We start from the raw sequence: 55,583 nt of genomic DNA, 5'->3' as shown, positions 1-55,583 counted from the left end.
CGTTCATCCACCTTTAATACTCGTTCATCCACCTTTAATACTCGTTCATCCACCTTTAATACTCGTTCATCCACCTTTAATACTCGTTCATCCACCTTTAATACTCGTTCATCCACTGAATACTTCTCAGATAAGAGTTGAGTCGTCCTAAATTCAGATCCCCCCGCCTACGGCGACCCCCTTTTTAAGGGGGTAAAAGAGGGTTAGAAGCCCCCCAATTTATCGGGGGGTTGGGGGGATCTGCAACGAATAGTTGCGCTAACCGAGAAGTATTGTTAATCCACCTTTGATACTCGTTCATCCACCTCAAAGACTCATGCTCAAAAATTAATGTATGCCCACTACTACTGATTCTCCTTCGCCCCGTATTCCATCTGGAACTCGTGACTCGCGCAAGCACACCCCCAAGACAGATATGCGGGGACTTTACCAAATAGCAATTCGTGAGTCATTTGTCAAGCTCGATCCGCGAATTACTGTCAAAAACCCCGTTATGTTTGTTGTTTGGGTGGGGACAATTGTCACCTTTCTTGTTACCCTTAACCCAAATCTGTTTGGTACAATTCAGGCGGATTTCAATCAACAACGCTTGTTAAATGGGTTAATTACTTTTATTCTCTTTTTTACACTCGTTTTTGCCAACTTTGCCGAAGCTGTAGCTGAAGGACGCGGGAAAGCACAGGCTGATTCACTGCGATCAACGCGATCGGATACGATCGCTAACAAAATCTTCCCCGATGGTTCTATACAACAAGTCAATTCTACGGAACTGCGACGGGGGGATTTGGTAAAAGTGATTGCAAATAATATGATTCCCGCAGATGGGGATGTAATTAAAGGCATTGGCTCAGTAGATGAGTCGGCAATTACTGGAGAATCTGCCCCTGTACTGAAGCAACCAGGTACAGATATTGCTAGTTCGGTGACAGGAGGTACACGCCTACTTTCCGACGAGTTGACAATTCGGATTAGCGCTGATCCTGGCCAAGGCTTTATTGATCGCATGATTTCTCTGGTAGAAGGAGCAGAACGCAGCAAGACTCCCAACGAGATCGCTTTGACGGTATTGTTGGCAGTTTTAACCCAAGTATTCCTGATTGTAGTGGCAACTATGCCTCCCTTCGTGGGCTACATCGCCAGTTTTATCAGTACCGCCTTTGGGGCTGAGGCGGGAAACAGTTTACGGGCGGGTGCTAGCGTTGCTATTCTAATCTCGCTGCTGGTAGCTTTAATTCCTACAACTATCGGTGGTTTGCTCAGTGCGATCGGTATTGCAGGGATGGATAGGGTTGCTCAGTTTAACGTCATTGCTACCTCTGGTCGAGCAGTAGAAGCCTGCGGCGACATCAACACCTTGGTGCTGGATAAGACAGGTACTATTACCTTGGGTAACCGGATGGCTGACGAGTTTATTCCTCTAAATAATCACTCAATCAAAGATGTGGCGCAAGTCTCCCTCGCTGCTAGCTTGTTTGATGATACGCCAGAGGGCAAGTCAATTGTACTTTTAGCAGAAAAGTCCCAGGCTGGGGTAGACTTTAATATTGATAAAGCCGAAGGTGTAGAATTTTCCGCGAAAACCCGGATGAGTGGGACAAATCTACCTGATGGCAAACAAATTCGCAAAGGAGCGGTAGAGGCGATTAAGGGATTTGTCCGTTCCCGTGGTGGCTATGTTCCTGATGATGTAGACGCAGCTTATGAGCGAGTTTCCCGATTAGGCGGTACGCCCTTAGCTGTTTGCCAAAATGACAAAATTTATGGTGTCATCTACCTCAAAGATATTGTCAAACCTGGTTTGCGGGAACGATTTGACCAACTCCGCCGCATGGGTGTTAAGACTATTATGCTCACAGGTGACAACCGAATTACCGCTTCAGTGATTGCCGAGGAAGCTGGGGTGGATGATTTCATTGCCGAAGCGACTCCAGAAGACAAAATTGAGGTGATTCGCTCGGAACAGTCTCAGGGTAAACTGGTGGCAATGACCGGGGATGGTACGAACGATGCACCTGCCTTGGCTCAAGCAAACGTGGGTGTGGCGATGAATTCTGGGACGCAAGCTGCCAAAGAAGCTGCTAACATGGTTGACTTGGACTCAGACCCCACGAAGTTGATCGACTTAGTAACCATAGGTAAACAGTTGCTAATTACTCGTGGAGCATTGACAACATTCTCCATCGCTAACGATATTGCCAAGTATTTTGCAATCATTCCCACAATCTTTGCCGCAGCTGGAATTGGCGCACTTAATATTATGGGATTAAAGAGTGCCCAATCTGCGATCGTCTCGGCGCTAATTTACAATGCTTTGATTATTCCGGCATTAATTCCGCTAGCACTCAAAGGGGTGAAGTTTTTACCTTTAACAGCAGATCAACTGCTACGTCGTAACATCTTCATCTATGGTCTTGGCGGTATCGTTGCTCCCTTCATTGCCATCAAACTGATAGATATTATCTTACCTTTGTCTTAATTTACTATGAAACCTGTTCAGATCCGACGCACTATTCCCGCATCCCAAGTATTAGAAGAAATAACTGAAATCTGGTGTCAATGGCGTAGACAAAAGCTGCCACTGTATTTATTCTTGGCGATGTGTTTCAACCTAGTGGTTGCACCTGTAGTCTATGCAGCTACTGGTGAACAACTTTCCCGCAGCCAATCTTGGGGATTGGGATTGTTAGGAATGGTAACGCTAGGGCTTTCTATCTATTTATTTTTTGTCATGTTTGTACCGGAGAAATTCTAATGAGTTTTGCACGCGAAGCCGGTAGAGCTGTTCGTTCTACCCTGGTACTCTGGGTTATTGCAGCGATTATTTATCCTTTTGCGATGATTGCCATTGGGCAGATTGTGTTTCCGTTTCAAGCAAACGGTAGTCTACTGAAAAATAGCACAGGTGAAGTTGTCGGTTCTGCTTTGATTGGTCAACCTTTTAGTAGCGATCGCTATTTTAACAGCCGTCCCAGTACCACCAGCTACAGCACAGCCGATCCCAAAAAAGATGATGCGGGAGTTTTGAAAACCGGAGTTTCTGGTGCTAGTAACTTGGCTCCCAGTAATCCTGCATTAATGGAACGCATCAAAGGGAAAGATGATCCAGACCCCAGCAAAAAGGTTGAAGGTGACTTCACTCGTCTGAAAAAAGCAGGTGTGCAGCTGACTGGCGATTTAGTTTACACCTCTGGTTCTAGCCTTGACCCTCACATTACTCCCGAAGCTGCGATCGCGCAAATTGCGCGAATAGCTAAGACGCGAGGAATTCAACCGAATCAACTGGAAACTTTGATTGCTCAAAATACCGATGGTCGCTTTCTTGGCATCTTTGGTGAACCTGGAGTTAATGTGTTGAAGCTGAATTTAGCTCTGGATCAGATCAAGGCATAAAGGCATAGAAAGTAGCGAAAAAGGGATGTTGCTGATTATTGCTACGCCTCCTGTTCAGAATCAATTGTTAATGATTACTGAAAATTGAAAGCTTTAGATTCCCGGTTTATAAAATAAGTCGGGATTTTTATTATTTATGAATGATTAATTAGGGCTATATAGCAATCCTATCTGATTTTTGAAAAATATTTTTTTATAACTAACCGCAGAAGCAGAGAGATTTTAATGAATGATTAAATAGGGGTATATCAAATCTATATATCTAAATATATGCTTATTTAACTAATGAATAAATACATATCTTATCTTCTTAGTAAATTATATAAACATGCAAAACATATCTAAAAAAGTTTATTTTTTCTGCGAAATATTGCACAATGTTATTATAATTAAAAAATGTTGTGTATTAAAAAGTAAAAAAATTTTAGAATCAAGCCTGCTTGATGTTTTAATCCAAGCCAATAGCGTTTATTAGGGTATTCATTTAACTAAAATTAAATTACCCGACCAATGGGTTTTTCTATGAGTTTTGAGAGAAACTCAAGTCATTTCAGCAACAGATAATCCTAGTGTTTTTGCTGAAGACTATATTTTAGCAATAGCAACCCATCTCATGATGGTTCCGGCTCTCAAAGTCACTCTCAATAAAATTTATTCTGTTTACTATTCCCTCAACAGTTGCTTACTATAAGCTCGACCAATAGCCAGCCAATCTGTTAATTTAGATGACTCAGATGCACCAACAACTTTTAATTGCACATATTATTAGACATGACACAAAACCACATGAAGGTGATATTCCTTTTGTAGCAGTGTTTTTGGCTCACATTTCCTTCATGATTGTTTGGGGAATTGTCGTTTTTCTCGTTTCATCTGTCTGCAAAGCAATAGAAAACCCCCCAGAAAATGCGTCACAAGATAAAGAAGAAATAGTAAGTATCAAACATTTACAACAATATCCCTGTGAAAACTGCCAATTTTTTAACAATAACTATTTTCTAAAATGTGCAGTACATCCTACCACTGCTCTAACTATACAAGCACTCAATTGCTCTGACTACATCCCTAAATAGGTGAGTTTATCTATCATAAAGCGATCGCTTTATCCCATGCTTTCGTACCCACCTCAATCACAACTCTAAATACAGATACCCAACTATTTACCAGCGTGTTCCCAGCGTGACGCAGCCACTATTTTAATTCTGGGAGCATTGACATTTTTTCCTGATTTGGTTCTAGCTCCTGTTGCCAAAACCTTCCAAATCGCCATAAGAAAATAACAAACTTACATCACTTTGATAAGCTTTTATTCCTCACTTATAGACTTATGAATCTCTTTTTACAACCTCTGATTTCGAGTTTTGAAAACCGGAGTTTCTTTGGTTTGGCTGCTCATACTTATCCGCCATTATCACCGGGTAAGAGCCTACAGATCAACCTGCTTGCAGTGAGCGATATTTTTGCTGCAATTCTAAGCTAAGAATACAAGCAATCAACCACACTAAACCTGCGGCATAGCCAGCTGTTACATCAGTTAGCCAATGTACACCAAGATAAAGCCGACTCAAACCGATCGCAGCAATTAAGACAATAGTCAAGTCATAAATCCAAAAGCGCCATTCAGGAAACTGCTTTGCTAGAATATAGCCGATAAAACCGTAAATCACTATTGAAACCATTGCATGGCCACTGGGAAAACTGTGTTGACCCACTTTAATAATATGTTTCCACAGTGCTGGACGCGCTCTACCAAATAATAGTTTCATCAAACAATTTAGCAAGGTTGCACCAACTCCAGCGATGCCCAAAATAGTTGCTTCTCGGCGACGATTATAAAATAACGGACTAATCGCCAACCCCAAAGAAGATAACAGCATTACTAATGGATCGCCCATAAAAGTGATACCAAGCATGATGCGATCGCGCAAGGGTGTATGCAACCTCTGGATCAAGAGCAAAATGGCTTCGTCAAGATTATATGCATACAACAGTCCAGTGCCGCACACAAGAACGCCAACAGCCCCCAATACCGGAATAAGTTGACTACCTGTTTGGTTTAATTGTCGCTGCATAGATATTTGAGGCAGTACGGCTGAATCATATCCATATCGATTATTACCCACGACGGCAGCAGTATTTTCTTTAGTGCCAAAGGAATCCAAGTTACTTTCTGTAATGACTGCGCCAGAAGCAGGTGATTTACTGCTTTTTTGCCGATAATCTAAGAGGATGTCTTGAATGAGGAGAGCGATCGTATTTAAACTCTTATCTGGATGAAAAATAACAAGAATATTCCCTGTGTAACTATTAGCACTAGCTTGTAAGATTATTTCCTCCTCTAATAATCTCGATTCTAGATATTTTTTAAGAGCTTCTGAATGATAGAGTCCATTTACCTTATATCTAACTCTTCCTTTAACAGCAGTATGTATTGCTTGAACCCAATGATTTTGATTAGGAAGTTTATGAAAGTGAGAATTACCCATTTGTTATTGATAATAAAATGTTTTGACTGAAGGCTAGTAGTCTATCGCATTAATTTTAATGAGTTCGTAGTAAGGACTTTAGTCCTTATCCCTGTTCTGTCACTCTGGAAAAATAAAAATAAAAGCCAAATTTTGAACTGGAGATAGAACGGGTATTTGAGCGTTTATTTTCTAGCAGAATGGCTGAAATCAATATTTTTGGTAAAAGTCTTATGTTGTAATTATTCCAGATTATTTCCTCTCAGAAGTGATAAAAAAGGGATTACTACGAACTTTTTCGCCCTTCATAACTAATGCGATAAACTACTAAGGAAGAAAGATTTTCATGACTTATCGAAAATCTCAGTTATTTCTAGGCTACTTACTATTAACCAGGAATCATTTTAATAGCTACTGTATTAGTAACTACACAAGTTCAGGTTCGCTGGCAGATTTCAGTTTCAAAGGCTGGGAATTCATTCCGTTATTGCCGCGCAATCGCAATCGCCATCGCTTGTTAGGTAAGATAAACATGATGGCAGATTTTAGCCTCTTAATTATGCTTATTGAGGTAGAAAGTATCTGTTCCCAAATGTCTGTTTTAAACCTTCTATATACAATAATATTACGTGCTTGGTTAATCTTGCGTGTACTATCAATTAGGTTGATTAGAGGATCAAAGATAGTCTGCACAATTGATTTTGCCATTACCTCTTTTGGCACAACCACATCTTGGGCAGTTTGAATCAGGTAGACTAAACGCTCGCGCATTTGATTATCTGAAATCACACCTACTTTATAATTTATGACGATGGATGCAGCTTTTGGGTTAACACGGACATTTGTAACTCTAGGATCAGATTCTATCGCTAATTTGAGTTGATTAGCATACTCAGTATCTCTGGCTAGCAGAGGAATACGAAAACGAACCCGCCCAGGAATTGTATGAACAATGGTATAGAATATATTTTGGGATGGTGCTGTTTTCTTAGCTACGCTTTTAGCTGTCTTTTTTGATGATAAACTCAGATTAAGGCTAGGAGTTTTGTCAGAATTAGACCGTTTTATAGAAGTCATAGTAGTATTTTTTAATTTCACAAAACAAAAAACGCAACCAGGCTTATAAATTTATTAATTGATATTTTAAGAGAACTTTTATTCGCCTGCATTGACTTTACTTTATTCATACCTATTTTTCTGAGTTAAAAAATCTATCTCAATAGTGAATATAGCTGTCGCTGCTATCAGGTTGATTAAGTTTTTTTAACACTGTACTTCGTTAATAATCGAACAATGAAGAACAGAAACGTTGAAAAAGGCAGAAAGTAAAGGGCACTTAGCAATATATTCGTGGATTCAGCATCGTACTTAATTAAGCTGTTAAATCCAAGATTTGACTTTGGCGGTATTTCACTACACAGGCTTATTGACATATAAGTACTTTAATGCATTACCGTTGATTTATTATATTCTCAAGTAGTAAGCTCAAGAGTATGTATGAATTTACTGGATGGAAGTATTACCCTGATTTCATACAAGCCTTTTATTTATTTTATTTAGTTTCTAGGTATGTGTTTATGCAGCAAGGGTTAAGCTTACTAATTCAACTGGTACTAGAGTTTGCACCTGTTGTTGCAGAGCTAGTACAAAAAAGAAATCAAGATTTAGCTATGAGTAAATATGAATCGATTGAAGTAATTCCCGAAATACTCAAAGTTATAAATCCTTCAAATAAAAAAAGCACTTATGTTGAAGACTTAGAACATGAAAGAATTTTCCAACAGCAATTAGTAGCCGATAATCTCCAAACGCAATTAAAAATAGCCGCTCAAGAGCGAGAAACGGCGCTCAAGTTGCCAGAAGTTAATAAAATTATTGATAGCTGGCCTTTAAGATTATACCCTTCACAAATTTTAGACTACACCAATTATGGACGCACTCCACTAAAAATTTTTATTGCTCCTCCTCAAGTACATTTTGATCAATTTGACGATAAAATAGATGCAGATTTTTCCCAAATTGAGTTAATGTTGGCTGAAGGATTACGAGATTTTCTCAACAAGCATTACTCTTTACACAGTCAAGTTAGACCAACAGAATTATTGGCAGGAGCTTGGGATAGTAAGCGTTTTCACAGTGAATCAAGTATTAAGGCTTTGTTTGGAATATTGAAAACAGAGCCTATTTTGATTTTAGAGTCAGAAAATGATGGAGATTATTTAAATTTTCGGATTGCCTACTGGGGTTTGGGACAAGGTAATTATTATTATAAAACAATTGCTCGTTTACCTTATCGAGAAATTCTGGAAGAGTCTGCTAAAAGACGGGCGTCAGAATGGAAAAAAATTAGAGATGAACTGCTGGCATTGGGAGAAGAGTTAGAAGGAATTAATCAGATTGGAAAAGAAAATGTGGTTAATTTGGCAATTTTAGAAAAGGTAGAAAAATGGAATGAAAAAGGAATTGATATTAGTAAGTTATCTTTACAATATCAAATCAACCGTCAAGACTTTGAAAAACTCTGTCAGGTTTTGATTACCTATCACTGTTTGGTTGCAGGTTGGGTGGCGGATATTTACCACCTGGTTAATCATGGTATACCTCCGCTACTACCAGAGTTGCTGCCGAGTTTGCTGTCAGATACTTTTGATTTACAATCAATGCAGGTTATCGCTTCAGGTTACAAGCAAGTTTACCAAGCTCTGGAAAATGAGCGTTGTTACTGGATTCCAGAATTGGCTTTGCAATTAGCCCAGAGTTTATTTCATTTAAGCGATGCCTACGGTGGTAAACTACGCTCTTGGGCAAATGAACAGCTTGATTATTCTGTGAATACATGGTTACAACTACGCCAAATATCACTACAGGATTGTACTAATCCGCTTCAGGCAATGCAATCAGCCATCAGCGTTAAAGATGAGGAATATGTCAAAAAGTTAAAAGAATATTTTCTCACGGTGGGTGATACTCAGAGTCTTGCTGATGTTGAAGAAATTTTAAATTGCCTCGCCAACCTCAAACATCAAGTTACGCTACAACATATCGTTCTCAGCCACACCCTAACTGGACATTCACAAAAAGTGACATCTGTCGTCATTAGTCCTGATTCTGAGAGTTTAGTTACCGGATGTGCAGATAAAACCATCAAAGTATGGAATCTTAAAAGCGGCAAACTTATTCGCACCCTCACAGAAGATTTAGGCGAAATTTCTTCTGTTGCGATTAGTCCTGATGAACATTATCTCGCTGTTGGTAGTTGCCAACACCCCAAAAGTAATGTGAGAGTGTATAATCTCAATTCGGGCAAATTAATCCACACTCTGTTAGGACATCAAAAACCGGTTAACTGCGTCGCAATCAGTCCTGATGGACAAATTCTTGCTAGTGGCAGTAATAAAATCAAAATTTGGAATTTGCATAAAGGCGATGCCTACGGCGGGCTATGCCAACGCATTTGTACCCTTTGGCATTCATCGCCAGTTCATGCTGCTGCTCTCAGTCCTGATGGTACAATCCTCGCTAGTGGTAGTTCTGACAACAAAATTAGGCTGTGGAATCCACGCACGGGCGATCCATTACGCACCCTCAACGGACATTCAGGTGGAGTAAAATCAGTAATCATTAGTCCTGATGGAGAAATTCTCTTTAGCGGTAGCACAGACAAAACTATCAAAATTTGGCATTTAGCTACAGGTAAAGTTCTACACACCTTGACTGGACATTTAGAAGAGGTAAAATCCTTAGCTGTTAGTCCTGATGGAGAAATTCTCTTTAGCGGTAGCACAGACAAAACCATCAAAATTTGGCATTTGCGGACAGGAGAGTTACTGCAAACTATTACAGAACATTCAGAGGCAGTAAACTCTATTGCGATTAGCCCCGATGGTCAATTTCTTGCTAGTGCTAGTTCTGATAAAACTATCAAAATTTGGCAGATTAATTAAGATTTTTACTGCTTTACTCGTTTGCTGATTGTTTTTGGCTACTTCCGTGCAACTTAATAAAGCTATCAAAAGCATACCATGCTAAAACATACCAAGGAATAATTTCTAACTGCAACCCTTTATTAAGTAATTGCCGCAGCGAAAGACTAGCTAATCCCAAAGGGAAAATAATCCGCAGATCAAAAGCACCATGCGTTGACTGTTTGACGCGCTGGTTTAAGTCAACAAGCGCAGATGATATTCCTGCTGCTGCCTCGGTGTTACCCTCGGTAACATCGGCAAAAACTATTCCTAAATCTTTAAGTGTTGCTAGCACATCTTCTAGACTGCCATCTTTGCCATCATGATTGATGAGAATACTCCCATGATCGACATTAGTCTTAACTTGATTAACGTGAGAATTTGCTGACAAAGCATTGGCGATACGTTGCATCTTTTCTGGTTGACGATGGGAATGAGCCACTCTCAACCGTAATCTTTTTGGAGTCGAACTTACAACTTTTGTAGATATCGGTTTTGGTGGTGTTTTGAAAGTAGGTTTGTCTATAATTTCCGGCATTTTATTGTAAGTGCTATAACCATTTGTCAACATACAACTGCCTTATAAACTTATGTGTGGATTCTTTGTTGTGGGCTTTTTATCTAATATCTTGCACTAGGGACTTTCAAAAAATAAATTATTCTATTTTTGTAAGGTGCGTTAGGTAGAACATCGTAACGCACTTTACTAATTATGATATTTTTGGAATTATTAAGTCCCCTATGAAGCAATACAGTTGAATTAAGTATTTCTTCCTTTTCTTTCTTCTCTCCTTTGCATACTTGGCGTCCTTGGCGGTTCGTTAAAATTTCACTTGCTAATATAGCAATCCTATTTGAGTTGTAAAAATTATCGTAGACGCGTAACGGCTTGCCACAGGCTACCGCCTTCGCGTAGCGTCTGGCAGAGAAGACGCCAAGAGCGCTAAGAGAAGAAGGAGAGAAGTTTACAAATCATTTAGGACTGCTATATGCAGATGAAATTATGCACCATTATCGGCGACATTATCCGCATGGGTGGCAGTAGCTTCAAACATGGGGGTTTCTTTTTCCTCAGCAAGTTCCGCTCTAGCTTCGGCTACCATGTCTTCCCAGGTTTCGCCCATTTCTGCAATGGTTCCTTTGCTTCTTTCATAAAGACCAATTCCGCCTTTGATGACTGACTTGACTAAGGGTTTACCAACTCCAGCGACAATCGGCAATAAAACAGGTGCTAAGAGGACTGCACCAATTCCGACTATAATACCGGGAGCGCCTGCATCTTCAACAAAATCACTAATTTTAGGTGCCATGCTCAATTTTCTCCTATTAATTAAGAAACCTCGGAAAGCTTTTTAAGATACTCTCACCGGCATAGTTGTATCATCTTGCCGATGGTAGAGGTTTATGTTGACGATTTTTAAGAATTGGACGCAAACCGTTAACTCCGGCAACTACGGTTGAGCCATTGTTGACTACCGTTGCAGCTAAGGGGTTAAGACCAAAGAGAACGGCTATCACCATTGCCGCTAAGTTAGGAACAGCAACAAGTCCTGTGTTTTGCCGAATCAATTGTTTAGCTTGACGAGCGATCGCGATCGCTTCCAATAAACCATGCAAGTCATTCTGCATCAACACTAAGTCTGCTGTCTCACGAGCTATCTCGGAACCGTTGGCAAAGGAAACGGAAACATCAGCGTAGGCTAAAGCTGGCGAATCGTTGATCCCATCACCTACAAATGCAACTGTCTTACCTTGTTCGTGCAGTTGACGGACAACTGTTGCCTTTTGTTCTGGAAAAGCTTCTGCGTGAGTATACGTTGGTAAAATACCAAGTTCAGCAGCAACAGCAGTGGCAGTTCGCTGATTATCGCCGGTTAGCATGTGAATTTCTACACCTTCGACTGTCGAAAGTGCTGTAATGACTTCCCGACTTTCGGGACGGAGAAGGTCACTATATTTAATAATACCTTGAAGTTGACCGTTGCTAGCTACATAAATCGCTGAATCTACTGATTTTTGCTGACCATTTAGTGCTGTCATGTCAACGCCAGTGGAGCGCAAAAAGCGATCGCTCCCAACATAAACTGTCTCTTCATCAATCAGAGCTTGCACGCCTAAACCTAGTTGATAGTCCCACTTACTACGCGGCAAAATTGCCACTTGCTCTGCTTGGGCATAGCGAACAATTGCCTCTGCGACTGGATGAGTTAAACGTTGTTCGGCGGCGGCTGCCAATTCCAACACCCGCAATCTTGAGGTTGCTGGATTGAGACTTTCCACACTGACAACATCGACTTCTCCCTTAGTCAGTGTCCCCGTTTTATCAAAAACTATGGTATCAACTTCTGCTAGTTGTTCTAACGCCCGTCCGCTACGGATGAGAATCCCCCGCCGTGCAGCATAAGTTAATGCTGCTAAAACTGTTGTGGGGACTGATACTCGAATACCGGTTGCAAAGTCTAGAGTTAAAACACTGGCTGCCCGTGCGGGGTTGCGGGTTGCGGCAAATACTGCCCCGCCAAGTAGCAAAGTTGGCACAACAGCTTTTTGAGCAAATTTCGTAGCATAATTCTCCATCCGGGTATCGTGGACAGGCGCTTCTTGCATTAACTTAATGCTCTGTCCAGCGCGGGTATCATTGCCTACCCGTTCTGTAAGAATATAAATTCGTCCTTCCCGTACCAGCGTTGAGGCAAAAACTGGTTGTCCCTTTTTCTTCAAGACTGGCATCGACTCGCCAGTTAGTTTCTGCTCATCTAGTAGGGCTTTACCTCGCAAAATGCTACCATCAACCGGCACTTGTTCGCCAGGGTAAATAATCACTGTATCGCCACGCTGCACATCTTGAATGGGAATTTGTTGCTTTTCGCCATTGCGTTCCACCCAGACGAATTGTCCTAGAGAACTAAGTAAATCTAGAGTTTGTTGAGCAGAAGAACGAGCCGTGCGATCGCGGATATTTTCGCCCACTTCAATTAAACCCAGCATTAGCGATGGTGTGAGAAATTGACCTTGGAATGTAGTAATAACGATCGCCATCAAATCCAAAAAGTCAATATTCAATTTTCGCTCTACCCTAATATCGACCCATGCTCGTTGGACAACGGGTAAGGTAGCAAGAGCTATCGGAAGCGCCACTATCAACGGCGGGATCGGTAATCCCAAAGGCCCCGCTAGCACTGCTAAAGTAGTCGCAACGGCGGAGAGTTGTAAACCTGGCCAAGATGCCTCTTTTTCGGTTTCCGATGATGTAGAGTTTTTGAGAACGACTACTTGACTAGCAGCCTGAATCAAATCGTGAAGGTGCGATCGCATCTTCCCATCAGAAACTTTATCAGATTTATAAGTAACTGCAACTGACATTGCCGCAGGCTTGACACTGACATTCTTCACCAGCGCATCTGCTGTTAACAACATTTCCAGACGCCTGGCATAATCGGCATCACAGCGTAAGCGAGGTAAGCGAAACCGTACTCTTCCCAAAGTTGTATGGACAACGCTGTAGGTAACGTTGGGTAACTCTCCTTGAGAGTGTCCATTAGTGTCAATTAAAGAAATTTTTTCATTCCCTTTTAACACAGTGAATTGAGATTTTGGAGGTGATGGTAGTTGCAGTGATACTTTTGCCATTACTTTTCTTTAATCCAAAATTGTTACATTTAGGTGAAAATCAGGCTCTTTGCTGGGGTAAAGAGAGCAAATGAGCCATCAATCGTGCGAGATTGATAGAACTATCAGAAGTTTGGTTATTTGTGATCTTCTGGACTCGTTGGCTAACTTATCGTTGTAGGTAAGCTAAGTTTGTGAGCCAGCGACTTTCAGAGTCAGGGCAATAAGGCGCAATATTACGTTTATAAAGGGAAATTCGCCATAAACCCTAAAGAGATAGACATCGCAGGCGATTTTAGCTTAGTCCATAGACTAGATAACTCTGGAGTAGTATGATTTACCCTTGTTGCGTCTGTAATTTCAGCAGTCTGAGCAACGGGAGTAGTATGATTTACCGTTGTTGCGTCTGTAACTTCAGCCGTATGAGCAACGGGAGTAGTATGATTTGCCGTTGTTGCGTCTGTAATTTCAGTCGTCTGACTAATTTCTTGTAGGGGTTGGTTAGCCGTTGTGATCCCTAGTGTTGGTGGGTTTATCTTCAACGCTAATTCCATCAAACTTACCCAATAAGATAATGGAATATTACCAGACTGATAAGCGATCGCGATCGATGCCGCATCAAAATTTACACGCACATTTGTAACTTGAGCATCGGTTTTCACTATTCTCTCAAGCCGCCGCCCATAGGCTCGATCTTGGGCAATTTTTGGCAGATTCAACCGAATACGTCCGGGAATTTGATGAACTACGCTGTAGTCAATCTTTGCAGGTTCTACCACCTCGCTATTTTCTTGTTGGATAGTAGATTCGGATATGTCGCTTTTTATCGCAGAACTGGTGTAATTACCTTCGTTTTTTTCTGATGTCTGAACTTGAGAGCCAAGATAACCAATTACACCACGGGTTGCATCCGCCGCAATCATATAAACTGGAATCGATACCCAGCCATGAATTCCCAATCCTCCTGTTACCGCCAAACCTGTCATCATCGGAATTAAGGAAATACCTTGCTCTTTCCAAAATGAAGGAGATTTCCAAGCTGCAAAGGGATCTGTCTTGCTAGGTGAATCAGAGGAAGCCTGCGGCTGTTGGATCTCAATATCGGATTTTAGCGCCAAAATTTGCGGTAATGAGAGCTTATCTTCATCAAAATTAACCACCAAACTACCCGTTTGTTCATTCACGGCAACTTCCCTCACTCCTTCTATGGAGCGTAAATCTTGGGCTATGTTGTTTAGGATCGAGTTAAGACTACTGTCAGTGGTACGGAGTCGCACGCGCCCGGTAGTTACATGAACTATTTGCAAGGCACCTGAAGGCTGTGCGATCGCTTTAGTTGTACTGTGATTAACTTCGTTGCTTTGTGATGTAGAGATTAAATTAGGAGATATTTTAGCAAAAATATTTAATTTTTCACGATTACTGCTATTTTTAGTCATTTACCAAATTAGCCAATAGCTAGATCAAGTTGAAGGTTAACAATAGATTAAATGTAACTTAGGGCTAGGGGTTAAGTATGTGTCTTCCGAATTATTTTTAATAACGTTTTGTTATAATAATGATTATTATAATCAAGATTAACTAGACAAAGTTTCTTTATTTCCTCCTAAAAAGGGAGAATATAGCAATCCGATTTGATTCGGTGAATTACTCGTAGAGACTCAATACTTGGGACACAACGACTGCGCTCAGTGCATCGCTCAATACTTGGGACACAACGACTAGCGGTAGTTGAATCTCGACTTTGCGGCAGTTGAGCGTAGCCGAAACTCGATTACCGCGTAGCTGAAACTCGATTTTTGCAAAGTCAAAACTCAGTGCATCGCTGGGAAGAAGGAATAAAGGTGTACTGAGTTTTTTTTACGCAATCAAATATAAGTCCTATATAACGGTTCTCAGTTAGATGGAATATATTTTTTTACCAACTTTCGACCTGTTATTACTAATAAAAACTGGAGAATGGATTGTGGAGTCACTGGATATGATAATCAGCTAGGATTACCACCTTTTTTTCCAACTCGTCTCAGATTTGAAGATTATATCTACAGAATTTAGATACAGCAAGAGGGGATTGTGGCTGCACACGTTGATGCTGTCCAGAACCATATTAGAAATAACTACATGCGTAATCTTCTGGCTAGTGAACTCTTTAATCAGGAAATATGTAGCCTCATGAAAAAGAAAATTAAAAGTAGTGTTTATCATCTTGATGACCTGGGAATCAAGTTTGATTACTTTGGGGAAGTCACGTTGCAAGACTCTGAGGAAATCCTGGAAAAAATCTCTGCTATCGACAGGCAGGTAGTCAAAGCCTCAATGTCTACTCAGAATGAAGAACCTAATGTCACTCCAATTATTTGCTGAGAACTTATCAAGAGTATTTTATGGGTTTGAACCCGACTGTTTCTAGCAAAACGTTTCCAGAATTATCGATGATGTGATTAGCTAATTTCACGGTTCTCTAGAAATATGGCCAACTCTATAGCAATCCGATTTGATTCTTGAATTACTCGTAGAGACTCAATACTTGGGACATTTCGACAAGCGGTAATTAAATCTCGACTTTGCGGCAGTTGAATCTCGACTTGGCTCGATTACCGCGTAGCCGAAACTCGATTACCGCATAGCCGAAACTCGATTTTTGCAAAGTCGAAACTCAGTGCATCGCTGGAAAGAAGGAATAAAGGTGTACTGAGTTTTTTCACGCAATCAAATATGAGTTCTATAGTTGAAATCTGTTACTTTTACAAAGATAAAAATGATTTACCACAAATCACAGTCAGAAACAAGAAGCTAAAATCGATAAATGGCACTAATTTGAGCAAAATTTAAGCATAAACTATTAATTTGGCAAATAAGGCATCTGCAAGACTTGACGATTCTTTATTGGTAACAAATTTGTGAGGCATATCATAAAGTTACTGAAATCTGATAAGATTTCCAATAAGTAGAATAACTGCTTGTTATCTTTTTCTTTAAGCCAGTCATTTCGGGCCTTTTTTGGGAAAGGAAAATAAAAAATGTCTCATATATTGTGGAAAACTCTGGTAATAAGCCCAGTAGTTTTGGGAGTGATGGTGTTGGTTTCTGCTAGGGCAATGGCTACTAAAGTACCAGCCTCTTCTGAAGATATAAAAGCAAAAGTTGTTCAGATAGAAGCACCAATAGCTTCTAGTGCTTCAATATTTATCCAAACAGGGCAACCACAAAATCAGCAATTGGTTGCCCAGGTAAAGACTGATGATAATAAGGTTTTAGAAGAAGTTAACCACTACAGCAGTGAAGGCAAGAACCAGAATTCACTGTCTCAAGTCACATCAGTTTCTCAGTTTTCTGATGTACAGCCGACTGACTGGGCATTTCAAGCTTTGCAATCTCTGGTTGAGCGCTACGGTTGTATTGCTGGATATCCCAATAGCACTTACCGTGGCAACCGAGCACTAACCCGTTATGAATTTGCCGCAGGTTTGAATGCTTGTTTAGATCGAGTTAATGAACTGATTGCGACAGCAACTGCTGACTTGGTGACAAAACAGGATTTAGTAACCCTCCAACGTTTACAAGAGGAATTTTCGGCAGAACTAGCAACTCTGCGTGGCCGAGTAGATGCTGTAGAAGCACGGACTGCTGAACTGGAAGCACATCAATTTTCTACTACTACAAAATTGGTGGGTGAAGCTATTTTTGTCGCTACTGATATATTTGGCGATAATACTGGCAATGCTAATAATACTGTCTTCCAAGATAGGGTACGTTTAGACTTACAAACCAGCTTCACGGGTAAAGACCTTTTACACACCCGTCTTGCAGCTGGGAATGCACTAGCTTTTAATCAAGTAGATAATGCTGGTCTTCCTATTGATACTGCTGAAGGCACACAAAGTTTTCAAATCGGCAGCACTACTAACAACAGTGTCATTATAGACTGGCTAGCGTATTACGTACCTATAGGCCCAGCCCAAGTTTACTTGGCAGGCACCGGAGGTATTCATAGCGATTACGTTGCCACTAACAACCCTTACTTTGAGGACTATGATGGCGGTAATGGTGCTTTGTCTACCTTTGCTTCTGAAAGTCCCATCTATCGCATTGGTGGTGGTGCTGGTGCAGCATTAACTTTACCCTTTGGTAAGGGTGGCAGTTTTTTCAAACCAAGTTCACTGACTGTAGGCTACTTGGCGTCAAATGCTAATAATCCTGGCGTAAATCAAGGTTTATTAGAGGGTAACTATGCAGCTCTTGGACAGTTGAACTTTAGTATTGGCGATAGCTTGTCTATAGGAGCTACCTACGTTCATGGATATCATGGTGCTGGAGGTGGTAATTTATTTGATTTCGGTGGTGGTTTGGGTAGCACTAACCGCGTTGTAGGTACTGGTCAAGCTAACACCCTAAGTGCCCTAAACGCATCTTCCAGTAATTCATACGGTGTGTCAGCAGCCTTTAGACCTAGTGACAAACTGTCAATTAGTGGCTTCGTTTCTTACCACGATGTCACAGGCTTCGGTGCAAATGATGATTATGAAGCTTGGAGCTACGGTCTTGGGGTAGCCTTACCTGACTTCGGTAAAAAGGGTAACGTATTGGGTCTTTTTGCTGGTGCAGAACCCTATTCTTTTAACCGACCAGGTTTTACTGGTAATGATATACCTTATCACTTTGAAGGCTTTTATAAATATCGCGTGTCAGATAACATCTCAATTACCCCTGGTGTGATCTGGTTGACCTCGCCTGGTCAAAACAGCAATAACGATGATGCTATTATTGGTACGCTGAGAACAACTTTCACCTTCTAAACGTAAAAGTCATGTCCCGCCAGGAACTTCAGTTCTTGGCGGGTCTAGGCGGGTGAGTTAGCCAACAGTTATCAGTTATAACTGTTAAGTGTTCAGTTATTTAATTAGCGTGGCTGCCATTTTTTGCTGTTTTCTGCCCACTTCTTCCATCATATAGAAGAACGTGAAAAATCGGATTAGGGACTTCCATTGGGTAATCTTGCTGCTTAATTTCTTCCAATCGATTTAATTGCTGTGTAGCATTAATAAACGCAACTTTTATTCCTGACAAAGATAAACTCGGCTGGTGCGATTTGACAGATGTTGCTAAGGTAAGCATTGCACTTTGAGTTTCCTGTGCTATTTGCCTGAGTTTTCAATGCTGTGATAATTATCAGCTGAGGCGATCGCCCTCTAGGTGGAAGGCCATTAGAGGGTTGTATCATAGGTATCGGGTTTATTTGATTTGACAAGCGATCGCTATGACAACATTACTGATAAGATACCCAAAATGCGAGAACTTTACCCAGCGATCAAGCCTTACTTAGAAGGTAGCTTACAGGTTTCTGACCTTCATACCATTCATTTTGAAGAGTCAGGGAACCCGCAAGGTCAACCCATCGTTTTGCTGCATGGGGGCCCTGGTGGTGGATGTCCAGCTTTCTATCGGCAATATTTCCACCCAGAAAAATGGCGGTTAGTCATGTTTGACCAGCGCGGTTGTGGTCAAAGTACTCCCCATGCCGAATTACGAGAAAACACCACCTGGGATTTAGTCAGTGATATCGAAAAACTGCGTCAACATTTAGGTATAGAAAAGTGGGTGGTCTTCGGTGGGAGTTGGGGTAGCACTTTATCATTAGCCTACAGTCAAACCCATCCCTCTCGCTGCGCGGGATTAATTCTGCGTGGGATCTTCATGCTGAGGCAAAAAGAGTTGCGATGGTTTTATCAAGAGGGTGCTAGCTATATTTTTCCTGATGCTTGGGAAGAATATCTTAAACCTATTCCCACAGATGAACGTGATGATCTGATCGCAGCATATTACAAACGCTTGACCAGTCCAGATTTAGAAATTCAATTAACAGCAGCGCGTGCTTGGTCAATTTGGGAAGGTAGTACCAGTAGACTTTTTTTAGATCCAGAACTTATGCAAAAGTTTGGCGAGAGTGAATTTGCTTCAGCTTTCGCTCGAATTGAATGCCATTACTTTATGAATAAGGGATTTTTTGAAACAGAAGATCAATTACTTATAAATGTAGACCGTATCCGCCATATTCCGGCCGTAATTGTTCAGGGACGCTATGATGTAGTCTGTCCAATGATATCAGCTTGGGAATTGCATCGGGCTTGGCCAGAAGCCGAATTTATAGTGGTTCCTGATGCTGGACATTCGATAAGTGAAGCAGGAATTCGTAGTGCTTTGATTGAGGCAACAGATAATATTGAATTCAGTTGAATATGTAGATTTCTATTTCCATACTTATACCTGATCGAATTAAATCAGTGAACAGTCAACAGTTATCAGCTATCACGGTAACTCTCTCGCAGATTTAAATCAGTTATCAGTAAACAATGAACAGTTATCATGCTATCAGTTGAGTTGCATTTTTTAACTGATAATGCGGATATTTGATAACTGGTTAGAAGTGGGGGACTCTGACTCTCAATTGAGTTACATTTTTTAACTGCTAACTGATAACTGATAATTGTTAAAAATGGCTATAGTCCATAGTCATTAATTTTTTCACCCACTTTCTTTTACCTAATGACTGATGACTAATGATTAATTTTTCCCATTCGGACGCTGAATAATCGTCTCCACTACTCGCCGCTTGGCCTGTGGATCAATACCTACCAAGCGCACGTACTCACCGCTATATTCTGCCAAAGTTGCTTCTAAGTTTGAGATTGCATCAGACTCGGCATCGATATGGCTATGAATACAAGTTTGCCAAGCACCTGTACGGAAGCGGCGTTCATCTACGTGTTCAATAGTAATTTTGTAACCTTGAGCTAATAATTGCCTAATTTGAGCTTGTGTATCCAAGCTCAAATGGGTACTTGATGCTTGCTGTGTCTGGAATCCATTAGTTTTTACTTCTAGAGTTGCACCATTGCTTGACGGCTGATTAATTGGTGTTACAGCAGCAGGTGGTGCAGATTGAGAATTTCTACCTCGATTGAGTCGGTTGTAATCATCAACCAAATGGGAATTTTCCACCCGTTTTTGTTCACCAACGAGAAAGTTACCAGATTCGATTAAGTGAGACAGGCTAAAATCTGGCTTTTTAAATTCTGGTGGCCCTTTAACGCTGTTAACTACATTCAAGGATACCTGCTCAAAACCTACTTGATGGATGTAATTGCGGATTTGTTCGTCATAAATGCGCGATCGCAAAGCGCTAAAAAAGTCAATTGACTGATTGACAAAAGTATCAACTAGCTGTTCAACTTCCCTCTGCGATAGTCCATCTGATTCAAAAATACCCTTGACAATTCCCACCTTATCGTCTCGGTTTGGTTCCCAGTAAAACTTCTCCATCCGTCCATCCCGAATTAACGGTGCATAGAGGGTGGAAAAATCATTACCTGTGACAATAATTGGTACACGATGTAAAGGCGTGGAATCATAGCTTCCAGGCAACTGCACATCTGTGGGATTATCAGCAATATTCATCAGTGTAGCATTCACCAACTGCGTATTTACAGTATATTGAGTGCCTTCATCAAAACGTCCAGCACCCGCATCTAAATCGTTAATCATCAGTACACACATTTTACCGCGTACTTTGATCAGTTCTGCTGTTTCCCGATAGCGCAGCCGAATTAACCGCGCTGGATCTCCCGCATCTGGACTTTCCAACTCGCCGCCAGAGATGTTAGTCACTTCGATACCCATTTTCTCGAAGACTAATTGACATTGAAATGTTTTGCCTTCTCCTTTGCGTCCGTGAATACCTAAAATCACGGGAACTCGCACACCAGGAATTTTTAGAAAGTTTTTGGTGATATGGACAGCCAGTTTGTCCAGAAAGCGGGGAGCGATATAGTAACTCATAAAATTATTTTTCCCTAGCAGTGCTTAAAGTAATGTTAAGTTTTTTTGGTGATGATTGTTTATTTATCTTTTGGTAGAAAAGCAACGCTACCACACACGTTTTATTGGATATGCATCAAAAATTTTCTCAGCACTTAGTAAAAGTATATTTTCTACGAGTGCTTGTGCAATTAAAATTCGGTCAAATGGGTCACAGTGATGTAAAGATAGTGTAGCAACAACAGTAATATGATTTATGGTGATTAGTAGTAATTCAATACCATTTCTAATTATTTGCTGTTCAATAAACTCGTCAAAAGCCAAATCAAAGTTGAGTTTACCAATGCTGTGCTTGATTGCCATTTTCCAAACACTAGCAATGCTCAGTAGATTTTCATTCTTTTCAATTTGCGATCGCAAAGTAACACTGATTCTTGGATCACCCATCACAAACCAAATAAAAGTATGAGTGTCCAGTAGTTGCCTCATTCCATATATTCCTTAAAATCCTCTAGTGGTTCACCAAAGTCATCAGATATTGTCACAAGTCCTTTGGCACTACCATACTTAGGACGGCGTTTAAGTGGCGACACAGGAGTTAACTTCACCAAGGGTTGATTATCTTTGATAATAATAATTTCCTCACCACTGAGTGCTGCTTCAATTAAGTTGGGTAAATTTTGAGATGCTTCAGCTAGAGTAATTTGCTGCATAGTTATCACCTTTGGATATAAAATCAGGTGCTACCACTATCCTAACTTTTAATGTTTGATTAAGTCACAGGAAACCAATTTAACCAAGCGTCCCAATTTTCTACCATTTGAGCAAATTCTGCATAACCGCCTGCTTTAGGATGAACACCATCATTAGCTCTTGCTTCATTAATCCAGATATTTGATTTTTCTAATATTGGAAAAACGTTTAAATAAGGTACATTGAGTTTTTTACAAATCAAAGCATATTGGTCGGATAAATCGATAGTTCTCTGCTTCTTTTGAGGATCTTCTTGTTCTGCGTATGGTGCAGGCCCAACCATCAAAACAGGAAATAAATTTTGAGCTTTACTTAAAATTTCACAGGCATTTTTGATAGAATCTGCCAAATCCACACGAGTTTTACTATTTTCTAATGTTGTGTCATTCAATCCAAAAGAAAACACAATTCTACTATCATATTCTTTGGCTAATCGCAGTGATACTTCCTGTAACCAACGCTTTGCTATATCAGTACTTGTATCACGCCTAATTCCTAAATTATAGTAAGTAATGTCATAACCTTTTTTATTAGCATTTGTACATACTCTCCCTGTCCAACCAAGATATTCTTGATCGCCAGTACCATTAACAAAAGAGTCACCAACAAAGCAAATTCTTACTTCCGGTAGATACTGTAATTCCATTTATTATATTTTAAAATAGCAGAGGTTTACGCAAAGGGCCGCTGAGTTATTCTCTGTGTTGCTTTGTATTTTCCTTTGCGTTTTTCTGCGTTTCAAAAAAGCTAGGAAATAGGAGAGGCAGATAATTCTACCTCTCCTATGGGGATAAACTAATTACTTAGAGCTTTGCCAGTTTAGTATCTGCTAGCTCTGTTGGGTTTGTGAACAAGAAAGCTGAGAACTTGGCACTGCTTGATGTTGTCAAAACCCACAACACGAATATAGCTGTTGTTGAATTGAGAACGGCATCCTTGAACTTCGCTCAGTACCTCTTGAGTTGATCTAGCACCGAACAAAGGCAGCTTCCACATTGTCCAATATAATTCTGTTGGCTCAGAAGTTTCGTTAAACTCGATCGCTGGAATGTAACCTTGATTCAAAATGTACTGGATTTGCTTGGAAATTTGAGCATCAGACAGAGGTGGCAGATAAGAAAGGGTTTCGTAACGACGCTCTTTTGGTAAAGTTTGCATAGCTTTTGATAATGAGTTGTGATTTTTGACTACTAAGTTGATCGAACTAATTAGATAAGTTATCCAAATTCGGATCTGAAGTTGCTTGCTGTTCTGGTTGCAGACTGGGGTTAGATGTATCTATTTGTGTGATGCGTTCTAAATGCTGGCGACGCTGTTCCATGTTGGCTTGCTGAATGCCAGTGCGAACCATTTCCGGTAAAAATTCTGCAATTTCTTCCGCAATATGTTCCCTGACAGTCATGATTCGCAAAGCCAAATCTGGTTTTTCTCGTAACAGTTGCTCAATGTATGATTCACCATTCTGAATTTTGCCAGACGAAAAATTATGTAGCCAAAGTTCTAATGGAGGATTAGTTTCGCCTAGCTGTGCCAATACTGTCCTTAAAGCCTGATAAGTCAGATAACTTTGGAGAGTTTTGGCTGTGTCCTTCGCAATTTGCTTAAGATTCATGCTTGACCCCAGCCCTGAAGAGTTATGAGTTATGAGTTATGAGTTATGAATTAATGCAAATCCTAACTCTTGTACAGACGCGATTAATGAACCAGCACCTTGTGGGGGTTCCCACGCCACTTGCTCCACTTGGGGAAACCCCATCGCCCTTGGCGTCTCCCCTTGGGAGAAGACCGCAGTGGCTCCCCGTAGTAGCGACTGACGTCGCGTCTCTACTGTATAGACGCGATTAATCGCGTCTCTACTTCTAACTCTTAACTCTTAACCGTTAATCCAGATCAGACGGTATCCATTGCTTCAAACTCGAACTTGATTTCTTTCCACAGTTCGCAAGCAGCAGCCAGTTCAGGAGACCACTTGGCAGCTTCACGGATGATATCGTTACCTTCACGAGCCAAGTTACGGCCTTCGTTACGAGCTTGAATAACGGCTTCCAAGGCGACGCGGTTAGCGGTTGCACCAGGAGCGTTACCCCAAGGGTGACCCAGTGTACCACCACCGAACTGTAGTACGGAGTCATCACCAAAGATTTCTACCAGCGCGGGCATGTGCCATACGTGGATACCACCAGAAGCAACTGCCATTACACCAGGTAGAGAAGCCCAGTCTTGAGTAAAGTAAATACCGCGAGACTTGTCTTGCTCAACGTAGTTTTCACGCAACAGGTCAACGAAGCCCATTGTGATGCCGCGCTCACCTTCCAACTTACCAACTACTGTACCTGTGTGGATGTGGTCACCACCAGACAAACGTAGAGCTTTAGCCAATACACGGAAGTGGATACCGTGGTTCTTTTGACGGTCGATTACAGCGTGCATAGCACGGTGAATGTGGAGCAATAGACCGTTGTCACGGCACCAACGAGCTAATGTGGTGTTGGCGGTGAAACCTGCGGTCAGGTAGTCATGCATGATGATGGGCATTTTGAGTTCTTTAGCGTACTCAGCCCGCTTCAGCATTTCTTCACAGGTAGGAGCGGTAACGTTTAGGTAGTGACCTTTAATTTCACCGGTTTCTGCTTGGGCTTTGTTGATAGCTTCAGCTACGAACAAAAAGCGATCGCGCCATCTTTGGAATGGTGCGGAGTTGATGTTTTCGTCGTCTTTGGTGAAGTCCAAACCACCGCGCAAGCACTCGTATACAGCGCGTCCGTAGTTCTTAGCAGAAAGACCCAATTTGGGCTTAATGGTACAACCCAGTAAAGGACGACCGTATTTGTTTAACTTGTCGCGCTCAACTTGGATACCGTGAGGAGGCCCTTGGAAGGTCTTGATATAAGCTACTGGGAAACGGATATCTTCTAGACGCAGTGCGCGTAGAGCTTTGAAACCAAACACGTTACCGACAATTGAGGTCAACACGTTGGTTACAGAGCCTTCTTCAAACAAGTCCAGAGGATAAGCAACGTAACAGATGTATTGGTTGTCTTCGCCCCGAACTGGTTCGATGTCATAGCAACGACCTTTGTAGCGATCAAGGTCGGTGAGCAAATCTGTCCATACAGTTGTCCAAGTACCCGTAGAAGACTCAGCCGCTACAGCCGCACCTGCTTCTTCGGGAGGAACACCAGGCTGAGGTGTCATGCGGAACGCAGCTAGAAGATCGGTATCTTTTGGTGTGTAATCGGGTGTGTAATAAGTTAGTCTGTAATCTTGAACCCCGGCTTGATACCCAGATTTGCTCTGAGTCCTCGTTTGAGCGTAAGACATATTTTATCCTTCCCTGAAATCACTCTTGTTAATTATCAAATCACGTTTTGTGCAACTTTCCCTCACCCCATTTTTTCTCCTTCATCGGGGAAAAGAATGGGAAAAATTTTTGTTAAGGGTTGTTTTTGGCAAAGGGTAACAGTTTTTTTGCGGCGGACACTTTGGTAGCGGTGGTAGCCCTCCTCACCAGTGTTATCCCCTTCTAGGGGTACACGACCTAGCGCTTCTACTGTTTCCTCTTCCTACGAATCAAAATTCTTTTTTACCTCTTCTTCGCACCCTACTAAACCTGCTCAATTTCACCAAAACTTACGCTTTTTGCGGCTTGATTTAAATAATTTCCCTACAAATCGGGGTATTCAGGGGATTGGGCTGGCTGGCACACATTCCCGCCTCTACACTCCTTCTATCTTCTCCGTTGATGGAAAAGATACCAGAAAAGAATTTACTTGACAGAGATTTAGCAGAGTCGTGAGCGTAAAGATAAAAAATTGCACACCACGTAATTTGTAACTTATTCCACAATATATCAAGAATTCGATAAGTTATTCTTTGAAAGTTTTTAACTTATATATTTAATTTTGTTATTATATAAAAATTTAAACATTTTGTTACAAATGCTTTACAAGGTGTCATCAATGGTATCTAAGGACTGGGTATTGAGTATTAGGTAACGAGAAAGTATTCCTAAATATTTATTTATTTCTTATTTCCCAGTTCCCAATCCCCAATCCCCAATGTTTAAAAAATCCCGACTAGGGGAACACTGGAACTAACCCAAAGCCAGTTTAGGTAACGGCTACGGGTATTGTCTCCAAAGGAAATGTCACCGTGGTATTGTTTTGCAAGCGTACTAGTTTATTGACTACTTCAATCTTGCTGGGGTTGATAGCTTTGCCAAGTATTGGATGGGCACAAAAAACCCCTGAGATTGATTCATTTGATGTTACCCCTGCTTACCCTGCTTCTGCACCGCCACCGCGAGTAGAACCTTTGCCCGATGAGCGGGGAGTACAAGAAAATTCGCCACAAACTGATTATCGTGTCGGTAACTTACTAGGAGATGTTAGTGGCAATCTTTGGGTAGGTTCTTGGCGGGGACTATCGCGGATTGATCCTAAAACTGGCAAGATTATTTCTCGTGTTAGTTTACCGAATGTTGCTATTGGTGCTTTAGCCCAAGACAAAGTAGGACGTTTGTGGGTAGGAAGTTATGATGGATTGTTCCGAGTAGAACCCCGTACTAGCGAAATCACCGCGGAGAATTTATTTTTGCCTTCTAAACGAGTGTTGTCATTGTTAGTTGACAAACGGGGTTATTTATGGACTGGAACCGATAGTGGTTTAGCTCTAATTAGTCCCGACGAAGGCTTGATTATGACAACATTAAAAAATCTGCCTGGTGTCAGCGCCAATACCCTGACTTTAGATGTTGAAGGTCAACTGTGGGTTGGCACTCTGGATGGATTGGTGCGGGTAAATACTGCTAGTGCTGCGATTATGAAGCGGATAGCCGATTTACCAGGGGCGACTGTCCAAGCTTTAGCTATTAGTCCAGAAGGACTAATTTGGGCAGGAATGCCGAATAATTTGCTAGTTATTAACCCAAAAACTGGTGCTGTGTTACGGTCTGTAACTCGCCTGCGTGGGCGTGATGTAACGGCGGTACGTTTTGCTAAAGATGGTAGTGTCTGGGTCGGGACTAACAATGGTTTGTTACGATTAAATCCAAATACAGGAGCTGTGTTAGATGCAGAAGTTGCTGGACTTCCTTCTAGTCGGGTTCTTACCCTTGCACCTGACATCGCCAATAAATTATGGATCGGCACTAGTGAAGGTCTAGCTTGGTTGATGACCAAAACCAGTAGCGCAAAACCCCATATTGCTTTCAGTCGTGCCGTTAAATGATTAATCATTTGTCCTTTGTCTTCTGTCCTTAGCAAATGACTAATAACTAATGACAAAGGACAAAAAATCCAAAATCCAAAATCCAAAATCTAAAATTGGCAATGGCAATCACTACCCAGGAATTAATTCAATGGAAACAACAGGGACGTTCAATTGTAGCGTTGACCGCCTGGGATTATGCGATCGCTCAACTCATCGATGCAGCTGGTGTAGACTTAATCCTTGTAGGTGACTCTATGGCAGTAGTTCTAGGGTATGAAACAACACTGCCGATAACTTTGGATGAAATGATATACCATGCCAAATCTGTGCGTAGAGGAGTTAAACGCGCATTGGTGGTTGTAGATTTACCATTTTTGACGTATCAAGAAAGTCTCCAGCAAGCGATGCACTCAGCTGGACGAGTACTGAAGGAAACAGGCGCTCAAGCGGTAAAATTGGAAGGTGGCTATCCAGCGATCACAGAAACTATCGCTCGTTTGGTTCAAGCTGGAATTCCGGTAATGGGTCATGTCGGTTTGACACCACAATCAGTACATCAACTCGGTTTGCGACAACAAGGCAAAACGCAAGAAGCAAGTGAGAGGATTTTACTTGAAGCGATCGCTCTGGAACAAGCTGGTGTATTTTCTCTGGTTTTAGAGCATATACCGGCAGATTTGGCAATGCAGATTACACAAAAACTTAGCATTCCGACAATTGGTATCGGTGCAGGAATTCACTGTGATGGACAAGTTTTAGTTACCTCTGATGTTCTCGGACTTGCCCAAAAGCATCCACCATTTGCCAAAGTTTATACAAACTTGCGAGAAACGATTACCAAAGCCGTGCAAGATTATGCTGGGGAAGTGCGCGAGCGGAAATTTCCAGAATAGTTTGTGGCAAATTGTGTGCAATTGTAAAACAGTAAAGCAAAGGTTGTGATGTTTAATTCCTACATTTGGGAATAATACCAGTGTCATAAACTTTTATAAACCAATGCTCAATTTAATATTTGCTTTTGGATATTCCAGCCTTGGTTATATACTTTATAATTCTGGTGACTATCAAGGAGCCATTGAAAATTATAGTCAGGCAATTTTACTAAATTCAGAAGATTTAACATCATATCAAAGTCGTGGAGTGGCTCGTTCATTGACAAAGGATTACCAAAATGCAATTGAAGACTTTAATGAAACAATCCGATTGAGTCCTCAATATGCTCAGGCTTATGCTGAACGTGGTGTTGCTCGTGCAGCAATAGGCGACAATCAAGCTGCAATTGAAGATTGTCATCGTGCAATTCAATTAGATCCACAATATGTACGAGCCTATTTTGGACGAGGTACAGCACGTTCTTACTCTGGTAACTATCAAGGTGCGCTAGAAGACTTCAGTCTGATAGCTAGCATAGAACGTTCTGCTATTTCTTACTACAATTTGGGCATTCTGCAATATTCTCAGGGTATTAATACTCAAGCCATTGAGCATTTAACTAAGGCTCTTTATGTAGATCCCAATTTAACGGCTGCTTACTATGTGCGGGGTAATGCGTGTTATGACTTAGAAGATGAACAAGGTGCATTTGCAGATTTCAATGAAGCAAAGCACATTGAAGCAGTAGGTGCAGGTGAAATATATTCTGAGGATGAATTTGCTTTCTACGCAAGGGGTTTGGCTCGCCATCGCTTAGGTAATCAGGAGGAAGCGATCGCTGATCTCCAAGACTCAGCCCAAATTGCTTTAAAGCATCAAAACACAATATTTCACCAAAAAGCGATCAACTTCATCAGCGAAATTCAGTCTTAACTAAGTTGGCATGAATAAATCATTATGGTTTGGAGTTGCCCTTTAGCGAAGACAGCATAACTAAAAGCTAGTTCCAAAGATTTTACATGTTACATACCTTTATTTTTTATGACCAACTTACTTATAGCTAAAATCAATATTAACGCGATCACTATCTCAACTATAATTATCAGCTAAAAACCCCATACTTGGAAGTGCAGCAATGGTACAACAAGTTACACCAGAAACCACCATCGAAGTCATCTATCCGGAAAGCGACGGACAGCCAATGGCGGATAATACAGAACAATTCGCATGGATTGTCAAAATTAAAGAAAATTTAGAAATTATATTTGCATCGCAAGCTGATGTATTTATCGCCGGAGATTTGTTTTGGTATCCAGTTAAAGGAAACCCGAATATTAAACAAGCGCCCGATACGATGGTAGTTTTTGGCAGACCAAAAGGAAAACGGGGTTCCTATTTACAATGGGATGAAGATAATATATCCCCACAAGTAGTATTTGAAATTCTCTCACCAGATAATACCCTCAAAGAAATGACCAAAAAATTGCAGTTTTATCAGCGTTACGGCGTGGAAGAATATTATATTTATGATGCGGCTAAGAACGATTTAAATGGCTTGCTCCGTTCTGGGGATAGTTTTGAAGTTATCGAAGAGATGAATGGTTGGATAAGTCCGCGTTTGGGAATCCGTTTTACATTAACACCGGATACTTTGGAAATTATTTCTCCTACCGGACAAAAGTTTTTGTCACCCATAGAAATTGACCAGTTACGGGAACAAGAACGTCAAGCAAAGGAAGCGGCTTTACAAGAATTAGAAAAAGAGCGCGATCGCTATCAAGAATTATTAGCTAAACTCAGAAAAAAGGGAATTGACACAGATAATTTGTAATTGCTGCTGTTGATGGTGCGTTATGCTGTCGCTACTGACTATGTCTAAAATACCCTACTTGTTGATGCGTCCTAGCGCTGATGCTGATGGATACTTATGATATAAGAACTAAAAAATTAACTATGGAACAACAACCGATACAAGTAATTGGAGGTGGACTAGCAGGGACAGAAGCAGCTTGGCAAATAGCCCAAGCTGGAGTACCGGTAATTCTGCATGAAATGCGTCCAAAGCGCTTCAGTCCTGCTCATCATACAGAACATTTGGCAGAATTAGTGTGTAGTAATTCCTTTGGGGCAATGGCAAGCGATCGCGCAGCTGGATTATTGCACGAAGAATTACGCCAACTGGGTTCTATCGTCATTTCTAAAGCTGATGAACACGCCGTACCTGCGGGTGGGGCGCTAGCGGTAGATAGGGGACAATTTGGCCAAGACTTGACTCAAACTTTAGCACATCATCCTTTAATTGAATTTCGCCGGGGTGAAGTGTCTGCAATTCCCGAAGGAATTGTGGTTTTGGCAACTGGGCCTTTAACGAGTCCTGACTTAGCCGAAGATTTACGCCGCTTTACCGGGATGGAATATCTCAGCTTTTTTGATGCGGCTAGTCCGATTATTGTGGGAGAATCGATTAACCGTAATATTGCCTTTATGGCATCACGTTATGACAAAGGTGAAGCCGCTTATCTTAACTGCCCAATGAATAAAGAGCAGTATTTAAGGTTTCAAGAAGAACTTTGTAAAGCAGAACAAACAGAACTCAAAGGTTTTGAACGGGAAACGGCGAAATTTTTTGAAGCTTGTTTACCCATTGAAGAACTAGCACAGCGTGGGGAAGACACCATGCGCTACGGCCCCCTAAAGCCAGTGGGATTGTCTGATACTCGAACCGGGGAACGTCCTTATGCTGTGGTGCAGTTACGACAAGAAGATAAAGCTGGTCAACTGTGGAATATGGTAGGATTCCAAACTAACCTGCGTTGGGGTGAGCAAAAGCGAATATTTCAGTTAATTCCAAGTTTGGAAAAGGCCGAGTTTGTGCGATTGGGAGTGATGCACCGCAACACTTTTATTAATGCTCCCCAGCTAATGCATCCGACTCTGCAATTTAAAGAGCGTCCCACATTGTTAGCTGCTGGACAGTTGATTGGTACTGAAGGCTACACTGCTGCGGCTGCGGGTGGCTGCTTGGCGGGAATTAATGCAGCGCGCCTAGCTTTGGGTAAAGAAGCTTTGGTTTTACCATCAACAACAATGATGGGTGCGTTATTGGAATTTATTAGTTCCGCTTCGCCGAAGCATTTCCAACCAATGCCGCCCAACTTTGGGATTTTTCCCGAACTAGGTGCGAAAATCAAAAGTAAGCAGGAGCGTTATGGACGTTACCGCGATCGCTCTTTAACTGATTTAGCAAACTGGAAAGTTAATCATAATTGATGGGCATCGGGCATGGGGAAGAGGACAAGGGGAAAGACTTGTTACAAGATATTCTCACCTTTTGTCCCTTTGTCTCCCCTGCTTCCTGCTCCCCTGCCTCTTTTTTAACACCTGATTTTAAATTTATTTTGTTTAATAAAACTTCAAATAGCTTTATTATCCTTTAAAATCTTTTGCAGAGATTTAGGTAAAATATATGGCTGATATTGTTGATATTGCAGTTACGGCTGAGTCTTTCAAAACACTAGTGGCAGCTGTACAAGCTGCTGGTTTAGTAGAAACATTAAAAAGCCCTGGGCCATTCACTGTATTTGCACCAAATGACGATGCTTTTGCCAAGTTGCCACCGGGAACTATCCAAACTCTGTTACAAAATATTCCCCAGCTAACGCGGATCTTAAAGTATCATGTCGTTCCTGGAAAGCTGCTAAAGGCTGATTTGGCAGAACTCGGTACGGTTAATTCTGTGGAAGGTTCACCCATTAAAATTGGTTCTTCTGATGGTTTTGAAGTTAAAAATGCCACAGTTTTAGCAGCAGATATCGAAGCTGATAATGGTGTAGTACACGTTATCGATACGGTGATTTTACCGGGTTAATTTAGCTAGGGTGGGTGTTTTCCACCCTACTTATCCAAAATCTTTATAATTAACTAACTATTGAGAGTATCAAAATGCAACTCAATAGTTTAATTTATGTTATATTTGCAATGTGATTGCTCACTCATAGGTTAATATATATTTGGTGATTTTAAATACGATAAATTAAATTCTTAAAAAGCTAACACCTATCCCAAGAAATTAATGCTCGATTTCAACACCTTAACTGAGTTCTCTCGTTGCAACTGCGTTAATATTTGTGCATTTCTCGTGCCAGCGAACTTACTTGTCACAATTTTAACGATGAGCCTGGTAGCGTTACGTCGTCCATCGTATCAAGTGTGGCAATCTGCTGGAATTGCTAGCTTTTTCGCTTCTATAATGATACTGCACGTATATACTTGGTTCATGATTGGTGTGGTGATGGCTCCTACTTATATCTTGATGTGGCTAGCAATCTCCTGTTTAGTGACTAATTTGGCAGCAATTCTTTTTCAAAGACGCTACAGTAATAACCCTAGTCTTTCAAACAACGCCTGAAATTCTATCGCACATTTCTTCAACTCGCTAGTGCATAGACGGTTCTTCGGTTGTGGTTAGACATCACTCTTTACAATTCTTTCATAGCACTCAATAGGGCAATTTTGCCCTATTTTGGTGTGTCTGCCAATAATTACAACCCTGCGATCGCACCTTCTGATCGGGTAAAGCAGTGCGTAGACGCATATAGGCTTGTCATTAGACATCGCCTGCCATATTTTAGATTACTGATATAGCAGAAATATATTTGACAACTTGCTATGAGTTTTGATTACATATACTACAAAACTCATGTATAGTCATAGAGATATTAATAAAGGAACAGAAGTTTATGACATCAACTACAACTTACACTTACGATGCCAATGGCAATGTGATATCTGAGAAGATAGACAAAAACAGTGATGGGACAACAGACTCAGTTATTAAATACAGCTATAACCGGACAGTCGAAAGCTTGGACGAGAACTTTGCCAGCGTTGTGAACATCTATACTTATGATGCCAACGGCAACCAGACATCCAGACGTGGATACGTCGATGGCCAGAACGGCCAGGACATACCTTTTTATTTTGAAACCCGTACTTATGATGCCAATGGCAATAAGACATCCGAAAGCTATGACTACAAAAACGACAGACCTTATACCTACACTTATACTTATGATGCTAACGGCAAGGTGATACTGCAAAGCTTTGACAACAAAAGCGACGGCATTGTTGATGGAGTTGAAACCTATACTTATGATGCCAACGGCAATCTGACATCCCAAAGCTCTGACAACAACAATGACGGCATCAGTGATGAGGTGAGAACCTATACTTATGATGCCAAGGGCAACCAGACATCCGAAAGATATGACAATAACGGCGACGGCATTGTTGATGGAGTTGAAACCTATACTTATGATGCCAACGGCAATCTGACATCCCAAAGCTCTGACAACAATGACGGCATCGTTGGGCAGGTTATTACCTATACTTATGATGCTGATGGCAACCAGACATCCGAAAGCTATGACAATAACGGCGACGGCATTGTTGATTATGTTGAAACCTATACTTATGATGCCAACGGCAATCTGACATCCCAAAGCTCTGACAGCAATGGCGACGGCATAGTTGATGCAGTTGAAACCTATACTTATGATGCTAATGGCAACTTGAGATCCCGAAGCTCTGACTACAACGGCGACGGCATCGTTGATACATCTTCCACCTATACTTATGATGCTAATGGCAAGCAGACATCCCAAAGCTCTGACTACAACGGCGACGGCATCGTTGATTCTTCCACAACCTATACTTATGATGCTAATGGGAACAGGACATCCCAAAGCTCTGACAACAACGGCGACGGCATTGTTGATTTTTCTGCAATCTCTACTTATGGACGCGCTACCGCCAGCTATGACTTCAACAACGATGGTGTAGTTGATGCAGTTGGCACTTATATTTACGATTTTATCGGCAAGCTAAGTTCACAAGAGATTGACAATAATCGTGATGGCATCATTGATGAGGTAACTCTTTACAGTTACGATGCTGGCGGCAAACTCACTGCACAAGTAGCTGACAAAAATAATGATGGCATCGCTGACGAGATTACCAGTTACAACTATGATGCCAATGGCAAACTGATTGACTCAGATATTGACAAAAACGGCGATGGCACTACTGATGCAGTTGCCAGTTATCTGTATGATGCCAACTCTCAACTGATCAGCCAGACTACCACAGAAGGAAATGTTCCTGGTAAAACCTTAAAGGGTGGCAACTGTAAAGATATACTCACAGGTAATGCTGGCAATGACAAAATTTCTGGCAAAAACGGTAACGATCAATTGTTTGGATTAGCTGGAAATGACAAACTAGTTGGTGGTAACGGTAATGACATCCTCAACGGCGGCGCTGGTGGTGATATCCTTACAGGTGGTAATGGCGCTGATAAATTTGTATTTAACAGCTTGAGCGATTCACTGCTGTCTGGCTTTGATAGAATTACTGACCTTAACATCTCTGAAGACAAAATTGATGGTCTGAATGCAGTTTCAGCCGGTAGTGTGGTTCCATTTGGCACTGTTGCAAGTCTAAATCTATTAGATATACAACAGACATTTGCTCCAGATGGTTTTAGTTTTGTTCCGGCTGGTGCGGGAACTTTTACCTTTGGTACAGGCAATCATCAACGGACTTTCTTGGTACTAAATGATAGTACTTATGGATTTTCTGCTCTTACGGATGCTGTGATTGAGATTACTGGCTACAAAGGCAATTTAACTAACTTAGCCATTGTCTAAGTTTAGTTACATGAACTACCCCGCCCATTTATAACGCTTCTCGAATGGAAAATACAGTTTGATCTCACTTCTATTCCTCTCTCCTAAAAGGCTACGGTGTACACACAAGTCAAAAAAAGCTCGATGCAACAAAGGTGCAGGTGAATGCAACAAAGGTGCAGTTTGATGCAATAAAAGTGCAGGTCAATGCAATAAAAGTGCAGGTCAATGCAACAAAGGTGCAGGTCAATGCAATAAAAGTGCAGGTCAATACAACAAAGGTGCAGGTCAATACAACAAGGGTGCAGTTCAATGCAACAAAGGTGCAGGTCAAGAGACTTGTGTGTACACCGTAGCTTCCCTTGCAGCGAAGGGGCTGGGAGTTAGGTCTGTATTGCACTCAACTGAGAAACGCTATATTTTAGTATATATTCATAAATTTTAGAGACTGTACAATAGACATAGGAGTGAAAATTAAATATCCATTATCCAGAACCCTTCTAGAGACGTAGCAGTGCTACGTCTCTACATTTATTTTTGGAGATGTCTAATATTATCTAGAAAATTCTGCACGTAACTGATTGACTACCCGATCTAGTCCCACGGAATGGGCGGCTTTGAACAATAAACGATCGCCTCTTTGCACAAATGTCTTCAACTTAGCCAGCAAATCAGCATGAGTTGCAAAGCACTCCGATGGAATACCTTCGGCACTAAGGGCGATCGCTTCGGCATCTTGTCCATCTACCAAAACCAACAAGCCGTCTAAATTCAACTTTTTCACTGTTTCTCCCACTCGCTGGTGCAACTGCTGCGATCGCTCTCCCAATTCTTTCATTGCACCCAATACGGCAATTTTCCGCTTTCCGGGTGTGTCTGCCAATAATTGCAAGGCTGCAATCATAGCTTCTGGTGCAGCATTGTAAGTTTCATCTAAGATTACCACGTCGTTGGGTAAGGTAAATCGCTGCGATCGCCCTGTGGGCATATCCACTATCACACCTGCTTTGAGGCTTGCCCAATCAATCCCTAACACCTTTGCTACTGCTAAAGCTGCCAAGAAATTAGTCGCATTGTGACGACCAGGTAAAGGTAGAGGTAGTTGGATTCCTGCAACTTCCACTTGGTCGTTATCAATTAATTGTCCTTGGATATCTCCACCAGAAAAGCCGTAAGTTAAAACTTCTCCGTGCCAAAATTTTGCTGCTGTGGCCATTAATAAAGGATTGTCCTGGTTGAGAATTGCCGCACTATCAGCAGACATTTCGGCTAATAATTCACATTTTGCCTGGGCGATCGCTTCTTCCGAACCCAGTAACTCAATATGTGCCGTTCCCACATTGGTAATCACTCCAATTGTCGGACGTGCTATTTGCGTCAGTTCGGCAATTTGTCCCCTACCCCGCATCGCCATTTCAATCACGGCGTAGTCATGTTCTTTGCCAAGTTCTAAGAGAGTTTTCGGGACACCGATTTCGTTGTTGTAATTTCCATAAGTTTTGTGAACTCGTCCCTTTGTTCCTAAAACTGCGGCGATTAATTCTTTGGTTGTAGTTTTACCTACGGAACCTGTTACGCCAATTACTGGAATGTTAAAGCGATCGCGCCACCATCTGCTAATTTTCTGATATGCTTTGAGGGTGTCTTTTACTTGTAAGATAGGAAGTCCCGGATTTTCGTATTCAAAATCCACAATTGCAGCTATTGCACCTTTTGCGATCGCAGTTTGCACAAATTCATGTCCATCAAACTTATCGCCTCGTAAAGCTAGAAATACTTCACCCGGCTTTAGAGTACGGCTATCTGTTTGTATACCGCAACTTACTTGTGTTAAAGCGTTTTCAGATAAGTTTACAGAACTGGCCAAAAGAACTTCAACCAGTTGAGTTAGGGTGGCAGAATAATACATAAGTAATTTACAAATTAAAGTTTAAAATCATAAAATCGAATTATGACATAATACTGCATTGAACCACAAAATTTGCGATTCTTGAAAAAGAGTTATCTTGGCTATTCCTGATGAATTACGAAAGCTACGTCTTTACAAATAAAGGCGTACCTATATAAGTACGCCTCTATAGCCGATTCATTTGTTGCCAAGATGTTTGAAAAATAGTCTACCTCAATGCATTTTAGTTAAAAGAGTTTGAGAGTTGATTAGGGTCTAGATAATCAGGAAATAATAAAATTTCCTTGCCTTCTAATTTTGCCTTCTGGTGGAGCAAAATTGCCTTTTCCAAATAACAATATTTAATTGGAACCCATCTGTCGCTGTAAAAATAGACAGTTACTCGGCTCATTGCATACTCTTTCAACGGCAGTGGAAGAGACCAGGACGAGTCCATAGTTTGAACCTTACCTGTTGAGTCCATGCTTTGAACCTCAGCTACTAAGTATATATACTTTTACTCATCCAAGTGAGTTTTAGTAAGTATCATAAGACATAAACTCATATAGCTTTAAGTTAGATATTTAGGTAAAAGTTCAGGAGTCAACGAGTTTTAGATTGGGATTGAGTCTTAGCAGTTAGTAAGGAATTTTCGGGCAAAGTTTGACACGTTGTCTTTTGACGCAACTATTCTTTTAAAATTATCGTTCTTAAATATCTGGTGGAAAATAGCATAAAAAATTTTTGAATTTTGCTTTAATTGCCTTTCCCCAGTCACCCTAGTCTACTTCGCATACTCTTAGAAACTCTATGTTCCACTTTACCCTACAGAAGAATTTGGGATGGCTATTATTAATTTCGGTTTTGATGGCCACACCAGTTAATGCCCATACCGAAAAGGTATCAAACGATGTCGGTGGGATGCTGCATATTGAACCCCATGACAATGCGGAAGCTGGCAAAACTGCTCATGTCTGGATTGTCCTCACCCGTAAAGGTGGGCAATTAATCCCTCTGGCACAATGTAACTGTCAGTTGGCTGTCTACCCTCAACCTCATCATGAAACTGATACTCCATTGCTAAAGCCCAGTTTACATAATGTATCAACCAAGCAATATAAAAGCATTCCCGGAGCCGACATTATATTTCCCAAAGTAGGAGCTTATGAATTGGAGTTAAGCGGTACTCCCAAATCTGGAGCTAGTTTCAAGCCCTTTGTGTTGTCTTACCCCGTCACTGTCGGCTCATAAAAGCTGAAGTCTGTAAAATGTCATGCTGTAGCCAGATACCGTATAGTTTAGAAATCATAATGCGATCGCTTTCAAACCTGTAACGATCTGATCGCATAACCTAGTTTTATAGACCTATTAATCAAGTTTGTGCCCCTCTGCCTCTTTCCCATACCCAATGCCCATAATTTAAAATCCTGCCAAACGATGATGAAGGATTCAAACTCAGGGATGATGAGTAACTAGCATCTAAATTGACAAAATCACACTATAAAGAGTGATATTAAGCGATAGATAGCGCTTGCAAAGGAATAACGGCCATGATTATTAAATCTTGGATGGTGATTGGGGGTGTGGCTTTCTTAGTTGCGTTGGCGGCTAACTTCATTACGCCTAGCGATCGCCAATGGTTCAAGCATTTACAACGGCCGAGATGGCTAACTTTTGAGGGTGCGATTCCAATTATCTGGACTGTAATATTTATTTGCGGTGCTTGGTCAGCTTATATTGTCTGGGAAAAAGATCCAGGAAGCACTTCAACCTGGTTAATCATGGGTTTATACTTGCTTTTAGAAATTGTAACCATTGCCTATACACCTGTAATGTTTAAGCTTCGCAGTCTAAAAGTGGGCACAATTCTTGGTGGCACAGGTTTGATTATTAATGCTTTATTGATACTTGCAGTCTTAGGGTTTTCTGGTTGGGCAGCACTATTACTAGTTCCTTATTTGCTTTGGAGTCCCATTGGTACTTATACCACTTGGGAGATGATCCGTCTCAATCCTCAAGATGCCTAGTACCGCAGGGCAGAAGTCAAAAGTTAAAAGTATTATGGCGTTACTTTCTATATCTGGATTTTGTGAATCCATCGCTGACAATTCTTTTCAGATTGGTCTAAGAATCGCACCAGAGAATGATTAAACATCTAGTCTAAATTGTCAAACTTGCAGTATATGACTTGACAAAATACACAAAGCTTAAGTGCATTATGATTCCATCTTGGATAATAATTGGAGCTGTAACTTTCTTCATCGCCCTTGGAAGTTTATTGATTACGCCGCGTGATGTTAAATGGTTTGCACGATTAAGTCGCCCTCGCTGGCTAGTTTTTGAGCCGCTAATTCCAGTCATCTGGACTGTGATTTTTATTAGTGGTGCAGCTTCAGCTAATATTGTCTGGGAAAAAAATCCAGGAGGTATAATTACTTGGCTACTAATGGCTTTGTACCTCTTGGTAGAAATTATCACCGTCGCCTACATACCTATAATGTTGAGGTTTCGCAGTCTTAAGGTTGGAGAAATTCTTGGGCTAATCGGTTTGATTTCAGGCGTTGTCCTGGCAATCTGCGTTTTGCCGATTTCTTTAATAGCGGCGCTGTTACTCCTTCCCTATTTAGTTTGGACTCCTATTGGTACTTACACCACCGACGAGTTAAGAGAGTTAAATCCTCAAGATGCATAACGTATCTATACAAGACGTCCATAACGTGCTGTAACAGGATTGGCTAGATTGGATTGATTATTCAGCCAAGCCCACATTTGATCGCCAATAGAAAAATGCCACCACTCTCTAGGATTGCGTTGAAAGTCAGCTTTTAACATTACATCTTGCAATAGCTGACGGTGAGCATGATACTTTTGGGCTTCTGGGCGATCGCTATTAGCATAATAATCAGGATGTGATCGCTCTGACATTTCATCAATGGGCGAACCCATATTTACTATTTGCCCTGCATCATCTACTAGCGTCACATCCACCGCCGCACCAGTACTATGAGGAGGCGGAGTTTTTTCATCCAAACTTGGTACAGCCCAAATTGCATAAACTGCTTCCCAAATTTCTTGGCGTTGGTTTGGTGATAACTCTACCTCAGTCAGTCCCCTATCCTGCACTGCTTGGGCGAAGCTGTAATCTACCATGAACTGCTGGACTGCGATCGGGCGATAGGCATCAAAGATTTGGATATGCCATTTAGGATGCAAGAGATTAAGATAATTTTGCGCTTGAATCAAATTTTCGATAACACTTTGACGAAGATAATAGGGGGAGCGATCGCCATAAGGCGCACCCAATTTTTCATAAGGGTGGGGAGATTCCACCGCAAACAATTCTAAAGGAATCGCTATTATCGCTTCACCACACTCAAAAATCGGGATTTGATGATAAGGTCTCATCTAGTCAGCCACGCAGGACTTACGGATTTTAACGCAAGCATAGCATTCTGGTAAAAATTTAGGCAATTGCCAAATCATAATGTAAAACTAAGATTTCATCTGCTCTCAAAGTTGCCATTGCATATTCATAGCCTTGGGTATCAGCATCGACTAAATAATGATATTCTTCTTGCTCATACACTTCTACAATTGTTCCAACTTGCCCACTGGGTAAACTTTCGATAGAAGTGTAATCTTCTTGCACTAGTTGTAATCTTCCAATGGAAATAGGCTTGAGTGTAACAATAGTATCCAAAAGTTTAACTTTTTTCATTTAATTTCAGAAATGCAGTAATCAAACGTGGATAGGGATTATTAGCAGTAGTTTCCTAGATTCTCCGTAGCCTGATACAGACGGAATCAGGCTACGGAGAATCTACCTTAAACTGTTAACCAAATTGTGTAGTACTTTGCTGAACAACTTCACCTGCAACTGCTGCTATTTGAATAAATTTACGCAAAACATCGGCGTTTTCTAGTGTGATTCTTAGAATTGATGCGAAAACCTTGGCTTTATGTTTTCCACTCGGATGCTTTGGGTTTAGACAATAACCTATGAGCTTTTGCACAGAAATCTCTGCTTGCTCACCGTTGGGTAATTTCATTGTCTATGAATATGCCTTAACAGACTTAGGATTTTATCATTAACGGTTCGTTTTTTCAAAAATGCTCAATCAAAACCAAACACCTCTATTAGATGCCTTAAAAACCAATGCAGCAAGACCTCATGCGCCTTTCTACACCCCAGGACATAAACAAGGCGAGGGAATTTCTCAACCTTTGGCTGACTTACTTGGTAAGACTGTCTTTCGCGCTGATTTAACCGAATTAGCAGATTTAGATAATCTCTTTGCACCCCAAGGCGTTATTCAAGAAGCACAACAACTAGCAGCAGCAGCTTTTGGTGCTTCCCAAACATGGTTCCTTGTCAATGGTTCTACCTGTGGGATTGAAGCGGCAATTCTTGCTACCTGTGGCACAGGCGATAAAATCATTCTGCCTCGCAATGTACATTCATCTGCGATCGCTGGTTTAATTCTCTCTGGTGCAATACCCATTTTTCTCAATCCTGAATACGATCCAGTTTTAGATATTGCCCATAGCATCACGCCTAATGCTGTACAATCTGCACTCCAACAACATCCAGACGCTAAAGCAGTGTTGACAGTTTACCCCACATATTACGGCGTTTGTGGAGATTTGAGTGCGATCGCCAACATTACACATCAATGTAATATCCCTCTACTCGTAGATGAGGCACACGGCGCACACTTTGCCTTTCATCCCGAATTACCCACTCCAGCTTTAGCCGCAGGTGCAGATTTAACTGTACAATCTATCCACAAAGTACTCGGTGCAATGACACAGGCATCAATGCTGCACGTCCGAGGTAACAGGATAGATGGCGATCGCATCAGTAAAGCTTTGCAACTCGTACAATCTACTAGTCCCAGTTATTTGCTTTTAGCTTCTTTAGATGCAGCGCGTCAGCAAATGGCACTCCACGGAAAAATGCTGATGTCTCGCACTTTGCTACTAGCTGATGAAGCTAGAACGAGAATTAGTCAAATTCCTGGATTATCTGTCTTACAGATTCTTCCAGAGGGGTTAGGGGAATCTCCTGGCTTTGTCGCTTTAGACGAAACGCGATTAACTGTCACTGTTTCTGGTTTAGGTTTAACCGGATTTGAAGCAGATGAGATTCTCGATGAAAAATTAGGTGTTACTGCTGAATTCGCCTCACTGCAACATCTCACCTTTATCATTAGTTTGGGCAACACCCCAGCCGATATTGAGCAACTGGTACAAAGTTTTACTACTCTTGCCAAAGAATATCGCCGAACCAACTTAACTTTTAAAAGCCATCTTTGGCAGGAGCTTTTCACTACACAGTATCATGCTTTACATTTTTCTCCCCGCGAAGCCTTTTTTACTGTCAGTGAAGTACTACCTTTGATACAGAGTAATCAACGCATCTGTGCCGAAATCGTCTGTCCCTATCCCCCAGGAATTCCCTTATTAATGCCGGGAGAAGTCATCACGAAATCCATCCTTGATTATCTGCAAAAAATTCAAGCGATGGGAGGGTTTATCAGTGGTTGTGCTGATACTAGCCTCAAAACTTTGAAAGTTGTAAAATAACGTTTTAACTCCTAACTTACAAATTATTTTTGATCAAAATTTAATTGATGCAGTCAACAGTAAATCTGCGGTTGAGCAGATAATTTACAGGAAAATATACAGTAGTTATGCAAACTATGAAACTTCAATGAGCATGTGCAATAGCTAATGCAATCTTTGATTTATGCACATAGGATGATGTTAACAATCCATAAATCAAAATATGAAATCAAAAACTTATTATATTTGGGGAGTAGTAGCAACTCCTATTGTAGTCATGATGGCACTAGGTTTCTCAGCAAAAGCGAATGCAGTTGAGTTAGGCGCTGCCTCTGATTACAACGTATTTGTTTTAGGAGATATTTCTCAAAATTATACAGATATTGAAGGAAAACTTGCTGCTGGCGGTAACGTGAATTTCGTCGGCGGACTTGGAAGCAGACTTTCTGGCAATAGCGGCAATGTAGTAGTAGCTGGAAAAAACTTAACTCTAAGCAACGGTCAAGTTTACCACGGTAATGCTGTCTATGGAGGTAGTGCCAATGTGTCCAGTAATGTGGGATTTCCACAAGGAACTCTCAGTAAGGGTAATCCCATCGACTTCAATGAAGCAGGGAAAGAATTACGAGGGCTATCTCAATATTTGGCAACCTTAACTCCTACTGGGAAAACAACAGTTCAATCTTGGGGTGGTATTAACCTTAGTGGCAGTGGTACTGCCTTCAATGTTTTTAATGTCGCCGGATCATCTGTCTCCAAGGCAAACTCTTTTGGAATCAGTGGGGATGCAAATTCGACTGTTGTTGTCAATATCAGTGGTAAGGATGTGTCGCTGCAAAACTTTGGGTTCAATATCACTGGCACAGATAAACAAAAGGTGATCTACAACTTCTATGAAGCGACAAACATAACTGCCAGTGGGATTAGCATACTAGGTAGTATTCTTGCTCCTTTGGCTAATTTCAATTTCAATAATGGTCAAGTTAACGGTAACGTGATAGTAGCTTCTTTGACAGGAAATGGCGAGTCTCACAACTATCTGTTTAATGGCGATCTGCCGGATCTCCCAAGTAAGTATTACACTCCGCCTAAGCCTCCCACCCGTACTCAGGTTCCAGAGCCTGCTAATCTTCCAGGTTTAGGATTAATTGCTATAGTATTTGGTTTATTTCGCCACAAACGCAATCAAGCAACTTGCCTAGAATAATCAAATTTTTGACAGCATAGCGCATGACGCGAATTTGTTTACAGATTTTCGCTCATGCGCTATTTCCTTGCTCCCTACCTTCTACAATAAAGATAGACTTTATTGAGATTTGTATAGTTGGGGATAAGCTGTCATGGCTCCCGCCGTTTTAATTCAAAATCTGCAAAAACGCTACGGTACAGTGGTCGCCGTTCAAGATGTTTCCTTTCAAGTAGAATCAGGAGAAATCTTTGGTTTATTGGGCCCCAACGGTGCTGGTAAAACTACTACCTTGCGTGCCTTGTGTACACTTACCACACCGGATGCTGGCAAAATCGAAGTATCTGGCATCTCTGTGTTAGATAATCCGAGAGTGGCAAGACAACGACTAGGCTACGTAGCTCAGGAAGTCGCTATAGATAAGGTGCTGACCGGAAGAGAACTGCTGCAACTGCAAGCCGCACTTTATCATCTCCCAGGCGCAGTAGCCAAACAGCGCATTGAGACTGTATTAGATTTACTCGGTTTGCAAGAATACGCTAATAAAAAAACAGGAACTTATTCCGGCGGTTTACGTAAGCGCCTAGACTTGGCTGCTGGGTTACTCCATTCACCGGATGTTTTAGTCTTAGATGAGCCAACAGTAGGACTTGACATAGAAACTAGGTTCGTGGTGTGGGAGTTCCTGAGAAAATTACGCGTCTCTGGGACGACGGTAGTAATTACCAGCCATTACCTAGAAGAGATTGACGCTTTAGCCGATCGCGTGGCAATTATAGATCGCGGCGTTGTGATTGCCAGTGGGACACCTTCACAATTAAAAGATCAAGTAGGGGGCGATCGCATCACCTTACGAATCCGCGAGTTTTCCCCGATTGAGGAAGCAGAAATTGCCAAACACCTCTTGCAAACTTTGCCGTTTGTGCAAGAAACGATCATCAACAGCGCTCAAGGTAATTCCCTCAACTTAGTAGTGACACCTCAAAACGATGTTTTGATTAACATACAGCAAGCGTTGAATACTGCTGGCTTGCCCATATTTGGCATAGCCCAATCTCGCCCCAGCCTCGATGATGTTTACCTCGCCGCTACAGGACGCACACTAATGGATGCAGAACTAGCAGCCATTGCCATTCGCGATCCCAAAGCTGAGAAAAAGCAGAATATGAGATAGGGGCTGGGGACTGGGTACTGGGAAAGAGTTTTGGTAATCCCCAATCCCCAATACTTCGGCAACTCTTGGAAACGCTACGCGTTAGCGGAGCTTTCGCTTTAGCGATACGCTCAGTACAAGTCCCCAATCCCCAATCCCCAATACTTCGGCTTACCTCGACTTCGCTCGGCACAAGTCGCTCAGTACAAGTCCCCAATCCTCAATACCCAATCCCCAATCATGAGCGTTACTCCTAAATCTGATATCAATTGGCAGCCGTTAGCATCATCACAAGCAGATGCAAATGCTGCACCTAACTTTTTCGGTGAATTGGTACAAGAGACGTTGGCTTTAACTCGTCGCTTGTTTATTCAATTGCAACGGCGTCCCTCCACATTGATTGCCGGAATTATTCAGCCGGTGATGTGGTTAGTGTTATTTGGTGCTTTATTTCAAAATGCCCCCAAGGGATTGTTCGGCAGTACGACAAATTACGGACAATTTTTGGCTGCTGGAGTAATTGTGTTTACTGCCTTTGCTGGGGCGCTGAATGCTGGTTTGCCCGTAATGTTTGACCGCGAGTTCGGCTTTTTGAATCGTTTGCTCGTAGCACCGTTAGCATCACGGTTTTCCATTGTCTTTGCTTCAGCAATCTTTATCATCAGCCAAAGTTTGCTGCAAGCAGCCGTGATTGTTGCAGCAGCAGCGTTTATTGGGGCTGGACTACCAGATGTAACAGGTTTATTTGCGATCGCTCTAATTGTCTTCCTTTTAGCTTTGGGCGTAACAGCCATCTCCCTTGGTTTAGCTTTCGCTCTACCCGGACACATTGAATTGATTGCAGTAATTTTCGTTACCAACCTCCCATTATTGTTTGCTAGTACAGCTTTGGCTCCTCTATCCTTTATGCCTGAGTGGTTGCAGGTTGTGGCTACCCTGAATCCTCTCAGCTATGCGATCGAACCCATTCGCTATCTGTATCTCCACAATAGTTGGGAACTAGGTAGCATAGTAATGCAAGCTCCTTGGGGTAATATTACCTTCGGGGGAGCGTTGCTGGTATTATTTGGCTTTGCCATTGTTGCCTTACTGAGTATCCAACACCAACTGCGGCGGACTCTTGCCTAAAGAGATAAAATAGAGCAATTTTAGGGTCAAAATCCCATGAAAAAATCATTTTTACAAATACCTAGACTCATTGTCGCTACCGTGGCGGGAATTAGCTTTGCTTCCTTGCTCATGGCTCAACCAAGTTTGGCTCAAATCAGCAGCCCAACCGATGCTTTTCCCAGTAATAGTACAACAGACCAGAATACTGATCCCTTCTCCCGTTCAAATTCAGATAACTTCAACATGTTTGACCTGATTCATCGGGCAAATTTTGGGACTCTCAACTGGAATTCTGACCAACAGAACCAACAACTAGACTCAGCCGCAGCAGCCTTTAAAGCAAGGCAACAAAACCTAATTCGAGGTCAACAACAGCAACCAACTCTCAGTTTGCCATCGGTTACACTACCATCAGCTACACCGCCATCCGTTATACCACAATCAGGTAAATAAAAAGGGAGTAGGGAGTAGGGAGCAGGGAGTAGGGAAAACTAGGTCGCTTAACGTCGGGCGTTAGCGTAGCGGGACGAAGTCCGGTTTTAACCTACCCTGCAATGAAAGGACTCTTTCGCGCCACTTGCGGGCGAGGCTTCAAACCATTTGGGAGTAGGTAAATTCTATTTTTTCCCTACTCCCTACTCCCTCTTTTGGGTGAATTCCAAGCAGAGAACCCCAAGCCTTAGAGGCTTGGGGCTGAGACTATTTAAAAAATCCTTAGTTATCAGGTAAAAAACTACAGCCCAAGTGCAGCTAAAATATCGCTAGCATGGTTGGTGGTATTTACATTAGCGTCAACATGGGTAATTTTGCCGTTGGGGTCAATTACGTAGGTGACGCGCTTGGCATAACCGCCGCCATCCACATCGAAAGCTTTGATGAGGGATTTGTCGGTGTCAGCCAGTAGGGGAAAATTCAAATCATATTTTTGGGTGAATGCCTGATGGGAGACTTCATCATCAGCACTGACTCCCAAGATGACAATATCTTTACTTTGATATTGAGACTGGGCATCTCGAAAACTACAGGCTTGTTTGGTGCAGCCTGGCGTGTCATCTTTGGGGTAAAAATACAAAACGACCGTCTTCCCGGCAAAATCAGATAGCGAGACTGTGTTGCCCTTTGTATCTTTAGCGGTAAATGCAGGTGCATCCGTACCAACTGCTAGAGGCATAATTAACCTTTCCTGTTTCAGATTGTTGATGCACTTGAAATTTTACATTAATTTATAATCATTAAATATAATTACTAAAAAATAGCAGAACTATACTTTAAATAACCCATTTTTGCTTAAATAAGGTAATTGGTACAAGAAAAAATATATTCTTAAATTAATTTTTATCAGAAGAAAATTACTACCCATATACAATGCCTGCTGTTGATTCCCAAAACCCCAATATTTTTGTCTATCCTCAAAGCACAGTAAAGAGAGCCGAGCGATCGCTAGTGTGTTCACCCTTCAATTTATCTTTATTTAAAGTCATGGGGCACCAGAGTGTGTCATTAACTACGATCGCCTTAGAAAATGGCCTCAAGCAGGGTTATACTAAACGTCCTTTATCAGAATTAGCCTGTGACAACGCCTTGGGCTGGCTGATCCAAGTGGGTGTATTACGGCGAGAAGTCGATGGTCAGGGGATTACAGATAGTTTTCGCCTTACTCCTTTGGGTCGCCAGTTGGTAGAACAATATCAGGGAAAAAATTGGCGGACACCTTCATGGCGCGATCGTTTATCCGATGCTGTGACTCATTGGTTGCGGATACCTTTTTAGAATAAAAAACCAAAAAGTTAGGATTAGGGAATCAAAGGGAACAATATACACGGAAACGTCGCATTTATTCATGAAGTCTTTACCATAATCATCTAATAATTAAAATTTGTGATGCTTATGGTGGGTATTGGGCATTGGGCATGGTGTATTAGTAGTTCTTCTCCTTCTGCTCGGCTATTGTTCTATCCTAAAAATTCACCCTGTATCCTGAAAAACTAACGAATAACAACTATGAAATCAATTATGGTGGTGGGGACAACATCCCATGCAGGGAAATCACTTTTAACTACAGCTATTTGTCGCATTCTGTCGCGGCGTGGCTGGCGAGTGGCTCCCTTTAAAGGTCAAAATATGGCTTTAAATGCTTATGTCACTGCCAATGGTGGAGAAATTGGCTATGCCCAAGCAGTGCAAGCTTGGGCGGCGGGAGTCGTGCCTTGGGTAGAAATGAACCCAATTTTACTCAAACCTCAAGGGGATATGACTTCCCAAGTAATTATTAAAGGCAGGTCTGTTGGTAAAGTAAGTGCCTCAGATTATTATGAGCAATATTTTGAACTGGGGTGGCGGACAATTGAAGAATCGCTACAGCATTTAGGAACAGAGTTTGACATGGTGGTTTGTGAAGGTGCCGGTAGTCCAGCAGAAATTAACCTCAAGCACCGTGACTTAACTAATATGCGGGTCGCAAAACATTTAAATGCGCCAACGATGTTAGTGGTTGATATTGACCGGGGTGGTGCTTTTGCCCATGTCGTAGGAACTTTAGAGTTATTAGAACCAGATGAACGCGCCTTAATTAAGGGTGTAGTAATTAATAAGTTCCGAGGACAGCGATCGCTCCTAGAACCAGGAATAAAATGGTTAGAAGAACGCACAGGTATCCCCGTTATTGGTGTTATACCCTACTTACAACAAGTATTTTCAGCAGAAGACTCCCTTGATTTGCTAGAACGTGAATCCTATAAAGCCCAAGCTGACCTCAACATTGCCGTCATCCGCCTACCCAGAATTGCTAATTTTACCGACTTTGACCCACTCGAATCAGAAAGCACTGTTTCAGTGAAATATTTAAGTCCCAAGCAAGATTTAGGACATCCTGATGCAGTAATTATCCCAGGCACAAAGACCACGATTCCTGATTTGCTACTGTTGCAAAAAAGCGGCATGGCAGAAGCTATCCAACACTATGCTGCCTCTGGCGGAACGGTTTTAGGTATCTGCGGTGGATATCAAATGCTCGGTCAAATCATCGCTGATCCAGAAGGTATAGAGGGACAAGCTGGCAGGTATCAAGGGTTAAACCTTTTACCAATCAGAACTGTAATTACCGGACAAAAAATCGCCCGCCAGCGCCAAGTTAGCTCGAATTATCCCCAACAGGGCTTGCCAGTAAATGGCTTTGAAATTCACCAAGGGCGATCGCGCATCGAACAGCAAGGTATAGACCCTCAATCATACCATGCCCTATTTGAAGATATTAATTTAGGATTAGTAGATAGTTGTCAATCTGTCTGGGGAAGTTACCTCCACGGACTTTTTGACAACGGCCCTTGGCGACGCGCTTGGTTAAATCGCCTCCGTCAACAACGTGGTTTAAAATCTTTGCCTACTGGTGTTGCCAACTACCGAGAACAGCGAGAGCAGATTTTGGACTCTCTAGCCATTGAAGTAGAAAGCCATTTAGACTTAACTCCATTTTTGTCTTAATAAAGTGCATACAAATCGCATATTTTTTCGTTCAAACTGTCATTTGTCATTAATCATTTGTCTTTATAAAGGACTAATGACAAATGATAAAGGACAATTTTTACGAGTCAATACTAAATTAAATGTGTAACATTGATGATTGTTCGTGTCCGCTTTTTACCAGATGATATTACAGTAGATGCCGAAGTGGGAGAAGCCCTATTAGATGTAGCAGACCGGGCTGGGGTATTTATTCCCATCGGTTGTCTAATGGGGTCTTGTCACGCTTGCACCGTCGAATTAGAGGATGGAGAGATCATCCGTGCTTGTATAACAGCAGTACCACCACGCGAGGAATTGACGATTAATTTGTTTAGCGACCCAACTTGGTAATGTCGCCCGTGTTATTAACAAGGACTAGTATAGTAAAACAAGTCAATGCATAAAAAAATCTAATAAATGATTAGATTTTTTGGATAGACAGCAAGAAACTTTAACCTATTGTTTCTTACTGTAGCGATAGCATTTTTTAATAAAATTAATGCCAAAGAAAATCCGGGAACTGAAGCAAATGCTTTCCCAAGTAGGTTTTACAGAAGTCCCAGGAAAAGGAAGTCATACTAATTGGGTGCATCCCCTCTATATTGGAAAAATCACGATTTCAGGGAAAGACGGAGCAGATGCTAAACGCTACCAAGAGAAAGAAGTGAAACAGGCAATTGATGAAGTAGAAGGAAAAGAAAAAGATGAGTAAGCTTAAGTACCAAATGATTATTCAGTGGTCTGAAGAAGATGATTGCTTTTTGGTAGGATTCCCTGATTTTCCAGGACAACGCTGGCGGACTCATGGCGATACTTACGAGTTAGCTGTGGCAAATGGAATTGAAGCTTTAGAGTCTCTAATTATTGCTTATGAAGCTGTAGGTGATCCACTTCCAGAACCATCTTATGAGGCTGGATCATTAAGGAATTAAACTACCAAAAAGACTTTCACTAAAAAGATTGTGCAAATTCACAGTTTCTATATCACCATTATCAAACTGAACAACAACGTCATGAGATGAAGTCTCTTTCAGAATTGTTGCAATCCAACCGGGATAAACTCTGCATTTACCACCAATATAAAAATCGTAAGTTCCTCTATCAGCTTTAGAGCAAGGTACTCCTTTTGAAAAAAGTGTCTTTACTTCACCAGATTCATTGATGACCTTCAAATTAATGTGACGCATTCAATTATCACAAAATTTACAATAAACTCATAAAAAATTATAACCTTTTCTAAGAAGTGTCATATACACATTGTTTCCTACTGCCTGTTTTTGCTATCTATATCAATTAGTTTTAACATTCAGCGCGTATTCTTTAAACCTTTCCAAATCAGCTTGAATTGTCGATTCAACCACCCGCCCCAAAAACAAGTTATCCATAATTTTGCCAAGAATGCCGGGTATAGCGTAGGAAATCGTCATTTTGACAATACTACTATTGTGGCGATCATAAAAGCGAATCGCTCCTTGATTCGGCAAACCATCAATAGATTCCCATTGGATAATTTGGTTGGGAATAACTTTAAGAATTCGGGATTTCCAAGTAAATTCTAAACTGCCCGTCTTCAGTTTCCAAAGAGATATATCTGGATTATCGGGCGGAATTTTAACCGAATCAATCCACTTCATCCATCGGGGCATTTGCTCCAAATCAGACCAGAGGCTCCATACTAAATCTATAGGAGCGTCTACTTCTACCTGCACAGTATGCTCTAACCAATCTGACATTTATCTTCTTCCTTCTCTTTGAGATGCTTTGCATAACTTGCTTCTTGCAGGAATACGCGATTAGTTATCTCTTCAAACTCTCCAAAATGACTTTTGCCGCCCGCCGTCCAGAAATAGTAGCACCTTCCATGCTGTCGATGTAATCTTGCTGAGTATAACTCCCTGCAAGGAAGAAATTATCTACTGGTGTCTTTTGGTTGGGACGGTATGCATCCATCCCTGGCGCTTCTCGGTAGAGAGACTGAGCAAGTTTTACCACACTATACCAAGTCATATTTAGCTCCCGCGACGAGGGAAACAGTTCATGCACTTGCTTGAGGACATGCTGTGCGATCGCTTCATTACTTTGTGCAATAAATGGATCTCCTGGTGTCAGCACTAGCTGTAACAATGAACCTTGTCCTGGGCGATAATAATCAGCAGGGCTAGTCAACGCCAAATCAGCAAAACAAGAAAAGTCAGCATCGGCTGTGTACAGCAAATTATCAATTCCAGCCGCGTGTAAAAGCTGTTTACGTTGCTCTGCATCGTTAAGTTCAGTCACCCAACCATCGAAGCGTAATTGCACTGTAGCCACTGGCACTGCATCCAGTTTGTAAATATTGTCAAATTCTGACCACTTACGCCACTCGTGGGGTAGGATGCGTTGAATTCCTGGAACATCACAGGCAAAAACGTAAGCATCAGCAGTGATAGTTTCTAAAGTATCACCTTGGGCAACTACTATACCAGTGACGCGGGTTTGTTCCTCTAACTCAGTAAACTGAATTTCTCGAACTTGCCGACGTATGTAAACTTTGGTGCCTCTAACTTTTAAATACTCCAGAATTGGCTTGTGTAAATACTCAGATGGAGAACCTTCTAGCATTCGCAAAACTGAAGCTTCAGTCCTAACTGCAAATAACTGGAATATGGTTAACATACAACGGGCAGACATATTTTCGCAATCAATAAATCCCAATGCATAGGCAATAGGGTTCCACATCCGTTTGATGCTGCCATTACTCCCACCGTGGCTGCAGAACCAGTCGGCAAAGCTAACTTTATCTAGGTTGCGGATGGTTTTCATCGCCCCGTTAAAGTCTACTAACCCGCGAACTATTGGACTAGTACCCAAAGCGATCGCATTTTGCAATTTATCCTGCAACGATAGTTGAGAGGTAGTGAAAAATGCCTTTAAGCCATTGAAAGGCGCACCTGTCAGGAACCGAAAATCCAAAGCACCGATGCGGCCTCCTTTATTAATAAAAGTGTGAGTATGTTCTTTGAGGCGTAAGTTTTCTAACACCCCCACTTTCTTCATCAAGTCAAATAGTTGGTAGTAGCAGCCGAAAAATACATGCAAACCCATCTCTAGATGGTTGCCATCTCCATCAACCCAACTGCCAACTTTACCACCCACAAACGGACGAGACTCAAAAATCTCTACTTCACAACCAGCATCAGCTAAATCTACTGCGGTTGCTAGCCCAGCTAGTCCCGCTCCTACGATTGCAACACGCATTCCGTCGTTCCTTTTCAGTTTCTTTACAGATTGTAACTGGGTTGGTGTCGGAATTTGCTACTTAATATCAACTCTACCAGCATATTAAAGCATGGCAATTTTAATACTAAAACCTTTTTGATCACTCGTCTTAGTCCCAGCAATTGACCAGACGCGAAAAAAACGCGTCTGTATCAGCTAGACAAACTTTTGTCCATAGCGGCGGACTCAAAAAAGTATCATAGCTATTTTTTGGTAACAAAGCAGTTATCTGGTAAGTCGTAAAAGCAACTTCTTACTTATTTACATCTTTGTCATCATCGGAGACAGGCAAACTTCTAATCAGTTCGCGAATCACATCGGTTGCGGGTCTACCTGTTTGTTGACAATATTTTTCTAGCTTTTCCGCTTCCTGTGTTGCGAGATTAACAGTTATACGTTTAACAGCCCATTTTTTATTTGTCATTATCATGCTATCTGCTGGATATTTAGATCGTCGAAAGATTCTAAATTAAAGAGGGAACCGATAAGGTTATCAGAATTTGTCTCACGAAACAAGTAATATCATTAATATTAAAAATGTTGGTTTTGTCAAAGTCTTCATCATTTCCTAAAAAAATTAAAAAACTACACTTTATTTGTTACTCTTGTGACAGGATAAAGACCGCATAGTTGCTTTTGAAGATAATAACGCTACTAACAGCATGAGTAAAGCCTGACAATGAAATTTTATAAATGAATTTGAGATACCTACTGTTGACTCAATTAAGATTTCCAAAGTTATTCTCCATCGGAAGTATTTGACCTTCTTTCTTAACCAAGTTAGCCAAACCCACTTGGAGAGAACATCTCATAAAACACCAGAAAATAAAACTTCAGAATCATTATTATGCTGAAATGCTTGCCCAAAGGGGGGTTACAGTTGTCTATAGAGGTCGTGAATAATCACTTAAAAGTAGGCAAATAAGCGATCGCTCTAAAACAAACACCCATCTGCACCCATTACTGTAACCACAAAGTTAAGAGCTACTTGAACAGTTATGAATTTTGGCTAACCTCGATCAAGCTGATTGCTTCTTTGCACCAATATAGTAACCAATAGTAACCACCAAAAAAGGTATAAGACTCTGTTTTCTGAGTGTAAATAGCTGATTTTTCTGGTAAATTTTAACAGCATCATCTGTAATTTTACACAGATAAATGCTTGCTGAACAGATATGATGTTACTTGACTGTTGTCAAGAACAATATTTTATTTTTACTTCATGTTTTTACATTAACTCGCCGTAAAAATACGATGCAATCAGACATGTATTTTATCTTCTCTCTAGCGATATAGTTTGTCTTAAACTCAGTGATTTTTTTCCATTCATAGTATTTATCTATAGAAGGGTTAGATCAACCATTTTTTTGTGCTAAAAATTAGGCAATAAAATTTTCACAATTAAAAAATAAATTACTGCCAAGTAACTTTGGATTTGCAAACATTTCTTATTTAGTATATATACTCATAAAAGCAAGTTTAGATTTTATTTTTTCCATTATGTGTTCATTATAGCCATTGCTTATACACTTTAAATAATCTTCATTTAGAGACTAAATAAACTCATTATCATCCTTTATAAAAAAATTACAAATAAAAAGAGATTTGATGATATTTTGCTTAATTATATTGATACATAACAAGAGAGAAAACTCTAAAAATAGTTAAAAAATCTTTCGATATCTAAGTACGTTACCTAGCTTTTATTAAGCAGAACCTTGCAGAGAAATTTTTAGCCTTTTGTACTGATTTATACTGGGAAAACTCAGATGAAATGACTGAAAAAATTTCAAAATACAGCTACTTCATGAAATTGAGATAAAGTTAGCTTCTAATCATTGGTCACTTGCTAGTGTTGACATACAGCAGAATTAAGAAAGAACTCTGCTCTGGAAAATCCAAAGCGGAGATTTACTTTGCTCTGGATTTTTCAATTTAGTAATTCTAAAGGTTCCTCCAGCATTACTAGACCTCTTGCAAAAGTCCCTAATACCCCACTCCCAATTCCTCCCCTTAGCACTACGGTGTATACACAAATCGAAAAAAGCTCAATTTCCCATTTCTCTCGTTCCCATGCAGAGCATGGGAATGGCTGATTAGGGCTGCTTTGCTGCCTCCAGTCATACCAATTCACAATACTTCTCTTCTTAGGCTACGCCTTAAGCGTAGCTATGCCGCAGGCTTTACGGCTACGCTCAGTACAAGTTGGCAATGGGCTTCGCTCCGCTATCTAACGCAATACTTCTCTTCTTAGGCTATGCCCTAAGCGTAGCTATGCCGCAGGCTTTACGGCTACGCTCAGTACAAGTTCGCAATTAAAAAACTTAGATGCAGCAAAGCTTTCAAAGTTTGCATCTGTATCATATTTTTCGTGAAATGGTATCAGACATTGAGCCAGAGACTTGCATTCTCATACTCCGTATGAAAACGAGTTAAGTTTTATCAAGCTAAGTTTTTAGGACTTGTGTATACAATGAAGAGTGCTGAGTGAAAAGATCACCCACCAAGGTTTAGATATATACAAATGCAAAATCCTAAGTACTTTTTACTTCACTCAGCACTCAGTTTGTAAACAAAAAAGGGGTAAACTTTTCCCTTTTTCCTCTCCCGAATGCAGTTTTAGTTAATATGTGAATCAAATAAATATCAACTGACAGCATTTTATAGTAAGTGAAGTACAAAGGGTAGTATTTACGCATCAGATATAAGGAATTTCCACCTGCTGCCTCAAAACCCATAGCTTTGTACTTCATACAAAGGAAACTGCTGTAATTTCGTAATAATTCAGCCCTCAAGAGTCAGAAGTAAGGATTTAAAAGGAATGCAGTATGATCGGGAAATTTATGTATAAAGTATTCTTCTGATTCTTTAACTATTCTGACCGGGGCTTCAAAGTCTCTGGCTTTGCTCGTGAATTCTTAGGTAATTTCTCATAACCACAATTTGAGATTGAGGATTGGGGGAATTTGTGCAACTATTCAAATTTAAGTTGGGGCATCAGTTGAAGAGTGCCAATACCTAAATCTTTAGGTGAAAGCGATCGCGCTTCAAACAAAGCCATCATATCTCGTAACTGAGGATTGCCACGCGAAGCTCCGGTTAGCCCTTTGGCAATGATTAAGCCACAGTAGCCCTCAGTATTTTTACAGCGTTGA

At 41.2% G+C, this 55,583-nt stretch carries 54 protein-coding genes and 1 pseudogene (1 of these 55 only partly in view); 31 read left to right on the top strand and 24 right to left on the bottom strand.

Annotation, left to right across the window (positions count from 1 at the left end):
- Nucleotides 1-334: 334 nt before the first annotated feature.
- From kdpB to V7L20_RS32700, 5 genes and pseudogenes are all read left to right on the top strand, one after another.
- Nucleotides 335-2,476 (top strand): potassium-transporting ATPase subunit KdpB, encoded by a 2,142-nt coding sequence (gene kdpB, locus V7L20_RS17445; RefSeq protein ID WP_334745295.1) that lies wholly within the window; start codon nucleotides 335-337, stop codon nucleotides 2,474-2,476.
- A 6-nt stretch (nucleotides 2,477-2,482) separates the two neighbouring features.
- A complete protein-coding gene (locus tag V7L20_RS17440) occupies nucleotides 2,483-2,752 on the top strand; it encodes a potassium-transporting ATPase subunit F (RefSeq protein WP_334745294.1) in 270 nt (89 codons plus the stop codon).
- Nucleotides 2,752-3,390, top strand: a complete 639-nt coding sequence (kdpC, locus tag V7L20_RS17435; protein WP_334745293.1) for a K(+)-transporting ATPase subunit C — start codon at nucleotides 2,752-2,754, stop codon at nucleotides 3,388-3,390. The genes V7L20_RS17440 and kdpC overlap by 1 nt, the downstream gene beginning before the upstream one ends.
- Nucleotides 3,391-4,124: 734 nt before the next feature.
- Nucleotides 4,125-4,463 carry a hypothetical protein gene (locus tag V7L20_RS17430; RefSeq protein WP_334745292.1) on the top strand — a complete coding sequence of 113 codons (339 nt, stop codon included), beginning with the start codon at nucleotides 4,125-4,127 and terminating at the stop codon, nucleotides 4,461-4,463.
- Between the two features lie 44 nt (nucleotides 4,464-4,507).
- Nucleotides 4,508-4,670 (top strand): annotated as a pseudogene (locus V7L20_RS32700) (potassium-transporting ATPase subunit KdpA); the annotation flags it as partial.
- 153 nt (nucleotides 4,671-4,823) lie between these two features.
- On the opposite strand, the gene V7L20_RS17425 reads toward V7L20_RS32700, so the two are convergent.
- Nucleotides 4,824-5,876: a phosphatase PAP2 family protein gene (locus V7L20_RS17425; RefSeq protein WP_334745291.1), complete on the bottom strand. Its 1,053-nt coding sequence runs from the start codon at nucleotides 5,874-5,876 to the stop codon at nucleotides 4,824-4,826.
- A 405-nt stretch (nucleotides 5,877-6,281) separates the two neighbouring features.
- Complete coding sequence (locus V7L20_RS17420) at nucleotides 6,282-6,932, bottom strand: HMA2 domain-containing protein (RefSeq protein WP_334745290.1); 651 nt, start codon at nucleotides 6,930-6,932, stop codon at nucleotides 6,282-6,284.
- A 500-nt stretch (nucleotides 6,933-7,432) separates the two neighbouring features.
- Between V7L20_RS17420 and V7L20_RS17415 the strand changes: the two genes are divergently transcribed.
- Nucleotides 7,433-9,799 carry a WD40 repeat domain-containing protein gene (locus V7L20_RS17415; RefSeq protein WP_334745289.1) on the top strand — a complete coding sequence of 789 codons (2,367 nt, stop codon included), beginning with the start codon at nucleotides 7,433-7,435 and terminating at the stop codon, nucleotides 9,797-9,799.
- 13 nt (nucleotides 9,800-9,812) lie between these two features.
- Here the strand turns inward: V7L20_RS17415 and V7L20_RS17410 are convergent, their stop codons facing one another.
- The 4 genes from V7L20_RS17410 to V7L20_RS17395 form a co-directional block, all read right to left on the bottom strand.
- Nucleotides 9,813-10,391: an HMA2 domain-containing protein gene (locus V7L20_RS17410; protein ID WP_334745288.1), complete on the bottom strand. Its 579-nt coding sequence runs from the start codon at nucleotides 10,389-10,391 to the stop codon at nucleotides 9,813-9,815.
- A 430-nt stretch (nucleotides 10,392-10,821) separates the two neighbouring features.
- Nucleotides 10,822-11,130: a DUF5132 domain-containing protein gene (locus V7L20_RS17405; protein WP_334745287.1), complete on the bottom strand. Its 309-nt coding sequence runs from the start codon at nucleotides 11,128-11,130 to the stop codon at nucleotides 10,822-10,824.
- Nucleotides 11,131-11,200: 70 nt separating this feature from the next.
- Entirely contained in the window at nucleotides 11,201-13,450 is a 2,250-nt protein-coding gene (locus tag V7L20_RS17400) for a heavy metal translocating P-type ATPase (protein ID WP_334745286.1), read from the bottom strand.
- Between the two features lie 221 nt (nucleotides 13,451-13,671).
- The gene (locus V7L20_RS17395) at nucleotides 13,672-14,868 is read right to left on the bottom strand and encodes an HMA2 domain-containing protein (RefSeq protein WP_334745285.1); all 1,197 of its coding nucleotides are present in this window, start codon (nucleotides 14,866-14,868) and stop codon (nucleotides 13,672-13,674) included.
- 733 nt (nucleotides 14,869-15,601) lie between these two features.
- Here V7L20_RS17395 and V7L20_RS17390 point away from each other — a divergent pair.
- Both V7L20_RS17390 and V7L20_RS17385 read left to right on the top strand, forming a co-directional pair.
- Nucleotides 15,602-15,793, top strand: a complete 192-nt coding sequence (locus V7L20_RS17390) for a hypothetical protein (protein WP_334745284.1) — start codon at nucleotides 15,602-15,604, stop codon at nucleotides 15,791-15,793.
- A gap of 656 nt (nucleotides 15,794-16,449) precedes the next feature.
- Nucleotides 16,450-18,225, top strand: coding sequence for an iron uptake porin (locus V7L20_RS17385; RefSeq protein ID WP_334745283.1), 1,776 nt, complete (start codon nucleotides 16,450-16,452; stop codon nucleotides 18,223-18,225).
- Between the two features lie 100 nt (nucleotides 18,226-18,325).
- Here V7L20_RS17385 and V7L20_RS17380 read toward each other — a convergent pair whose 3' ends face one another.
- Nucleotides 18,326-18,544, bottom strand: a complete 219-nt coding sequence (locus V7L20_RS17380; RefSeq protein WP_334745282.1) for a hypothetical protein — start codon at nucleotides 18,542-18,544, stop codon at nucleotides 18,326-18,328.
- 171 nt (nucleotides 18,545-18,715) lie between these two features.
- On the opposite strand from V7L20_RS17380, the gene pip reads away from it, so the two are divergent.
- Nucleotides 18,716-19,663, top strand: a complete 948-nt coding sequence (pip, locus tag V7L20_RS17375) for a prolyl aminopeptidase (protein ID WP_334745302.1) — start codon at nucleotides 18,716-18,718, stop codon at nucleotides 19,661-19,663.
- Nucleotides 19,664-19,990: 327 nt separating this feature from the next.
- On the opposite strand, the gene V7L20_RS17370 is transcribed toward pip, so the two are convergent.
- The 7 genes from V7L20_RS17370 to V7L20_RS17340 all read right to left on the bottom strand — a co-directional run bounded on the left by V7L20_RS17370 (nucleotide 19,991) and on the right by V7L20_RS17340 (nucleotide 25,318).
- Complete coding sequence (locus V7L20_RS17370) at nucleotides 19,991-21,265, bottom strand: ribulose bisphosphate carboxylase small subunit (protein WP_334745281.1); 1,275 nt, start codon at nucleotides 21,263-21,265, stop codon at nucleotides 19,991-19,993.
- 87 nt (nucleotides 21,266-21,352) lie between these two features.
- Entirely contained in the window at nucleotides 21,353-21,733 is a 381-nt protein-coding gene (locus tag V7L20_RS17365; RefSeq protein ID WP_334745280.1) for a type II toxin-antitoxin system VapC family toxin, read from the bottom strand.
- On the bottom strand, nucleotides 21,730-21,957 hold the full coding sequence (locus V7L20_RS17360; RefSeq protein WP_334745279.1) for a type II toxin-antitoxin system Phd/YefM family antitoxin: 228 nt from the start codon (nucleotides 21,955-21,957) through the stop codon (nucleotides 21,730-21,732). The genes V7L20_RS17365 and V7L20_RS17360 overlap by 4 nt, the downstream gene beginning before the upstream one ends.
- Before the next feature lie 59 nt (nucleotides 21,958-22,016).
- On the bottom strand, nucleotides 22,017-22,643 hold the full coding sequence (locus V7L20_RS17355; protein ID WP_334745278.1) for a GDSL-type esterase/lipase family protein: 627 nt from the start codon (nucleotides 22,641-22,643) through the stop codon (nucleotides 22,017-22,019).
- A 173-nt stretch (nucleotides 22,644-22,816) separates the two neighbouring features.
- Nucleotides 22,817-23,155, bottom strand: coding sequence for a ribulose bisphosphate carboxylase small subunit (locus V7L20_RS17350; RefSeq protein ID WP_334745277.1), 339 nt, complete (start codon nucleotides 23,153-23,155; stop codon nucleotides 22,817-22,819).
- Between the two features lie 46 nt (nucleotides 23,156-23,201).
- Nucleotides 23,202-23,609, bottom strand: coding sequence for a RuBisCO chaperone RbcX (gene rcbX / locus V7L20_RS17345; RefSeq protein WP_334715181.1), 408 nt, complete (start codon nucleotides 23,607-23,609; stop codon nucleotides 23,202-23,204).
- A 278-nt stretch (nucleotides 23,610-23,887) separates the two neighbouring features.
- Nucleotides 23,888-25,318, bottom strand: a complete 1,431-nt coding sequence (locus tag V7L20_RS17340; RefSeq protein WP_334745276.1) for a form I ribulose bisphosphate carboxylase large subunit — start codon at nucleotides 25,316-25,318, stop codon at nucleotides 23,888-23,890.
- A gap of 837 nt (nucleotides 25,319-26,155) precedes the next feature.
- On the opposite strand from V7L20_RS17340, the gene V7L20_RS17335 reads away from it, so the two are divergent.
- From V7L20_RS17335 to V7L20_RS17295, 9 genes are all read left to right on the top strand, one after another.
- Entirely contained in the window at nucleotides 26,156-27,226 is a 1,071-nt protein-coding gene (locus V7L20_RS17335; RefSeq protein ID WP_442943568.1) for a ligand-binding sensor domain-containing protein, read from the top strand.
- Between the two features lie 101 nt (nucleotides 27,227-27,327).
- Complete coding sequence (gene panB, locus V7L20_RS17330; RefSeq protein ID WP_334745274.1) at nucleotides 27,328-28,101, top strand: 3-methyl-2-oxobutanoate hydroxymethyltransferase; 774 nt, start codon at nucleotides 27,328-27,330, stop codon at nucleotides 28,099-28,101.
- Nucleotides 28,102-28,204: 103 nt separating this feature from the next.
- Nucleotides 28,205-29,014 carry a tetratricopeptide repeat protein gene (locus V7L20_RS17325; RefSeq protein WP_334745273.1) on the top strand — a complete coding sequence of 270 codons (810 nt, stop codon included), beginning with the start codon at nucleotides 28,205-28,207 and terminating at the stop codon, nucleotides 29,012-29,014.
- Between the two features lie 202 nt (nucleotides 29,015-29,216).
- Nucleotides 29,217-29,912 (top strand): Uma2 family endonuclease, encoded by a 696-nt coding sequence (locus V7L20_RS17320; RefSeq protein ID WP_334745272.1) that lies wholly within the window; start codon nucleotides 29,217-29,219, stop codon nucleotides 29,910-29,912.
- A gap of 122 nt (nucleotides 29,913-30,034) precedes the next feature.
- Nucleotides 30,035-31,351 (top strand): FADH(2)-oxidizing methylenetetrahydrofolate--tRNA-(uracil(54)-C(5))-methyltransferase TrmFO, encoded by a 1,317-nt coding sequence (trmFO, locus tag V7L20_RS17315; RefSeq protein ID WP_334745271.1) that lies wholly within the window; start codon nucleotides 30,035-30,037, stop codon nucleotides 31,349-31,351.
- Nucleotides 31,352-31,547: 196 nt separating this feature from the next.
- Nucleotides 31,548-31,949, top strand: coding sequence for a fasciclin domain-containing protein (locus tag V7L20_RS17310; RefSeq protein WP_334745270.1), 402 nt, complete (start codon nucleotides 31,548-31,550; stop codon nucleotides 31,947-31,949).
- A 204-nt stretch (nucleotides 31,950-32,153) separates the two neighbouring features.
- Nucleotides 32,154-32,489, top strand: a complete 336-nt coding sequence (locus tag V7L20_RS17305) for a hypothetical protein (RefSeq protein ID WP_334745269.1) — start codon at nucleotides 32,154-32,156, stop codon at nucleotides 32,487-32,489.
- Between the two features lie 331 nt (nucleotides 32,490-32,820).
- A complete protein-coding gene (locus tag V7L20_RS17300) occupies nucleotides 32,821-34,788 on the top strand; it encodes a bluetail domain-containing putative surface protein (RefSeq protein ID WP_334745268.1) in 1,968 nt (655 codons plus the stop codon).
- A 140-nt stretch (nucleotides 34,789-34,928) separates the two neighbouring features.
- The gene (locus V7L20_RS17295; protein ID WP_334745267.1) at nucleotides 34,929-35,123 is read left to right on the top strand and encodes a hypothetical protein; all 195 of its coding nucleotides are present in this window, start codon (nucleotides 34,929-34,931) and stop codon (nucleotides 35,121-35,123) included.
- A gap of 197 nt (nucleotides 35,124-35,320) precedes the next feature.
- On the opposite strand, the gene V7L20_RS17290 is transcribed toward V7L20_RS17295, so the two are convergent.
- On the bottom strand, nucleotides 35,321-36,676 hold the full coding sequence (locus V7L20_RS17290) for a UDP-N-acetylmuramoyl-tripeptide--D-alanyl-D-alanine ligase (protein ID WP_334745266.1): 1,356 nt from the start codon (nucleotides 36,674-36,676) through the stop codon (nucleotides 35,321-35,323).
- A gap of 789 nt (nucleotides 36,677-37,465) precedes the next feature.
- On the opposite strand from V7L20_RS17290, the gene V7L20_RS17285 reads away from it, so the two are divergent.
- The 3 genes from V7L20_RS17285 (at nucleotide 37,466) to V7L20_RS17275 (ending at nucleotide 39,347) form a co-directional block, all read left to right on the top strand.
- Nucleotides 37,466-37,906, top strand: a complete 441-nt coding sequence (locus V7L20_RS17285) for a hypothetical protein (protein ID WP_334745265.1) — start codon at nucleotides 37,466-37,468, stop codon at nucleotides 37,904-37,906.
- A gap of 302 nt (nucleotides 37,907-38,208) precedes the next feature.
- The gene (locus tag V7L20_RS17280) at nucleotides 38,209-38,682 is read left to right on the top strand and encodes a TspO/MBR family protein (protein ID WP_334745301.1); all 474 of its coding nucleotides are present in this window, start codon (nucleotides 38,209-38,211) and stop codon (nucleotides 38,680-38,682) included.
- A 191-nt stretch (nucleotides 38,683-38,873) separates the two neighbouring features.
- On the top strand, nucleotides 38,874-39,347 hold the full coding sequence (locus tag V7L20_RS17275; RefSeq protein ID WP_334745264.1) for a TspO/MBR family protein: 474 nt from the start codon (nucleotides 38,874-38,876) through the stop codon (nucleotides 39,345-39,347).
- A 5-nt stretch (nucleotides 39,348-39,352) separates the two neighbouring features.
- On the opposite strand, the gene V7L20_RS17270 is transcribed toward V7L20_RS17275, so the two are convergent.
- The 3 genes from V7L20_RS17270 to V7L20_RS17260 all read right to left on the bottom strand — a co-directional run bounded on the left by V7L20_RS17270 (nucleotide 39,353) and on the right by V7L20_RS17260 (nucleotide 40,704).
- The gene (locus V7L20_RS17270; protein WP_334745263.1) at nucleotides 39,353-40,060 is read right to left on the bottom strand and encodes a M15 family metallopeptidase; all 708 of its coding nucleotides are present in this window, start codon (nucleotides 40,058-40,060) and stop codon (nucleotides 39,353-39,355) included.
- Nucleotides 40,061-40,118: 58 nt separating this feature from the next.
- Nucleotides 40,119-40,373 carry a DUF4926 domain-containing protein gene (locus V7L20_RS17265; RefSeq protein WP_334745262.1) on the bottom strand — a complete coding sequence of 85 codons (255 nt, stop codon included), beginning with the start codon at nucleotides 40,371-40,373 and terminating at the stop codon, nucleotides 40,119-40,121.
- Between the two features lie 115 nt (nucleotides 40,374-40,488).
- Nucleotides 40,489-40,704, bottom strand: a complete 216-nt coding sequence (locus tag V7L20_RS17260; RefSeq protein WP_334745261.1) for a DUF6883 domain-containing protein — start codon at nucleotides 40,702-40,704, stop codon at nucleotides 40,489-40,491.
- Between the two features lie 61 nt (nucleotides 40,705-40,765).
- Between V7L20_RS17260 and V7L20_RS17255 the strand changes: the two genes are divergently transcribed.
- The 5 genes from V7L20_RS17255 (at nucleotide 40,766) to V7L20_RS17235 (ending at nucleotide 46,122) form a co-directional block, all read left to right on the top strand.
- Nucleotides 40,766-42,241: an aminotransferase class I/II-fold pyridoxal phosphate-dependent enzyme gene (locus V7L20_RS17255; protein WP_334745260.1), complete on the top strand. Its 1,476-nt coding sequence runs from the start codon at nucleotides 40,766-40,768 to the stop codon at nucleotides 42,239-42,241.
- Nucleotides 42,242-42,443: 202 nt separating this feature from the next.
- A complete protein-coding gene (locus V7L20_RS17250; protein WP_334745259.1) occupies nucleotides 42,444-43,427 on the top strand; it encodes a choice-of-anchor A family protein in 984 nt (327 codons plus the stop codon).
- A gap of 133 nt (nucleotides 43,428-43,560) precedes the next feature.
- On the top strand, nucleotides 43,561-44,580 hold the full coding sequence (locus tag V7L20_RS17245) for an ABC transporter ATP-binding protein (RefSeq protein WP_334745258.1): 1,020 nt from the start codon (nucleotides 43,561-43,563) through the stop codon (nucleotides 44,578-44,580).
- A 219-nt stretch (nucleotides 44,581-44,799) separates the two neighbouring features.
- Entirely contained in the window at nucleotides 44,800-45,687 is an 888-nt protein-coding gene (locus V7L20_RS17240) for an ABC transporter permease (protein ID WP_334745257.1), read from the top strand.
- 36 nt (nucleotides 45,688-45,723) lie between these two features.
- Nucleotides 45,724-46,122, top strand: coding sequence for a hypothetical protein (locus tag V7L20_RS17235; RefSeq protein WP_334745256.1), 399 nt, complete (start codon nucleotides 45,724-45,726; stop codon nucleotides 46,120-46,122).
- Between the two features lie 280 nt (nucleotides 46,123-46,402).
- Here V7L20_RS17235 and V7L20_RS17230 read toward each other — a convergent pair whose 3' ends face one another.
- Nucleotides 46,403-46,840 carry a peroxiredoxin gene (locus V7L20_RS17230; protein ID WP_334745255.1) on the bottom strand — a complete coding sequence of 146 codons (438 nt, stop codon included), beginning with the start codon at nucleotides 46,838-46,840 and terminating at the stop codon, nucleotides 46,403-46,405.
- A gap of 194 nt (nucleotides 46,841-47,034) precedes the next feature.
- On the opposite strand from V7L20_RS17230, the gene V7L20_RS17225 reads away from it, so the two are divergent.
- The 5 genes from V7L20_RS17225 (at nucleotide 47,035) to V7L20_RS17205 (ending at nucleotide 50,102) form a co-directional block, all read left to right on the top strand.
- A complete protein-coding gene (locus tag V7L20_RS17225) occupies nucleotides 47,035-47,439 on the top strand; it encodes an Npun_F0494 family protein (protein WP_334745254.1) in 405 nt (134 codons plus the stop codon).
- Between the two features lie 231 nt (nucleotides 47,440-47,670).
- Nucleotides 47,671-49,149 (top strand): cobyric acid synthase CobQ, encoded by a 1,479-nt coding sequence (cobQ, locus tag V7L20_RS17220; RefSeq protein ID WP_334745253.1) that lies wholly within the window; start codon nucleotides 47,671-47,673, stop codon nucleotides 49,147-49,149.
- Between the two features lie 135 nt (nucleotides 49,150-49,284).
- Nucleotides 49,285-49,521, top strand: a complete 237-nt coding sequence (locus tag V7L20_RS17215; RefSeq protein WP_334745252.1) for a 2Fe-2S iron-sulfur cluster-binding protein — start codon at nucleotides 49,285-49,287, stop codon at nucleotides 49,519-49,521.
- Between the two features lie 148 nt (nucleotides 49,522-49,669).
- A complete protein-coding gene (locus V7L20_RS17210) occupies nucleotides 49,670-49,882 on the top strand; it encodes a type II toxin-antitoxin system HicA family toxin (RefSeq protein WP_334745251.1) in 213 nt (70 codons plus the stop codon).
- Nucleotides 49,875-50,102 (top strand): type II toxin-antitoxin system HicB family antitoxin, encoded by a 228-nt coding sequence (locus tag V7L20_RS17205; RefSeq protein ID WP_334745250.1) that lies wholly within the window; start codon nucleotides 49,875-49,877, stop codon nucleotides 50,100-50,102. Before V7L20_RS17210 ends, V7L20_RS17205 begins: the two co-directional genes overlap by 8 nt.
- Here V7L20_RS17205 and V7L20_RS17200 read toward each other — a convergent pair.
- From V7L20_RS17200 to V7L20_RS17180, 5 genes are all read right to left on the bottom strand, one after another.
- Nucleotides 50,091-50,357 carry a hypothetical protein gene (locus V7L20_RS17200; RefSeq protein ID WP_334745249.1) on the bottom strand — a complete coding sequence of 89 codons (267 nt, stop codon included), beginning with the start codon at nucleotides 50,355-50,357 and terminating at the stop codon, nucleotides 50,091-50,093. The two genes, V7L20_RS17205 and V7L20_RS17200, sit on opposite strands and share 12 nt — an antisense overlap.
- A 102-nt stretch (nucleotides 50,358-50,459) precedes the next feature.
- A complete protein-coding gene (locus V7L20_RS17195) occupies nucleotides 50,460-50,903 on the bottom strand; it encodes an SRPBCC family protein (RefSeq protein WP_334745248.1) in 444 nt (147 codons plus the stop codon).
- A 64-nt stretch (nucleotides 50,904-50,967) separates the two neighbouring features.
- Nucleotides 50,968-52,407, bottom strand: coding sequence for a 9,9'-di-cis-zeta-carotene desaturase (gene zds / locus V7L20_RS17190; RefSeq protein ID WP_334745247.1), 1,440 nt, complete (start codon nucleotides 52,405-52,407; stop codon nucleotides 50,968-50,970).
- A 274-nt stretch (nucleotides 52,408-52,681) separates the two neighbouring features.
- A complete protein-coding gene (locus V7L20_RS17185; RefSeq protein ID WP_181985004.1) occupies nucleotides 52,682-52,858 on the bottom strand; it encodes a CopG family transcriptional regulator in 177 nt (58 codons plus the stop codon).
- Nucleotides 52,859-55,402: 2,544 nt separating this feature from the next.
- On the bottom strand, nucleotides 55,403-55,583 hold the final stretch of the coding sequence (locus V7L20_RS17180) for a DUF6930 domain-containing protein (RefSeq protein WP_334745246.1). Its footprint extends 1,460 nt past the window's final position; 181 of the gene's 1,641 nt are visible here — the last part of the coding sequence; its start codon lies beyond the right edge, outside the window; its stop codon occupies nucleotides 55,403-55,405.

The sequence above is a fragment of the Nostoc sp. genome, assembly GCF_036916735.1.
GTDB lineage: Bacteria > Cyanobacteriota > Cyanobacteriia > Cyanobacteriales > Nostocaceae > Nostoc.
Note: the sequence above shows the minus strand (reverse complement) of the source record. Positions and strands in the feature narration are given on the sequence as shown.

Excerpts from the sequence above, each read along its gene's own strand:
- V7L20_RS17290 (WP_334745266.1), bottom strand. The coding sequence starts at position 36,676 with ATGTATTATTCTGCCACCCTAACTCAACTGGTTGAAGTTCTTTTGGCC.
- V7L20_RS17405 (WP_334745287.1), bottom strand. The coding sequence starts at position 11,130 with ATGGCACCTAAAATTAGTGATTTTGTTGAAGATGCAGGCGCTCCCGGT.
- V7L20_RS17310 (WP_334745270.1), top strand. The coding sequence starts at position 31,548 with ATGGCTGATATTGTTGATATTGCAGTTACGGCTGAGTCTTTCAAAACA.
- zds (WP_334745247.1), bottom strand. The coding sequence starts at position 52,407 with ATGCGTGTTGCAATCGTAGGAGCGGGACTAGCTGGGCTAGCAACCGCA.
- V7L20_RS17300 (WP_334745268.1), top strand. The coding sequence starts at position 32,821 with ATGACATCAACTACAACTTACACTTACGATGCCAATGGCAATGTGATA.
- cobQ (WP_334745253.1), top strand. The coding sequence starts at position 47,671 with ATGAAATCAATTATGGTGGTGGGGACAACATCCCATGCAGGGAAATCA.
- V7L20_RS17440 (WP_334745294.1), top strand. The coding sequence starts at position 2,483 with ATGAAACCTGTTCAGATCCGACGCACTATTCCCGCATCCCAAGTATTA.
- V7L20_RS17420 (WP_334745290.1), bottom strand. The coding sequence starts at position 6,932 with ATGACTTCTATAAAACGGTCTAATTCTGACAAAACTCCTAGCCTTAAT.
- V7L20_RS17340 (WP_334745276.1), bottom strand. The coding sequence starts at position 25,318 with ATGTCTTACGCTCAAACGAGGACTCAGAGCAAATCTGGGTATCAAGCC.
- V7L20_RS17320 (WP_334745272.1), top strand. The coding sequence starts at position 29,217 with ATGGTACAACAAGTTACACCAGAAACCACCATCGAAGTCATCTATCCG.
- V7L20_RS17410 (WP_334745288.1), bottom strand. The coding sequence starts at position 10,391 with ATGTTGACAAATGGTTATAGCACTTACAATAAAATGCCGGAAATTATA.
- V7L20_RS17195 (WP_334745248.1), bottom strand. The coding sequence starts at position 50,903 with ATGTCAGATTGGTTAGAGCATACTGTGCAGGTAGAAGTAGACGCTCCT.
- V7L20_RS17395 (WP_334745285.1), bottom strand. The coding sequence starts at position 14,868 with ATGACTAAAAATAGCAGTAATCGTGAAAAATTAAATATTTTTGCTAAA.
- kdpB (WP_334745295.1), top strand. The coding sequence starts at position 335 with ATGCCCACTACTACTGATTCTCCTTCGCCCCGTATTCCATCTGGAACT.
- V7L20_RS17365 (WP_334745280.1), bottom strand. The coding sequence starts at position 21,733 with ATGAGGCAACTACTGGACACTCATACTTTTATTTGGTTTGTGATGGGT.
- V7L20_RS17185 (WP_181985004.1), bottom strand. The coding sequence starts at position 52,858 with ATGATAATGACAAATAAAAAATGGGCTGTTAAACGTATAACTGTTAAT.
- V7L20_RS17425 (WP_334745291.1), bottom strand. The coding sequence starts at position 5,876 with ATGGGTAATTCTCACTTTCATAAACTTCCTAATCAAAATCATTGGGTT.
- V7L20_RS17385 (WP_334745283.1), top strand. The coding sequence starts at position 16,450 with ATGTCTCATATATTGTGGAAAACTCTGGTAATAAGCCCAGTAGTTTTG.
- V7L20_RS17415 (WP_334745289.1), top strand. The coding sequence starts at position 7,433 with ATGCAGCAAGGGTTAAGCTTACTAATTCAACTGGTACTAGAGTTTGCA.
- V7L20_RS17205 (WP_334745250.1), top strand. The coding sequence starts at position 49,875 with ATGAGTAAGCTTAAGTACCAAATGATTATTCAGTGGTCTGAAGAAGAT.
- V7L20_RS17390 (WP_334745284.1), top strand. The coding sequence starts at position 15,602 with ATGAAAAAGAAAATTAAAAGTAGTGTTTATCATCTTGATGACCTGGGA.
- rcbX (WP_334715181.1), bottom strand. The coding sequence starts at position 23,609 with ATGAATCTTAAGCAAATTGCGAAGGACACAGCCAAAACTCTCCAAAGT.
- panB (WP_334745274.1), top strand. The coding sequence starts at position 27,328 with ATGGCAATCACTACCCAGGAATTAATTCAATGGAAACAACAGGGACGT.
- V7L20_RS17230 (WP_334745255.1), bottom strand. The coding sequence starts at position 46,840 with ATGCCTCTAGCAGTTGGTACGGATGCACCTGCATTTACCGCTAAAGAT.
- V7L20_RS17255 (WP_334745260.1), top strand. The coding sequence starts at position 40,766 with ATGCTCAATCAAAACCAAACACCTCTATTAGATGCCTTAAAAACCAAT.
- V7L20_RS17245 (WP_334745258.1), top strand. The coding sequence starts at position 43,561 with ATGGCTCCCGCCGTTTTAATTCAAAATCTGCAAAAACGCTACGGTACA.
- V7L20_RS17400 (WP_334745286.1), bottom strand. The coding sequence starts at position 13,450 with ATGGCAAAAGTATCACTGCAACTACCATCACCTCCAAAATCTCAATTC.
- V7L20_RS17225 (WP_334745254.1), top strand. The coding sequence starts at position 47,035 with ATGCCTGCTGTTGATTCCCAAAACCCCAATATTTTTGTCTATCCTCAA.
- V7L20_RS17265 (WP_334745262.1), bottom strand. The coding sequence starts at position 40,373 with ATGAAAAAAGTTAAACTTTTGGATACTATTGTTACACTCAAGCCTATT.
- V7L20_RS17235 (WP_334745256.1), top strand. The coding sequence starts at position 45,724 with ATGAAAAAATCATTTTTACAAATACCTAGACTCATTGTCGCTACCGTG.
- V7L20_RS17240 (WP_334745257.1), top strand. The coding sequence starts at position 44,800 with ATGAGCGTTACTCCTAAATCTGATATCAATTGGCAGCCGTTAGCATCA.
- V7L20_RS17250 (WP_334745259.1), top strand. The coding sequence starts at position 42,444 with ATGAAATCAAAAACTTATTATATTTGGGGAGTAGTAGCAACTCCTATT.
- V7L20_RS17260 (WP_334745261.1), bottom strand. The coding sequence starts at position 40,704 with ATGAAATTACCCAACGGTGAGCAAGCAGAGATTTCTGTGCAAAAGCTC.
- V7L20_RS17355 (WP_334745278.1), bottom strand. The coding sequence starts at position 22,643 with ATGGAATTACAGTATCTACCGGAAGTAAGAATTTGCTTTGTTGGTGAC.
- V7L20_RS17200 (WP_334745249.1), bottom strand. The coding sequence starts at position 50,357 with ATGCGTCACATTAATTTGAAGGTCATCAATGAATCTGGTGAAGTAAAG.
- V7L20_RS17380 (WP_334745282.1), bottom strand. The coding sequence starts at position 18,544 with ATGCTTACCTTAGCAACATCTGTCAAATCGCACCAGCCGAGTTTATCT.
- V7L20_RS17325 (WP_334745273.1), top strand. The coding sequence starts at position 28,205 with ATGCTCAATTTAATATTTGCTTTTGGATATTCCAGCCTTGGTTATATA.
- trmFO (WP_334745271.1), top strand. The coding sequence starts at position 30,035 with ATGGAACAACAACCGATACAAGTAATTGGAGGTGGACTAGCAGGGACA.
- V7L20_RS17360 (WP_334745279.1), bottom strand. The coding sequence starts at position 21,957 with ATGCAGCAAATTACTCTAGCTGAAGCATCTCAAAATTTACCCAACTTA.
- V7L20_RS17430 (WP_334745292.1), top strand. The coding sequence starts at position 4,125 with ATGCACCAACAACTTTTAATTGCACATATTATTAGACATGACACAAAA.
- V7L20_RS17370 (WP_334745281.1), bottom strand. The coding sequence starts at position 21,265 with ATGAGTTACTATATCGCTCCCCGCTTTCTGGACAAACTGGCTGTCCAT.
- V7L20_RS17275 (WP_334745264.1), top strand. The coding sequence starts at position 38,874 with ATGATTCCATCTTGGATAATAATTGGAGCTGTAACTTTCTTCATCGCC.
- V7L20_RS17350 (WP_334745277.1), bottom strand. The coding sequence starts at position 23,155 with ATGCAAACTTTACCAAAAGAGCGTCGTTACGAAACCCTTTCTTATCTG.
- V7L20_RS17215 (WP_334745252.1), top strand. The coding sequence starts at position 49,285 with ATGATTGTTCGTGTCCGCTTTTTACCAGATGATATTACAGTAGATGCC.
- V7L20_RS17305 (WP_334745269.1), top strand. The coding sequence starts at position 32,154 with ATGCTCGATTTCAACACCTTAACTGAGTTCTCTCGTTGCAACTGCGTT.
- kdpC (WP_334745293.1), top strand. The coding sequence starts at position 2,752 with ATGAGTTTTGCACGCGAAGCCGGTAGAGCTGTTCGTTCTACCCTGGTA.
- pip (WP_334745302.1), top strand. The coding sequence starts at position 18,716 with ATGCGAGAACTTTACCCAGCGATCAAGCCTTACTTAGAAGGTAGCTTA.
- V7L20_RS17285 (WP_334745265.1), top strand. The coding sequence starts at position 37,466 with ATGTTCCACTTTACCCTACAGAAGAATTTGGGATGGCTATTATTAATT.
- V7L20_RS17210 (WP_334745251.1), top strand. The coding sequence starts at position 49,670 with ATGCCAAAGAAAATCCGGGAACTGAAGCAAATGCTTTCCCAAGTAGGT.
- V7L20_RS17270 (WP_334745263.1), bottom strand. The coding sequence starts at position 40,060 with ATGAGACCTTATCATCAAATCCCGATTTTTGAGTGTGGTGAAGCGATA.